The organism is Peribacillus aracenensis (assembly GCF_025175645.1).
GTDB lineage: Bacteria > Bacillota > Bacilli > Bacillales > DSM-1321 > Peribacillus > Peribacillus aracenensis.
In genome coordinates this window covers 1-57,671 of the sequence record NZ_JANZMJ010000022.1, presented here as the reverse complement: position 1 = coordinate 57,671, position 57,671 = coordinate 1, and the positions used below count along the sequence as shown (strand labels likewise).

39 protein-coding genes and 1 pseudogene (1 of these 40 running past the window's edge) are annotated in these 57,671 nt (G+C 38.3%); 36 read left to right on the top strand and 4 right to left on the bottom strand.

The genetic code is table 11. The features are described 5' to 3' along the window. From N0M92_RS19680 to N0M92_RS19630, 11 genes are all read left to right on the top strand, one after another. Positions 1-30 carry the 3' end of a hypothetical protein gene (locus tag N0M92_RS19680; RefSeq protein ID WP_260287427.1) on the top strand. The gene continues 1,563 nt to the left of window position 1, outside the view, so 30 of the gene's 1,593 nt are visible here — the last part of the coding sequence; the start codon falls outside the window, past its left edge; it ends in the stop codon at positions 28-30. A 79-nt stretch (positions 31-109) separates the two neighbouring features. Further along, entirely contained in the window at positions 110-397 is a 288-nt protein-coding gene (locus N0M92_RS19675; protein WP_260287426.1) for a transposase, read from the top strand. A gap of 365 nt (positions 398-762) precedes the next feature. Then, positions 763-1,476 (top strand): 4'-phosphopantetheinyl transferase superfamily protein, encoded by a 714-nt coding sequence (locus tag N0M92_RS19670; RefSeq protein ID WP_260287425.1) that lies wholly within the window; start codon positions 763-765, stop codon positions 1,474-1,476. Next, a complete protein-coding gene (locus tag N0M92_RS19665) occupies positions 1,467-2,126 on the top strand; it encodes a hypothetical protein (RefSeq protein ID WP_260287424.1) in 660 nt (219 codons plus the stop codon). The genes N0M92_RS19670 and N0M92_RS19665 overlap by 10 nt, the downstream gene beginning before the upstream one ends. 12 nt (positions 2,127-2,138) lie before the next feature. Continuing rightward, the gene (locus N0M92_RS19660; RefSeq protein ID WP_260287423.1) at positions 2,139-9,677 is read left to right on the top strand and encodes a non-ribosomal peptide synthetase; all 7,539 of its coding nucleotides are present in this window, start codon (positions 2,139-2,141) and stop codon (positions 9,675-9,677) included. Between the two features lie 11 nt (positions 9,678-9,688). Beyond that, complete coding sequence (locus tag N0M92_RS19655; protein WP_260287422.1) at positions 9,689-9,955, top strand: phosphopantetheine-binding protein; 267 nt, start codon at positions 9,689-9,691, stop codon at positions 9,953-9,955. 26 nt (positions 9,956-9,981) lie between these two features. Then, entirely contained in the window at positions 9,982-14,700 is a 4,719-nt protein-coding gene (locus N0M92_RS19650; RefSeq protein ID WP_260287421.1) for a non-ribosomal peptide synthetase, read from the top strand. 83 nt (positions 14,701-14,783) lie between these two features. After that, positions 14,784-22,469 (top strand): non-ribosomal peptide synthetase, encoded by a 7,686-nt coding sequence (locus N0M92_RS19645; RefSeq protein ID WP_260287420.1) that lies wholly within the window; start codon positions 14,784-14,786, stop codon positions 22,467-22,469. After that, complete coding sequence (locus tag N0M92_RS19640) at positions 22,466-25,369, top strand: amino acid adenylation domain-containing protein (protein ID WP_260287419.1); 2,904 nt, start codon at positions 22,466-22,468, stop codon at positions 25,367-25,369. Before N0M92_RS19645 ends, N0M92_RS19640 begins: the two co-directional genes overlap by 4 nt. Positions 25,370-25,387: 18 nt before the next feature. Then, the gene (locus N0M92_RS19635; RefSeq protein ID WP_260287418.1) at positions 25,388-26,119 is read left to right on the top strand and encodes a thioesterase II family protein; all 732 of its coding nucleotides are present in this window, start codon (positions 25,388-25,390) and stop codon (positions 26,117-26,119) included. 611 nt (positions 26,120-26,730) lie between these two features. Then, positions 26,731-26,898 carry a hypothetical protein gene (locus N0M92_RS19630; protein ID WP_260287453.1) on the top strand — a complete coding sequence of 56 codons (168 nt, stop codon included), beginning with the start codon at positions 26,731-26,733 and terminating at the stop codon, positions 26,896-26,898. Here the strand turns inward: N0M92_RS19630 and N0M92_RS19625 are convergent. Next, a complete protein-coding gene (locus tag N0M92_RS19625) occupies positions 26,887-27,297 on the bottom strand; it encodes a hypothetical protein (RefSeq protein ID WP_260287417.1) in 411 nt (136 codons plus the stop codon). The two genes, N0M92_RS19630 and N0M92_RS19625, sit on opposite strands and share 12 nt — an antisense overlap. Before the next feature lie 19 nt (positions 27,298-27,316). On the opposite strand from N0M92_RS19625, the gene N0M92_RS19620 reads away from it, so the two are divergent. After that, entirely contained in the window at positions 27,317-29,749 is a 2,433-nt protein-coding gene (locus N0M92_RS19620) for a collagen-like protein (protein ID WP_260287416.1), read from the top strand. Here the strand turns inward: N0M92_RS19620 and N0M92_RS19615 are convergent. Beyond that, positions 29,733-30,083, bottom strand: coding sequence for an RHS repeat-associated core domain-containing protein (locus tag N0M92_RS19615; protein WP_397443885.1), 351 nt, complete (start codon positions 30,081-30,083; stop codon positions 29,733-29,735). The genes N0M92_RS19620 and N0M92_RS19615 overlap by 17 nt on opposite strands. 1,479 nt (positions 30,084-31,562) lie before the next feature. Here N0M92_RS19615 and N0M92_RS19610 point away from each other — a divergent pair. The 23 genes and pseudogenes from N0M92_RS19610 (at position 31,563) to N0M92_RS19500 (ending at position 53,750) form a co-directional block, all read left to right on the top strand. Beyond that, the gene (locus N0M92_RS19610; protein WP_260287415.1) at positions 31,563-32,897 is read left to right on the top strand and encodes an MFS transporter; all 1,335 of its coding nucleotides are present in this window, start codon (positions 31,563-31,565) and stop codon (positions 32,895-32,897) included. A 99-nt stretch (positions 32,898-32,996) separates the two neighbouring features. Next, positions 32,997-34,130 (top strand): 2-aminoethylphosphonate--pyruvate transaminase, encoded by a 1,134-nt coding sequence (phnW, locus tag N0M92_RS19605; protein ID WP_260287414.1) that lies wholly within the window; start codon positions 32,997-32,999, stop codon positions 34,128-34,130. Positions 34,131-34,288: 158 nt separating this feature from the next. After that, positions 34,289-35,092, top strand: a complete 804-nt coding sequence (locus N0M92_RS19600; protein ID WP_260287411.1) for a DeoR/GlpR family DNA-binding transcription regulator — start codon at positions 34,289-34,291, stop codon at positions 35,090-35,092. A 60-nt stretch (positions 35,093-35,152) separates the two neighbouring features. Beyond that, positions 35,153-35,683: an MgtC/SapB family protein gene (locus N0M92_RS19595; RefSeq protein ID WP_260287410.1), complete on the top strand. Its 531-nt coding sequence runs from the start codon at positions 35,153-35,155 to the stop codon at positions 35,681-35,683. Positions 35,684-35,972: 289 nt separating this feature from the next. Next, positions 35,973-37,160 carry a saccharopine dehydrogenase family protein gene (locus N0M92_RS19590; RefSeq protein WP_260287409.1) on the top strand — a complete coding sequence of 396 codons (1,188 nt, stop codon included), beginning with the start codon at positions 35,973-35,975 and terminating at the stop codon, positions 37,158-37,160. A 129-nt stretch (positions 37,161-37,289) separates the two neighbouring features. Continuing rightward, the gene (phnX, locus tag N0M92_RS19585) at positions 37,290-38,099 is read left to right on the top strand and encodes a phosphonoacetaldehyde hydrolase (RefSeq protein WP_260287408.1); all 810 of its coding nucleotides are present in this window, start codon (positions 37,290-37,292) and stop codon (positions 38,097-38,099) included. A gap of 106 nt (positions 38,100-38,205) precedes the next feature. Continuing rightward, on the top strand, positions 38,206-38,736 hold the full coding sequence (locus N0M92_RS19580; protein ID WP_260287407.1) for a BMC domain-containing protein: 531 nt from the start codon (positions 38,206-38,208) through the stop codon (positions 38,734-38,736). Beyond that, positions 38,736-40,208 (top strand): acetaldehyde dehydrogenase (acetylating), encoded by a 1,473-nt coding sequence (locus N0M92_RS19575; protein WP_260287449.1) that lies wholly within the window; start codon positions 38,736-38,738, stop codon positions 40,206-40,208. Before N0M92_RS19580 ends, N0M92_RS19575 begins: the two co-directional genes overlap by 1 nt. Before the next feature lie 24 nt (positions 40,209-40,232). After that, on the top strand, positions 40,233-40,520 hold the full coding sequence (locus tag N0M92_RS19570; RefSeq protein WP_260287405.1) for a BMC domain-containing protein: 288 nt from the start codon (positions 40,233-40,235) through the stop codon (positions 40,518-40,520). A gap of 10 nt (positions 40,521-40,530) precedes the next feature. After that, complete coding sequence (pduL, locus tag N0M92_RS19565; protein ID WP_260287403.1) at positions 40,531-41,316, top strand: phosphate propanoyltransferase; 786 nt, start codon at positions 40,531-40,533, stop codon at positions 41,314-41,316. After that, complete coding sequence (locus N0M92_RS19560) at positions 41,313-42,149, top strand: hypothetical protein (protein WP_311202578.1); 837 nt, start codon at positions 41,313-41,315, stop codon at positions 42,147-42,149. The genes pduL and N0M92_RS19560 overlap by 4 nt, the downstream gene beginning before the upstream one ends. Before the next feature lies 1 nt (position 42,150). Further along, positions 42,151-42,417: a EutN/CcmL family microcompartment protein gene (locus N0M92_RS19555; RefSeq protein ID WP_260287402.1), complete on the top strand. Its 267-nt coding sequence runs from the start codon at positions 42,151-42,153 to the stop codon at positions 42,415-42,417. Between the two features lie 120 nt (positions 42,418-42,537). After that, entirely contained in the window at positions 42,538-43,248 is a 711-nt protein-coding gene (locus N0M92_RS19550) for a GntR family transcriptional regulator (protein ID WP_260287401.1), read from the top strand. Positions 43,249-43,489: 241 nt separating this feature from the next. After that, positions 43,490-44,554 (top strand): annotated as a pseudogene (locus tag N0M92_RS19545) (C45 family autoproteolytic acyltransferase/hydolase). A 121-nt stretch (positions 44,555-44,675) separates the two neighbouring features. Continuing rightward, entirely contained in the window at positions 44,676-45,434 is a 759-nt protein-coding gene (locus N0M92_RS19540) for an IclR family transcriptional regulator (RefSeq protein ID WP_260287399.1), read from the top strand. A 270-nt stretch (positions 45,435-45,704) separates the two neighbouring features. Continuing rightward, positions 45,705-46,913 (top strand): CaiB/BaiF CoA transferase family protein, encoded by a 1,209-nt coding sequence (locus tag N0M92_RS19535; RefSeq protein ID WP_260287398.1) that lies wholly within the window; start codon positions 45,705-45,707, stop codon positions 46,911-46,913. 1 nt (position 46,914) lies between these two features. Next, the gene (locus tag N0M92_RS19530; RefSeq protein WP_260287397.1) at positions 46,915-47,868 is read left to right on the top strand and encodes a hydroxymethylglutaryl-CoA lyase; all 954 of its coding nucleotides are present in this window, start codon (positions 46,915-46,917) and stop codon (positions 47,866-47,868) included. A gap of 76 nt (positions 47,869-47,944) precedes the next feature. Continuing rightward, positions 47,945-49,243 carry a CitMHS family transporter gene (locus tag N0M92_RS19525; RefSeq protein WP_260287396.1) on the top strand — a complete coding sequence of 433 codons (1,299 nt, stop codon included), beginning with the start codon at positions 47,945-47,947 and terminating at the stop codon, positions 49,241-49,243. Positions 49,244-49,314: 71 nt separating this feature from the next. Continuing rightward, the gene (locus tag N0M92_RS19520; RefSeq protein WP_260287395.1) at positions 49,315-50,010 is read left to right on the top strand and encodes an RraA family protein; all 696 of its coding nucleotides are present in this window, start codon (positions 49,315-49,317) and stop codon (positions 50,008-50,010) included. 237 nt (positions 50,011-50,247) lie between these two features. After that, a complete protein-coding gene (locus N0M92_RS19515) occupies positions 50,248-50,538 on the top strand; it encodes a DUF3817 domain-containing protein (protein ID WP_034305497.1) in 291 nt (96 codons plus the stop codon). Between the two features lie 179 nt (positions 50,539-50,717). Continuing rightward, a complete protein-coding gene (locus tag N0M92_RS19510) occupies positions 50,718-51,485 on the top strand; it encodes an ABC transporter ATP-binding protein (protein WP_260287394.1) in 768 nt (255 codons plus the stop codon). Next, a complete protein-coding gene (locus N0M92_RS19505) occupies positions 51,472-53,391 on the top strand; it encodes an ABC transporter permease (protein WP_260287393.1) in 1,920 nt (639 codons plus the stop codon). Before N0M92_RS19510 ends, N0M92_RS19505 begins: the two co-directional genes overlap by 14 nt. Continuing rightward, the gene (locus tag N0M92_RS19500) at positions 53,388-53,750 is read left to right on the top strand and encodes a YxeA family protein (RefSeq protein ID WP_260287392.1); all 363 of its coding nucleotides are present in this window, start codon (positions 53,388-53,390) and stop codon (positions 53,748-53,750) included. Before N0M92_RS19505 ends, N0M92_RS19500 begins: the two co-directional genes overlap by 4 nt. 58 nt (positions 53,751-53,808) lie before the next feature. On the opposite strand, the gene N0M92_RS19495 is transcribed toward N0M92_RS19500, so the two are convergent. Beyond that, on the bottom strand, positions 53,809-55,209 hold the full coding sequence (locus tag N0M92_RS19495) for a sensor histidine kinase (RefSeq protein ID WP_260287391.1): 1,401 nt from the start codon (positions 55,207-55,209) through the stop codon (positions 53,809-53,811). Then, positions 55,206-55,916 (bottom strand): response regulator transcription factor, encoded by a 711-nt coding sequence (locus tag N0M92_RS19490; protein ID WP_260287390.1) that lies wholly within the window; start codon positions 55,914-55,916, stop codon positions 55,206-55,208. The genes N0M92_RS19495 and N0M92_RS19490 overlap by 4 nt, the downstream gene beginning before the upstream one ends. A gap of 374 nt (positions 55,917-56,290) precedes the next feature. On the opposite strand from N0M92_RS19490, the gene N0M92_RS19485 reads away from it, so the two are divergent. Continuing rightward, complete coding sequence (locus tag N0M92_RS19485) at positions 56,291-57,466, top strand: MFS transporter (RefSeq protein WP_260287389.1); 1,176 nt, start codon at positions 56,291-56,293, stop codon at positions 57,464-57,466. Positions 57,467-57,671 lie beyond the last annotated feature (205 nt).

Sequence of the window (57,671 nt, the reverse complement as noted above, 5' to 3'; positions counted from 1 at the left end):
TTGATTAATAGGTTGAAATATAATTTATGAAAGTCGTTATATTAGAAAAGTATATAAAGGAAGTACAGAAAATCGGCACTAAATAAATTTAAAAAAGGAGTGTCTTATTATGGGGAAGCACCATGATAGAGATTTTAAAATTTATGCTGCTCGATTAGTATTGGAAGAAGGCAGAAAACCTAGGGAATTGGCTGAAGAACTTAATATCTCGACACCTACATTAAGAAATTGGGTCAATATCTATAAAGAAGCAAATGAAGAAGGCCAAGCGGACTCCAGTATTGGTTTTTCAGGCCTCAGTCAGAAAGAGGAAAAGGATAAAATAATTAAAGATTTACAGGAAGAGAATGAGATATTAAAAAAGGCAATGCACATTTTTACGAAACAGCCAAAATGATCGAACCGCATTTAAGCCATATTTTATTTTTCACAAATTATAGTGAAAAATAAAATATGGTTTTTTTTAATTAGTATTTTTTTCATATAATGTAATATTTTTTAAATTATTTAATACTAAATTCCCTATGAAAATATTACTAAAGAGGAAAAATAATAAAAATTGGTAAAGTTATTATGTAATGTAGATAATTTACAAATTTTTAATGGACTCGGCAAAATTCTTGTGATAAAGTGTTATCGATAATGATAATAGGTAATAATTAACCTAGAAAATGAAATAATTGTTTAAAAAAAGAAATTTTAGAGGAAAAAAATGGAGGAAATTTGCGGATTTTCAGAAAAAGGAGAGGAGGAAAATTATAATTGATTGAATATTTTATGAATAAGAAAAAGATTTATAAATCTTACATCAAGTTTTATGAAGCGGAATCAGTCAATTTGGACTATATTGATGATATTTTCAACGAAAAGGAATGGAATTATCTTAATTTGCAAAATGGTAAAAGAACCATCGAAGCAAAGAAAAGTTTGTACTTTGGAAAAAAAGCAATTATGGAGTTTTTAGATATAGGTTTGGATGAAATAAAGAATGTATCACTGTTGAAAGGAGTCTTTGGACAGCCGATTATTGTTAATAACCTGTTCTTATTAATGAACATGAACATGGGTATATCCATCACTCATACGGATAAAACATTCGGAATACTGATTTTTGATCAACTGCATCCAATGGGAATCGATATTGAAACAAAAACGAAAACTGATTCTGAATTTTTAGAGACCAATTTAACTAAATCCGAGAAAAAGATGATTAAGGATAGTGAAGGTCTTTTAAGTAATGAAATTTTCTTTAGTGCAAAAGAAAGTCTATCAAAAATACTAAAAACAGGATTGACCTCTCCACTTGAAATCTATGAGATTTCCAAGGCTGAAATGGATCATGATAACATCTCACTTTTCTATAAAAATTTTCCCCAGTACAAATCAGCGGTCGTACTCGTGAATGATGAAATAAGAAGCGTTACCATTCCAATAAACTCTACGAAAATAATTAAGGGGGAATACCAATGGAATTAAAAATGGAAGCAAATGCTGAATTTAAAAACAATAATAAATTAGTACAATATCTTTTTAAAAAAGAGGATAGAGTTCATAAGTTAATAATTTCGTTATTACTACTCAGTTTAATCGCAGGTATCGAAACGACGCTTTTGTTATATTCTGCGGATCAAAAAGGGATGAATGTATTAAATGGCATGTCCATTTCAGAGATTGGGGCCATGAGTTTTGCCATTAACACAATTGTAATGGGGGCTCTAGGATTATTTGTCACTTTCATCATTCAAATATTAATTGTATGCCTATTATTTTTAGTTTTAAAAGAAAGACCCGTAAATATTAAAGGGATTTGCCAAGCTGTCATAAATGCTGGGATATGCATCGTCATTGGATCTGGTGTTAATGCAATAATCGCATTATTGGTCAAGAGCAAGGAAACGACATTTACTAGCTTATCCTTACTCGTGCATGATAAAAATTCCATCCTTCACACCTTCATGGCCGAGTTTGAATTGTTTTACATTGTCAGTTTAATCCTATTCAGTTTTAGTTTGGAAAAGTTGGCGCTCGCCAAGAGAAGGAATGCAATAATCATAACGATTGTAATAGCTTTAATTTCTTTAGTTTTTCATATGTTGACAGTTGCATCAGGCACATATTTAAAATAATGGGGGAAAATGATGAAGATGAATTCTTTAGCGAATCTATTTGAAGAAAGTGTTAGGGAATATGGAGACAATATTGCAGTAAGAAATAAGGATAAGCAATTTACTTATAAAGAAACGAATATCTTGGCAAATAAAATGGCGATGTACATAAAGGACAAAGGGATAAATAAAGGTGATAATGTCGGAATCTATATTGAAAAGTCGGAGCATGTTTTATTTTTAATCATAGCACTCCTTAAATTGGGGGCTACCTATGTACCTATCGATCCTAAAAGTCCTGATGAAAGAGTAAAGCATATAATAAAGAACTCAGAATTGAAGTTATTGATTGGGGATAAAGGCCGGATTAGCGGCATTGATTGCAATTATGTAACCCTCGGTGAAGTGATGGAGAATTCAAATGATATAACCGGTGAGAATTTCCATATCTTAATTGATCCAAAGGATCCAGCCTATATCATTTTCACATCGGGCTCTACCGGTAAGCCTAAAGGAGTTTGCGTTTCACATGAAAATGTCATGAACTTGTTTTTAGGCTGCGACGGTTTGTTCGAGTTTAATAATAAAGATATATGGACATTTTTCCATTCCTACGCATTTGACTTCTCCGTCTGGGAGATGTGGGGGGCTTGGATATATGGCGGAGAAGTTGTAGTGGTTTCATTTGAGGAAAGCAGAAATCCAATATCCTTTGTTGATTTATTGATAAGTACACAAACAACCGTTTTCAATTGTACACCAAGCGCTTTCTTCGAGGTGATTGGTGAGCTCATAAACCGACAAAATGAATTAAGTTTAAAATACATCATTTTTGGAGGGGAAGCATTAAACTTCAAGAAATTGACACAGTGGTTTTCTCCCGAAAATGACAGGCTTCCAAAGTTAATAAATATGTACGGAATAACTGAAACCACCGTGCATGTAACATACAAACAAATCACTAAGAGTGATGTGGAAAAAGGAATTACGAATATCGGAAAAGTCTTGCCTCATCTTGGGTTCAAGGTGATGAATCAAAATGGAGAAGAAGTAACTGGAGATGAAGAGGGCGAGTTATACGTTTCAGGAAAGGGTGTTTCGCTAGGCTATTATAAAAATACCATGATGAATAAGATGAAATTTACGGATATTGATAATGTTCGCTACTATAAGTCAGGGGATGTAGTGAAAGTTTTGGATGATGGTGATCTGCAATATATCGCCAGGAATGATGAGCAAGTGCAGTTAAGAGGTTTCAGGATTGAATTAGGGGAAATAGAGAGCTCGTATAATGATTTGAAAAACATCAAGAATGCAGTCGTTACGATGGATAAAGCGTTTAATGATGATATGCACTTATTTTTATACTACGTTGCTGATGAAGAATTAGCTGCTGATTATTTGAGGGAATGTGTAAAAAACTCATTGCCAGCCTATATGATACCAAGCTTTTTTATCAAGGTGGACAACATCCCGCTAACGGTAAATGGCAAACTGGATAAATCCTTATTACCCAAATTCGTCATAAAAGACTGTGAAGCCCCATCGAATATCAAGAGTCCAGTGGATGAAACAATTAGTGAAAAAGTAAGAGAATTGGTTGGTAGCATCATAGGGAATGGGGTTATAAAAAATAATCAGTCCCTACTTGAATGTGGAATGAACTCATTATCGATAATGAGATTAATTGTCAATATTAAAAATCAATTTCAAATTGAAATGGCTCCTTCAGTTTTATTGGAGAACGATACGATTATGAAATTATCCCGAGTCATAGAAACTCGTCAAAAAGAAGAGATAAAGCAAGATTATACACCGATCTATATTAATGCCAGAAATACATACCCTTTAACATATGAACAAGAAAATTTGTGGTTCATTCACCAAACCAATGAAGACAAGTCGTTATATAACATCGTTTTTTCGTATGAAATATCAGGTGAAGTGAATGAAGGAAATCTGGAACTATCTTTAGATAAGCTAAGCAATAAACATCAAATTTTAAAAAGTGTCATTAGAGAAGAAGCTGGAATGGGCACCTTGGCTTTCGATGAGTCGATTCATCATGACATTACCTATTTCGATGTTTCGGATCTTCCTCTAGATATGCAGGAAGAAAAAATAAATCACTTGGTGAAGGAAGAAACGGAACGGCAATTTGATTTAGGAAATGGTCCCCTCTTATCGATTGCGCTAGTGAAGACAAATGAATGTGAATATCAATTATTATGTAACATCCACCATATTATTTTTGATGGTTGGTCGATTCCATTAATGATCAATGATTGGTTTTCCATTTATGAGGAAATCAAGAATGGTGAACGAAATGATAGAAATAACCAATCGGTCCAATATGGGGATTATGCTTTATGGCAAAAAAACTCGCCAAATTATGTAAGTGGTAAGGATAATGAGTTCTGGAGTAATGAAATAACTGCATTACGGCAAAAGTCTTTATTACAATATGATCATCAAAAAACCGCAGAAGGTAAAAGCACTTCCGATATTATCAGCTTTTTGTTACCTAAAGAAATTCAAAACAACCTGGAAAGTCTTCATAAAAAAACGAAATCGACTTTGTTCATGAGTTTACTTACCGCCTATCAAACCTTTTTATCAGTGTACTTTGATGAAGAGGAAGTTGTCGTCGGAAGTCCTTTGGCAAAGAGAAACCATGTGGACACTGAACAATTGATAGGATATTTCGTCAACACATTGCCCTTTAAATTAAATGTATCCCAGGAAGATTCATTTGAAGAAATTTTGCGGAAAAATATAAAAAATATTGCAGGTGTTTTTGACCATCAAAATTTACCTACTAAGGAAATTTTGAAATGTTTATCAGCAGAAAGAACCATGGAAGCTACGCCATTATTCGATACAGTATTTGTCCTGCAAAATAACCAAAAAGAAAAGCTGGCATATAGAAATTTCACGTTAAAGCCGAAAAAAATCAATACCTTTAAAGCTAAATTTGATTTAGTTGTTCAGGCAGAAGAAATGGATGGGGATGAATTATTCATTTCGTTTGAATTCAACAAATCATTATTTAATAAAGCGACGATTCAAAGAATGGCTAGTAATTTTCAGTATTGGCTGCAAGAGATTACAACCGAGGGAAGCAAGAAAATAAAGGACTTCACCTATTTAGAGCCTGCCCAGTTACGATCGATAATCGAAATGGGTACAGGCAATGTAAATCAAGAAGTGGAAGATCATCATTTTGAAGATGTAATTGCTAGGTTTGAGAATAAAGTAAGCACAAATTTCAATGATGTTGCCATTGTTCATGGTGATGACCAGGTGACATATAGCGAGTTAAATGCCCGGGCAAATCAGGTGGCACACCGATTATTCCGGAACCATGTAAATGTAGAAGATAGAATCGGGATTTTTATGGATCGATCGATAAATATGGTTACGGCCATTTTAGCCATTATGAAAGTTGGGGCGGCATATGTGCCTTTGGACCCATCACAACCAGAGTCACGGCTGAAACATATGATTGAGGATTCTCAAATCACATATTGTTTAAGTAATGAAGAAGGACTTTTAAAGTATCCCGGTGATGAAGGGAAACTAATATGTATCGAAGACATACTAAAAGAACGGGAAATTGAATGCGAGGAATTCGTTTCAAGAAAGATATCGGAAAATGATCTGGCCTATATCATCTATACTTCAGGAACAACAGGTAAACCTAAAGGGGTCATGATTGAACATGGAGGATTGGCTAACCTCTGTAATTGGCATATCAATTATTATTCTGTCGATGGAAAAGATGCAGCAGTACTTGTATCGAATACATCTTTTGATGCGTCCGTTTGGGAGATATTCCCTTACCTGACAAATGGGAATAAACTCCTGATATTGGATTACTATGATTTATTGGATGTAGAAATCCTTTCGGAGAAGTTAGAAAAGGAGAAAGTCACACTCGCGTTTTTTTCAACGGGACTGCTCGAGCAATTATTTATCAACGAAATGAAATTTCCAGAATCAATCAGAGCCATTTTGACAGGGGGAGATCGTTTAAAAACGATACCTGATCATTTGAACTTTGATTTATATAATAATTACGGGCCGACTGAGGGCACCGTCGTTTCGACAGCATATAAGGTACTTCCATGTGATGATACAGTGATTCCGATCGGAAAGCCGATCTTAAATGCAGAAGCATATGTGTTCAACACCAGGATGAAGCCAACTCCTAAGGGTCAAATAGGGGAGCTGTATATCGGCGGGAGAGGCATTGCAAGAGGATATATAAATAATCCGGAGAAAAATATTGAAAGCTTCATCCCAAATCCGTTCAATCCTTCAAGGAAGTTATATAAAACAGGAGATTTAGTTAAGTATACCGAGGATGGAAATTTACTATTTGCAGGCAGAGCGGATGACCAAGTGAAAATCAGGGGATATCGTATCGAACTTGGCGAGATCAGTGCCGTTCTAAATAAATGTACAGGTATAAAGGATTGCTTTATAGCGATAAAAGATGAATCTAAGGCAAAGAAATTCATCATTGCTTATTATATCTCCGACAATGACCTGGAAGAAAATTATATCCGGGATTATATGAAGAATCATCTTCCCCAATATATGATTCCTTCTTATTTCATTAAAATGGAGTCATTTCCGCTAACCGTTAACGGCAAAGTCGACATGAAGAGCCTGCCGGATACTAAAACGAACACGGTAGGAACCGACAATAAAAGTGCCATTAATGAAACGGAGCAAAAATTGTTAAAGATATGGAAAGAGGTGCTGAATAATCAGGAAATAACCATCTTTGATAACTTTTTCGAATGTGGAGGAGACTCCATCCTAAGCATTCAAATTTGTTCACTTGCCAAGAAAGAAAATCTTTTCATTACTTCAAAAAACATCTTTGAAAAACAAAGCATCGAAGAGCTGGCAAAGGTTGTGGAATTGACGGGAGATTTAACGATAAATCAGTCCGATGTTTTTGGAAAGGCGCCATTTACACCTATTCAAAGCTGGTTTTTCACTCAACAAATAAATAATTATAATCATTGGAATCAATCCGTAACGTTAAAGGGCTACCCGAAAATGAATGAGAAACGGATGCAAAAGATCATGGCTCATATCGTTAGACATCATGATGTGCTGAGATCAAGGTTCAATAAAGATGAAGCATTTTCGAAAGTGGAAAAGCAAATCGACCCGACTGAAAATTGGACTATGAATTACGTAAATCTATCGAATATGAATAAAGATGGACAGGAACGGGAAATAGCTAGACTCGGGAACGATGCACAGCAGGGCATGAACATTTCAAACGGACCACTGATGAAAATTGAATGCATAAATACTGGCCAAAATGAGCATGTAATCATTTGGATCATTCATCATTTACTTGTTGATGGGGTTTCCTGGAGAATCTTGATCGAAGATTTTGACCGGCTATATATTCAGGATATCAACGATCAAGAACTAAAACTGGATAATAAAACGACATCATATAAGGAATGGGCGAATAATCTAAACCAATACAAAAATAGCATTCCATTAGGCATTAAAGAGTACTGGCAGAATGAACATGAGGCAGTAAACGAAAGTGCCCTAGTCAAAACAGGGAATGTTTACGATGGAAAATCATTTGAATTGAAGCTGAATAAAGAGATTACAAACAAAATCTATAATGAAATGACAAAAGCGTATAAAGCATCCATTGATGAAATATATTTATCCATTTTCGCAACGCTAATCGGGAAGTATTTTAATAAAAAGGATATTCATTTCACTTTGGAAGGACATGGTCGCGAAGAATTATTTGCAGGTGTCGATTTGTCCAGGACAGTAGGATGGTTTACGACCATGTGCCCGGTTTATATAGAAAATAAAGAAACCATTTCGAACACGATTCAAGGTACAAAGAAAAAGTTAAGGACACTGCCTAATAAAGGGATCGAGTATGGGATCCTGACCGAATTATGTGGCGAGACACAAATGAAACAAAATAGGCCGATGATCAGTTTTAATAATTTAGGCAGATTTCATCAAAGTAATGAATTGGCTGCAAAAGAGGTCCTCTTTTTTAGTGAACAAGATATTCAACATAATGCCTATACCGAGCATGAAGTCGATATTGAATTGCTTGTAGTGAACGAAGAGCAAACTATAAAAATAAACTATAACAGACATTTCGTAAGAGAAGATTTTGAGAGATATATTCAACGCAATTTGCCGGAATTGCTACGGACATTGGAAGAAGAAACAAAATTGGTAAAACAGATGTACCGTCCGGAGGACTTTCCATTGTTGGATATGCCTGAAGAGGAACTTAACCAACTACTGCGCAAAGAAACAGGAATTGTTGATATTTATGAATTGACTGCTTTGCAAAAAGGGATGTTGTACCATAGCTTGTTTGATAGTGAGAGCAGCCAGTATAAAGTGCAACTCATATTTGATATTAAAGGTTTCCTGGACGTCGAAAAATTAAAGAATGCCATTGCGACAACGGCAGGGAAACATGACATTTTAAAAACGAAATTATATTCGAGTAAAAAAGGGTTATTCTACCAACTGCTAATGAATTCAATGGATACCGAGATTGAATATGAAGAATTAATGGAACAACAAGAGAAGCTGGAAAAGTTGTTAGCGGATCAATATAAGATGATAGATATCGAGAACAATAGGTTGAATCGCTTCATGATCGTTAAGCTTACGGACAATGAATACCAATTAATATGGACATTCCATCATATTATTATGGATGGCTGGAGTTATTCGATGGTTATTAATGACATCTTTAATTCTTATCATTCAATAACACCATCATCATCCGGTAGTGCTTCATTTAAAGAGTATGTTGAATATATGAAAGATTATACGAGTAATGAGGAGCTGCGGAAATATTGGGCAGGGAAATTGGAGGGTGTCCGAAATTCCGGATCCAGCATAACGGGAGTATTGGAAGGCGAGGGATACATTGAAGGTGGTTACTTGAAAGTACTGGATGAGGAATTGATTAATACCATTCAACGATTCTGTCAGGAAAACAAGATTACCATGAATACTTTCTTTCTAACTATATGGCTAGCCACTTTAAAAGAAGTAAAAGGTACGGAAAATGTATGCTGCGGCGTAGTTACATCCGGCAGGAATATCCCAGTCCGGAATATTGAGGCCATGGTTGGTCCATTTATCAATACTGTGCCATTTATAAAGCATATCAGCCAAGAAAAGACTTACATTGAGCTGCTTGATGAAGTTCAAAAAGAGTTTTTGGAACTAAGTGCCTATGAGAATACACCATTATCAGAGATTTATGAGTGGGCTAATTTGGAGAATCATTTGTTTGAATCATTATATGCTTTTGAAAACTATCCCATGGTACTAGCTAATAATGATGAAATCAATGTGAGTTTGAAAGAAGGACGGGAAACGACCCATTATCCAATCGTCATTATCGTCACCCCAGGTTCAAGTGTTCAAATTAAGTTTAATGAGGCAGCGGTCACTCCAAAGTTAAGGTCATCAGTCCTTTCTATATTTAATCGAATCTTAAGCGAAATGTTAGAAAAAATGAAAGTTAAGTGAGGGGAATATATATGGGAACAACTATTGCTGTGAAGGAACGGTTAATTGAGGAAAAGCTTATAGGATTTTGGAAAGAGATTTTAGAACAAGAAAAGATAGGTACAGATTCCAACTTCTTTGACTTAGGCGGGAATTCCCTTTTAGCCATGCAATTCATTCAAATGGTGAAGAATAACATGGGAGTGAAATTGCCAATCAAAGTGATGTTCGAACAATCAACCATCCAGGAACTATCCGTACTCATCAAACAATTGGATGATATTAACAAGTTAGGCTGAATGGAAAAGAATTGAGGTGTTTTTCTATGAACAGGATAATCAGTGAAACGGAAGATAGGCTATTAAACTTGATTTCAATTGTTATCAAACCTTTTGAAATCTCACTAATGGAGGATATGAATGAATCACTAAGCACAAATGAAAAAAAAGATGAGTTCTTGTCTTCGATAAAACGGGAGTTTGGTATTCAATTAACACCGGAAATCATTTCAAGTCAATGGAATATAGAAAAGCTGGCAAGTTTTCTGGACATGCTTATCAGCATGAGGGAAGTCGAGGTAAATAAGCCTTATAAACGTGGGAAAAGTGAAGGGATGCTATCTCATAATCAAGATCGAATGTATCTGTTTGACAGCCTGAATGAAAGGAAAATGCTCTATAATATGCCATTTAAATTCAATTTAAATGGCATAGTGGATATCGATGACCTGCAACAGGCATTGGATTTCATGATTGAACGCCATGAAACATTGCGAACCAATTTCAAGGGTGAAGAACATCAAATCCTTCAATTCTTATCAAAAAAAAGCAGAAACATAATTGCCTATGAGGACTGTCGGGAAGTAGATCCCGAAGTCAGTAATATAATGGTCACCTCCCATCTTACTGAAGAAATGGAAAGATGTTTCGACCTGGAAAATGATCATTTATTTAATATGAAACTATTTCGAATTGACGAAGAAAAGCATTATTTAGTATGCAATTTCCACCATATCATTTTTGATGGAGTATCGTTTGTCACCTTTTTCGAAGAGTTAATGGAGATTTATGAAAGAATTCAAACGGGCAAGGTTGGGGATATTCTTCCTCTGGACATGCAATATTTAGATTATGCTGTCTGGCATAAGGAGTGGGTCAAGGAAAGTACGCCAAGCCAAAGGCGGTTTTGGGAAAGTTATTTAGATCAAGAGGAAGAAGCATTGGAACTTCCATTTGACTTTCAACGTCCAAAATCACCTTCATACTCAGGTGGAAGGCTGGTAATGGCGATAACGGACGAACTCCGTGTATTGATAGACAGGATTTTAAAGGAGAATGGCACGACTTTATATGCTTTTATGATGACCGCCTATCAAGTGTTTTTAAGTCAATATACCGGGAAGAATCAAATCATTGTCGGGAGTACCGTGGCAAACCGCGGCCAGGTAGAATTTGCCCGGACAGTTGGATGCTTTGTCAATACGCTGCCATTGAAGCTGACCGTGGATGCCACAGAATCATTTCATGAAATATTGAACCGAAATCGTAAAGTGATTTTGGATGTATTGGAACATCAGGCCTTTCCATTTGAAAAAATCGTTGAAATCATTAATCCAGACAGGGATCTCAGCCATTCCCCATTGTTCCAAACAGCATTGGCAATGGAAGACAGCTTTGATGGGAACTTTGGCAATTCATTCTTCACTCTTGAACAAGACAAATTCGAAATTCCTTATTCAAATTATGACCTGACCATAAAAGTGAAAGGTTCCCATAACCTGATCCTAGAGTTTGAGTATTCCGATGAACTTTTTAGACGGGAAACAATTGAAAGACTCATGTTGAGTTTTGAAAAATGGTTATTCCAAATTTGCAGAAATGCAGATAAACCTATACGTCATTTGGAGCATTTAGATGACAATCAAATGAATCAATTGTTATTTGAGTGGCAAGGTGAGGTTTCGGATGCACATCAAAATGAGACGATCACCTCCATATTCGAAAGAATCGTTAAGAAGCATTCAAACAAATTAGCCGTTGCTGATAATGGTAAGTCCATTACCTATTCGGAATTAGATCAACGATCAAATGTGATTGCCAAATTGCTTAGAAATAATATCGAAAATGGCTCCAATAAGGTAGGCCTGCATGTAAACAGATCGATTGATATGGTGATAGGCATGTTGGGAATCATTAAAGCCGGATGTGCATATGTTCCGCTTGATCCTATGCTGCCAGCTGAAAGATTGGAATATATCATCAATGATTCGAAAATGGATATATGCATAACGAATCAAATTGAGGTTCCTGCCTTAAAAAAAATAGCTAAAGTGATCAATCTTGAATCCGTCCATTACGTGGATACCGAGTGCTGTAACGAATCGATTGCGCCAACCGATCTGGCTTACATAATCTATACTTCGGGAACGACAGGAAAACCTAAAGGTGTCATGTTATCCCATAGAGGAGTAGTGAATTTAATAATAAGTCAAAACAAGTACTTACAACTTGATGAGACCTCTAGGGTATTACAATTTGCCACTTTTAATTTTGACGCTTCCATCTATGAGATTTTTGGAAGCTTATTAAATGGTGCAGAGCTGCATATCGGGAATAATAAGGAAGAAATGTTTGATTTATTCGCTTTGGAAAATCAAATCAAAAGTGAAAAGTTAACTCACCTAGTATTGCCGCCTGCCGTTTTACAAGAACTCAATATTGAGGGATCTGATGTGAAGTTCGTTGGTTCGGCCGGATCTGAATGTCCAATAGCTTTGCTGGATCGCTATCGAAATATAAACTTTTATAATGCCTACGGTCCAACGGAATATTCAGTATGGACCACGATTGAAATGTTTAAAGCGTTCGAAAACAATGAGACTGCTAATAATAAAGTATCGATAGGCAAACCTATCCTGAATACTGACGTCTATTTACTAAGTCCAGAGCAAAGGCTTGTCCCGATAGGTGCCGCAGGGGAAATATATATTGGCGGTGAAGGGTTAGCTGTTGGCTATGTGAATAATGATGATTTAACGAATGAAAAGTTCATTGATCATCCTTTTAAATCTGGAAAGCGTTTATATCGCAGCGGCGACCTTGCAAAATTCACGAGCGATGGTGAGTTGATTTTTCTGGGGCGTATAGATAATCAAGTGAAAATAAGAGGTTTCCGGGTGGAAGTTGATGAGATTTCGGTCAATCTCAATTCGTATCCGCAAGTAAGTGACTCATTCATTAAGGTTCAGGATCAGCCAAACTTAAATAAACAAATAATCGCTTATTTCACATCCAAACAACAAGTGGATTATGACCACTTAAAAGCATTTTTAAAAGAGAGAATACCAAGTTACATGATTCCTTCTTTCTTTATGCAAGTGGACAAATTTCCGTTAAATGCAAATGGGAAAATTGATTCAGCGGTTCTGCCGGTACCCGTAACTAGAAGCAAAACATTGGAAGAACCTGAGACGATCAATGAGAAAGTGCTTCTTCAGATTTTTAAGACAGTCTTAGGGCTGGATGACATAAGTATCCGGGATAACTTTTTTGAACTTGGCGGCGATTCCATTCAGAGCATTCAAATATGTTCTCTAGCAAGGCAGGAAAATATAATCATCAGTCCAAAAACCATTTTTGAAAATCAATCGGTAGCAGAGCTGGCAGCGATCGCGAAAACCGAAAATAAGGTCATGATTCACCCAATAGCCACTAGGGGGAATGTGGACCTGACCCCCATCCAAGAATGGTTCTTTGCAGAACACACAACTTCTATCAATCATTGGAACCAGTCCATTGTTTTTAGTAAAGATTCCTGTGCTCAAATGGAGGACATTGAAAAAATTCTATCTCAAATCGTGGAACATCATGATGGATTGTTAACCCTATTTAAAAAACATGAAAATAAATATATCGGGAATATAGACTCAGAACATAAAACATGGGAGTTAGTCTATAAGGATATACATCAATTAGATGAGGAAACGCGAATAAGAATGAGAGATGAATGGGAAAGTAAGGCTCAGCGTTCATTGGACATAAGTAATGGACCGATCATGAAGATGCTTGTTTTAAAAGAACAATCAAACAAGTATCGCTTCTTTTGGGTAATCCATCATTTATTGATTGATGCAGTTTCCTGGAGAATTTTACTTGAAGATTTCAATGCTCTCCATGATCAAGCATTGAACAACCAAACAGGGAAGCTTGCTTATAAAACTTCATCATTCAAAGACTGGTCAAACTTCTTGAAAAAATATAATGAATCGTTGATGGACCCTGATACACTCCGTTATTGGGAACAAAAAACAAAAAGTGAAATAACGGATTTTAAGATAGCGGAAGGCTTTATAGCTAAAGAAGAAAGAACAATGGAGAAATCATTCAGTGAAGAAGAAACTGAATTATTGATCCAGGAATTATCAAGGCAATCAAAAGCGACTGTGGAAGAAGTATTGTTGTCATTAATTGCAAAGAGTTTGAAAAAATCTTTTGAGGTGAAGAACTTCTGGATGGAAGTAGAAGGGCATGGCAGGGAAATGGCGGATGAAACAATGGATGTTACTCGGACTGTGGGCTGGTTTACTGCGATGTATCCGATATTGCTGCATTCAGGAGAGACGTTTGATGACACTTTAAAAAACACGAAGAATGCTATAAGGGAAATTCCAAATAAAGGTTTTGATTATGGCGTTATCAAATATTTACGACCTGGGGTCATTAAGGAGCCGGATATCCACGTTACTTTTAATTATTTAGGAAAATTGGACTCCCAATTTGAATCATCCAATAGCAGGGACTTTGGTGAGTTTGAAAATAAACCAAAAATCCATTTCCTGGCATTAATCCAAGACGGAAAACTATTCATAAAAATAATCTCGAAATTAGCTGAAGAAAAGATGAACTTAATAATAGAAGCTATTGGTAACATCGTCATGGAAATCAAGGGAACTGAATTTGACCAAGCTTCTTTAATAGAAAGTGATTTTCCAGATGCGATGCTTACTGAGGAAGATTTGTTTCATATATTGAATTCCAATAAATAAGGTGATTAAAGAGTTTAATAGAATGATTGCAGTCGGTCAGCAGATATGGATGACACAAGAAAATGGAATCGGGAGGCGCAAAATTGGAGAAATCTATTCAGAATATCTACTCATTAACTCCGCTTCAAGAAGGAATCCTTTATGAGCTGGAAATGAACAATACAGCAGAGAACCTTTACATTTCTCAAATGCGAATCAGGATAACGGGCGCTCTTGAAGTACATGCATTATTCCAGGCGTGGAGCCAAGTTGTAGAACGTCATGAAGCATTAAGAATGAAGGTCATCTCTAAAAATATCGAAAACAATGTTCAGGTTGTATTCAATGCAATGGATTATCAACCAGAAATAATCGATATGACAGAGTTGAGTAAACATGACCAATTAAATGAAATTCAAAGAGTGATATCCAAATCCCAGGAGATGGATGTGAATAACTCCAATTTGATGAAACTCCAGTTAGTGAAAATTGAAGAAAATCAGTATATCTTGATTTGGACTCATCACCATATAATTTTGGATGGCTGGAGTACCAGCATAGTCATCGATGAACTCTTCGTTATTTACAGCCGGATTGTAGGAAAAGTATCCAAACGGCTTATTGAAAAACCAAAGCAATATGGAGATTTTATCCGGTACATGAATAAAATCGATGCGGAAGATCTAAATCGTTTTTGGAAAGAACTAGCAAAGGATATTGAGCAGCCGACAATCACATTCCCCGCTCTGAAGCATGTGAAGGAAAACCAGCAGGAAAATGATCTATTTTGGGAGCTGGATAAAAAACAGAGTGAACTTTTAAGGGAATTTGCCGCCAAAAACCATGTAACGATGAATGTATTATTGCAGTTAATTTGGTCGATTGTCCTAAAGGAAATGTCCAATCAAAATCGAATAGTCTTTGGAATTGTAAGCTCTGGCAGGTCGAATAACTTATTCAAATCCGAAGAAATTGTTGGGCTGCTCATTAATACAATCCCGATGATAGCTGAAATGAACGATACAGATAGCATTACTGATTTACTGAAACGCTTCCAGGAAACATTAAACAATATGCTGGATTACTCTCAAATTTCTTTAGTGGATATCAAAAGGCATACGAAATTAAAGAAGGAAGATCCCATTTTCGAAACTTTATTTGTTTATGAAAATTATCCGGAAGCGAAGAACGATGGATTTGAAATTAACTGGGAAATTGAAGGCGGGAAAGAGACACATAGCTTTCCATTATCATTACAAGCCCAGGATAATAAAGATACGATTAAATGCAAATTATATTTTAATCGCTGCTTCCTAGAACATTCACTAGTAAATGATATCCAATCAGCCTTCATGCAGATTGCCCATCAAATTACAAAAGTACAGCAAATTGACGAAATATATGTCGATGTTGATTTTTCAAAACTAAAAAGTAATGTGAGTAAGAACCATCAAGCAATAAGTAACAATAAGATCGCATCCACATCCGTTAATCAAGAACTTAAAGAAATATGGCAAGAGTTTTTCTTGAACAGTGAGATTAATGAGGATTCTGATTTCTTTCAATTGGGCGGGCATTCGATAACAGCCATGAAATTGGTGTCCAAAATAAATAAAAGACTTGATGCGGATATGAAATTAGCCGATTTGTTTGAAAATCCTACATTGAAAATGCTAAGTCATAAGATCTTTCCGGAAGTGAATACGCCTCCGAAAGATGAAACGGAAGTAGTTTCATCTTTCGTGGAAAAGACATTTTTGGAAGTCTTATCAACAAGTCGAATCGATAAAAATGCCGATTTTTTTGAAGTGGGCGGACACTCGATTTTAGCCATGAAGTTATTGACGAAATTAAACAAAGAATATAATCAAATTCTAACCTTGAAAAATATTTTTCAAAATTCAACAATCGATTCGTTGACGGCCTTCATCATTAATGAAATGTCAGATCATGACATAGATCACAGTGAAGCACAACAAAAAGATCATGTTTTATCCAGTAACCAAGAGGCTTTGTGGTTCAACGAAAAACTTAATGGTAAGACAACCAATTATAATATCCCTCAGAAATATAAAATTACTGGTGCAGTGGATACTTCGATTCTGGAGAAATCAGTCAATCATGTCGTTAATAGACATGAAATTTTAAGGACCACCGTCCGTGAAAATGCCGGGAAAGGCTATCAGGAAATCAAGGAAGATTTGTACATTAAAATAGATGAAATCGACCTCTCTGCATTAAAGCCCGAACAGCAATCGACTCGCATGCTGCAAATCGAAGAAGATGTCCAGTCGGAAATCTTTGAAATTGAAAAAGGTCCTCTCATGACAGTGAAACTGGTTAAATTGAGCGACAAAGAGTCTGTTTTATTTGTGAATCTCCACCATTTCATTTTTGACGGATGGTCAGTGAGTATATTTTTAGACGAATGGTTATCTTTTTATGACAGTGAAGTGAATGAAAAGGAACTTATCCTTGAAAACGACTTTAAACAATATAAGGATTTTGCCTTTGAGCAGAAAAGCTGGTTAGAACATAACATTAAAGAAGAATCGCTATTTTGGAAAACAAACCTAACTGGGGAAATTCCTAAATTGGAGCTTCCTTTAGATACGATACGTACAAAAGAAAACCGCACCGATGGCAGTAGTTTCATGGTGGAACTAACTAGTGAAGAGCTCCATGGTTTAAAACGGATGTCCCTTGAACAAAACTCGACATTATTCATGACGCTGCTAACGATGTATCAGTCTTTTCTAGCAAAATATACAGGTCAAAACGATATCATCGTTGGAAGTCCTTTGGCGAATAGAATGATAGAAGGAACAGAAAAATCGATAGGTTATTTTGTCAATACACTGCCCTTTAGATTAAAGCTGGGACTTGAGGAAACATTCGAAGAGATTCTTGAAAGAAATACAAACCATATCATCGACATCTATGATCATCAGCAAATGACATTGGAGAAAATTGTTGAAGTCATTAACCCTGAAAGAAATTTAGCGAACACTTCATTATTTCAAACCGTCTTCATTTTACAAAATAATGCCAAAGCTTCATTTGAAAGTGAATACATAAAGATAACGCCTGAAGTATTGAAATCAAAGGCAGCAAAGTTCGATTTGAGTTTAGCTGCAGAGGAATACGAGGATAAGCTTTTATTCGCTTTTGAGTATAATTCAGGGATCTTCGATGAACAAACGATTCAAACACTAGCTGAAAATTTCTTAGAGTGGATTAGGAAAATTACCTATCAGCCTGAACGATCGATTGACAAGGTATCTGTCGTGAGTATGCGGCAGGAAAAAGTATTATTGGAAGAATGGCAGGGAGAAACCATTCGTTTTGAGGGGATCAATGACACAATCCCAGAAGCCTTCCATAAAATTGTTGAGCGGTTTCCTGATAAGGTAGCCATTGTTGATGGTCCGAGAACCATTACATATCGCGAATTGAATGATAAGAGCAATCGACTCTCACACTATTTACTAAGCAAAGGGATTTCTAAAGAAGAAAGAATCGGAATTTATATGAATCGATCAATTGATATGGTGACAGGGATGTTGGCAGTAATTAAAGCTGGTGCTGCGTATGTTCCATTGGATCCTCATTATCCTGATGAACGATTAAGCTACATGGTGGAAGATTCGTCCATTTCCTATTGCCTGAGTCACAAAGAACTCGGAAAGAATGGTTTGATTGACCCATCCAAAATAATATATTTTGAAGATATTGAAAAAGAATCGGATTTGTTAATGGAAACGAATCTTCACATTGCGAATCAGAGTGACTTAGCTTATGTCATTTATACCTCGGGAACGACAGGCAGGCCAAAAGGAGTCATGTTGGAACATAGTGGAATCATTAACTTAGTTTATAACCAAAATGAAATGATGTGTTTGGACACATCAGCTAAAGTGCTGCAATTCGCCACGTTTAATTTTGATTCATCCGTCATAGAGATTTTCAGCACACTATTATTCGGTGCCGAGCTGCATATAAGTGTAGATAAAGAAAATCAATTTGACATGAGTAAACTTGTTGAACAAATTAAGCGTGAAGGAATTTCTCATATCATTTTACCCCCTGCTGTGTTGAAAGAACTCCCAATCATTGAATTGAGCACGATTAAAGTATTGGGATCAGCAGGTTCAGAATGTCCAGTTGAGCTCGTTTCAAAGTTTAAACATATAGCGTTTTTCAATGGCTACGGGCCTACGGAATATTCGGTATGTACAAGTTTTAAAATGTTTCCCCCGAATGAGGATGTTACAGATGAACTCGTCGTATCGATCGGGAAGCCTTTGACCAACACGGTTGTACTTGTGTTGGATGAAAACCGGAAACTAGTGCCGGCAGGGTCAGTTGGTGAACTTTACGTGGGAGGAATTGGGTTAGCAAGGGGATATTTGAATAATGAGAGCCTGACAAATGAAAGATTCGTAACCAATCCATTCAACCCTGCCGAAAAAGTATACAGAACTGGGGATTTAGTTAAGCATAACAAAGCTGGGGAATTAGTATATGTAGGCAGGGCAGACGATCAAGTGAAAATAAGGGGTTACCGTGTTGAACTATCGGAGATTAATGTTTCATTACGAAAAATAGCAGAAATCAAGGATAGTTATGTAACGGTGATGGAAGATGGATTTGAGCATAAAAGGCTAATTGCTTATTATACGGTGAATGATGAGGTTTCGATGGATTCAATCAGAAGAAGATTGAAAGAAACACTGCCTGATTTCATGATTCCTGCTCATTTTATGCAACTGGATAAATTTCCTTTGACGCCAAATGGAAAAGTCGATCGGAAATCCCTGCCGAAATGGACGGAACAGTTTGATGAGAGGCAGGAAAAAGTGCTGGATGTGCAAGAATTGTCCAAAACTGAAACAGAGCTTCTGACAATCTGGAGAAATGTTTTAAACGATCCGACTATAGGACCGGAAGATAACTTTTTCGAATGTGGCGGTGATTCAATTATCAGTATTCAAATATGCTCTGCCGCAAAAGAAAAGGATTTATTTATAACTCCTAAAGATTTATTTGAATGCCAAACGGTCCGTGAGCTTGGGAATGTTGTAAATGAGCTGGAGCAAAAACAAGTGGTTCAAGAAACAGTATCAGGTTATGTACCGTTGACGCCAATTCAATCATGGTTTTTTAATGAAAACCATGAGAATATCCATCATTGGAATCAGTCAGTCGTTTTGATGAAGGATAATACGTTGACGTCTGAACACTATAAAAAAATCATCATGAAATTAATTGATCAGCACGATGTTTTAAGGACATTATTTGAAAAACATGGTGATTCATATATCGGCAATATTTCAAATGCTGATACGGTATGCGGTTTTCATGAGTACCATGTTTCAAGTTTTAAAGATGAAAAAAGCTTGAAGGTAATTAATGAGCTAGAAGAAAACGCCCAACAAAGCTTGAATCTACACAATGGCCCCTTGATGAAGTTCCTTCTATTCAGGGATCAAAGGGAGGTAAGGGTTTTTTGGGTGATTCATCACCTTGTGGTTGATGGTGTTTCGTGGAGGATACTTCTTGAACATTTCGAAAGATGCTATCAACAGATGAAGAATGAACAAGAACCATCACTGCCTCTAAAAACGACTTCTTATAAACAATGGTCCGAAAAACTAAATGAATACAAGAACACTGACCTACCGGAAGAGGCCGTTCAATATTGGGAAAAGGAAATGAATGTTCCAGTTTCTCCGCTGACGGAAGACTTAGGAGAAACATGTGATTTTGAAAACATGTATAAAATAGAAGTGGATGAGGCCCAAACACAAAACCTCATTAAAAACACTTTAAGAAAACATAAAACGACGATTGATGAAGTTTTATTATCCGTTATCGCACATGCGCTTTCCAATCGAATGGGAATCGATGAATTTTGGCTCGATTTAGAAGGACATGGAAGAGAGGATATTGAGGATGATATTGATTTATCAAGGACGGTAGGGTGGTTCACCTCGATCTATCCAGTAAGGATTAAAGGAATGGCGACTTTGGGCTCAACCTTGAGAAATACAAAAAACATATTGAGAAAGGTGCCAAACAAAGGGTTTGACTTTGGAATCCTAAAGTATATTTCCAATCGTAATCATAACTATCCAGATAGCCTTGTGAGTTACAACTATCTAGGCCAGTTTAATAACACGGGTGATATGGCACAAACCAATAGCAGCAATATCGATTCGAACTATAAATTCCCATATAAACTCAATTTTGTCGCCAGCATCGTAAACAATAGACTCATGCTGAATATTATTGGTGATAGTAATAATGAGAACTTCCGAATGATATGTAAAGAAGTTGAAGTACACGTAAACAAAATTTTAAGTGGAAGTGCAGATTTGAATGACTCCATTGTCGAAACAGATTTTGAAGCTGAGAAAATAGTCGATGGAAGCACGATCACCCATTTCATTAATAAGTTTAATAATATTGAAGAGATTTACCCAGTGACATCACTTCAAGAAGGAATGTTATTCCATAGCGAAGTAACCCAAAGTCCTGAATATATTTCACAGCTATCCATTGATTTAGTAGGTGATCTGGACTTGGCTAAATTAGAAGAAGCCTGGAATGAAACCTGTAGAAAATACGATGTCCTAAGATCCGTTTTCAGGCGCAATCAATTGGGAGACCGTTATCAAATCATACTTAATGACATTTATTATGTGTTTAATCATGTGGATCTAACGATATTTAGTGAAGACGAGTCAGGATCCAAGATAGACAACCTTTTAGAGCATAGCAAAAACAGACAAATGGATTTAGAGAATGGTCCGCTCATGAACATCACTTTGGTCCAGCTATCGGATCATCGCTATAAATTCATATGGACACATCATCATGCTTTAATAGACGGCTGGAGCCTGCAAATTGTCATTAATCATTTTTTGGATAGTTACCGAAACACATCCAATACGACAAAAGACAGTGATGAACATAAGAATGCTTATAAACAAGTCATGAATCATGTCAGGAATATTAATAAACAGGAAGAAGCAGCTTTTTGGAATAAAGAATTGAGGGATTTCGAACAAGTAAAAGCACTAGTGAGTAATAAAGCGGATAAGGTAGCTTTTACATCGGATAAAGTTATTGAATATAGCGTACCTGAAGAGCTTACCGAAAGATTAATAGAATTATCCAAGCGACATAGAAAGACCATTAATACCGTTGTTCAAGGAGTTTGGAGCATCGTACTATCCTACCTAAGTGAAAGCGGCTCGGTATGCTATGGGGTGACAAGCTCAGGAAGGAACCTAAGCATTCCGCATATTGAATCAGCTGTAGGCTTATTGATCAATACTCTGCCATTCTCTTTGAAAATCGATTGGGATGATGATTTGCAATCCTATCTAACTGCTATTCAAAACAAGCAATTACAAATGAGAGAGTATGAGTTCAGTTCACTTACGGATATAAAGAAATACGCTGAAATTCCATGGGATAAGGAATTATTCCAACATATATTTGTATTTGAAAATTATCCAAGCACAGAACTGGCAGAGGATTCGCAAATCATGATTGAAGATTCAGTTGGAAGTGAATCGACCAATTTTGATCTTACGTTCTCTGCAGCTGTAGTGCAATCCAAGCTGCATTATAAAATCATTTATAAAGAAAGTAAATTCGATGAAATTGAAATTTTACGTTTTATGGATTCCATGCAGGAAATATTCTTGAAACTAACAGAAGATGAAACACTACTATCTATTGGTAAATTAATAAATCACTTGAAAGTTGGGGCCCGATGATAAGTAAATCGATGACGACGAATAAATTGATGTCAATAACTGAAGCTTTTATAAAAGTTGCGGAAGATAATCAGGCGAAAGCGGCACTTTGTGAAAATGGCAGGCAAATTACTTATAAAGAATTAGATATTCTTTCAGATAATCTGGCTAAAAGGATCATTGATTTGGGGATTCAAGAAGAAACAATGATCGGGATTCCAAGCAAAAGGTCCATTGAACTGATCATCGGGATGCTTGCCATAATAAAGTCAGGCTGTTGCTATGTTCCGATTGACGAAAAGTACCCATTAAAAAGATTGGAATATATGCTTGCGGATACGGATATGAAGTTCTTTGTATCGTTCAATGGCCAAGAAGGGAAGCTCCGTGAATTGGATATTGAGCCAATTCCATTTGAGATTAATGAACTAAGCAAGGAAGGACACATTCCCGTTAACCGTTCTTCGGAGAATGGTCTCGCATATGTTATCTATACATCAGGAACGACTGGAAAGCCAAAAGGGGTAATGATAGAGCATAAGAGTGTAGTCAATTTAGTATTGAACTCCGAAACACTTGAAATAAACGAAAATAATAGAGTGGCTCAATTTTCCAACCCATGCTTTGACGCCGCAACTTTTGAGATATGGGGAGCTTTATTGAATGGCGCAACTTTATTCTTGATGTCGAATGAGTTCACTTCTTTTGATGATTGGAAAGAAGCGATATCCGTTGGAAAGGTGGATGTAGCTTTTTTTACGACAGGCCTTTTTAATGCAATGGTTGATGAGGATCCATTAATTTTTGAAGGATTAAAGAAAATTGTGGTTGGCGGAGATAAAATTTCGGTTTCCCATGTGAAAAGATTGAAGCAAACAATCGGTCATTTTTCCTTGATTAATGGGTATGGACCAACTGAATGCACGACTTTTGCCATTTGCCATGAGGTCGAAGACAAAGATGTAGATGTTATTCCTATTGGAAAGCCGTTGAGCAATGTAGAAATCAAGATTCTATCTGAAGAACAAGTAGAGGTAGCGGATGGGGAAGTAGGCGAAATCTACATTGGCGGGCAAGGGGTCATGAGAGGTTATTTAAATCAGCCGCAATTAACGGAACAAGCTTTGATCATGGATGATTTGAATCAGGCGAAGTGGTACAAAACAGGTGATCATGGAGTCCGGTTACACAATGGTGAAATCCTGTACAAAGGCCGAAAAGACAGTCAAGTGAAAATTCGCGGCTTTAGAATAGAACTGAATGAAATTCAGGAAAAGCTTGATAAATACATGAAGATTGAAAGTTCAGTAGTTGCTGTTAAAAACATCAATGGTGAGAATTATGTTATCGCTTATTACAAGCATAAAGATGAAAAAGCGGTTAACGCTGAAAAGGATATTAAAGACTATCTGAGCAATGAATTGCCGAATTATATGATTCCCCATTTTTTTGTCAGAGTGGATGATTTCCCGCTTAATGCCAACGGTAAAGTGGATAAAGATAAATTACAGGAAATGGATATCATGCAAAATAAAATTTCCTTAGCCAATCAAGAAACTGGAAAGAAAAAAGAAGTATTGGAGATTTGGAGAAATGTATTAGGAAATCCAAGTCTAGGATTGGACGACAACTTCTTTGAAAATGGAGGCCATTCCATTTTAGCTACAAAACTGGTCTATGTAATGAAGGAAACCGTACTTCCTGAGGCCACTTTACAAGTATTATTGGAAAATAACACAGTCAATAAGTTTGTTGAGGCACTTGAAGTCGATTCAGCTGGCAGCATGGAAGCAGTGATGGAAAAGGATTCCATGCTCGCTCCAGCGTTAATGAAGAAAATAAGGGAAATATCCACTAAACCAGTTGAGATTGAAAAAAATATGATGATTACAGGTGGAACAGGGTTTTTAGGGGCACATCTATTACATAAATTGTTACTGGAATTGGAAGATGTCAAAATCTATTGTTTGGTTAGATTTCCTTCAAGAAATAGATTGAAAGATACCTTAATGAAATATGGTCTTTGGCAGGATGATTTCGTAAGTAGAATCGTTGTAATTGAAGGGGATCTTAGTAAGCATCAATTTGGTTTGGATGATATGACATATGAGAAATTAAGCAATGATGTTTCTCATGTCTATCATGTCGGTGCCGAAACGAACTTCTTCGAGCCATATAGCAAATCAAAGATTTCGAATGTGGATGGTGTAGTGGAGATGATTAAGTTTGCTTCATCATACACTCGGAAAAACATTTATTATGCCTCAACGCTTTCTGTCTTGACCGGCGAAAGGAAATGGGACGAGGAAGATGAATTGGTTTACTCCCCCGATTTAATGATCGGGTACAGCCAGTCCAAATGGGTTGCCGAGAAATTGCTTCTTCAAGCAAGGGAACATGGACTGACCATCGATATTTTCCGATTAGGCAGGATTTCATCTAATTCAAACGGGGTTTGGAACGAGAAAGATATGTTGTACAAGGTTTTTGAATCATTTATTGAACAAAGGATACTGCCATTTAAAGAGGAAATTCATTTTGAATTGATGCCAGTCGACTTTGTAAGTGAGTTCATTTACAAAATATCAAGATTGAATGCGGATCAAAAGCTCGGGATCTATCATATGTTCAATGATCAGAGGGTTTCAAGTGAATTCGTGACCTCCTTCTTCAAAAAAAATGAAATACCTTACTCCAACATGGATTTGGAAGAATGGTTACAATCATTAAAAGAAAAGACCCAATCTAACGAGATTCATTCATTAAGTGCTTTGTCCCAGTTAATTGATGAATCAACAAAATTAAAAGAGTCGGAAATCCTGCAATCCAAAACCAAGAAGGAAATGGAATTGCTATCAATGAAAATGCCGGAAATCGATTCAGGGTATGTTGAAAGCTTCATGAAGTTCATGCTGAAATAATCGATCATGGAGAGGGGGATGGAAGGGCTGAAGAAGACAATTTTTTGTTTCCCTTATGCAGGGGGAAGTGCATCTTTTTATAGGGAATGGAAATTTGATGATGATGTGATAGAGGTAGTCCCGCTGGAATACCCAGGACATGGCAGTAAATATAGTGAACCATTGTGTGACCATATGGCGGATTTGACGGATATATTAATGAAAGAAATGGAAACGAAGCATCAAATGGATACACTGGGAAGCATATCTTTGTTTGGACATAGCATGGGTGCGATCGTAGCCTATGAAATTGCGGCAAAATTAGAAGAGAGATATGCTAAAAAAGTAGAGCATATATTCATTTCAAGTAAATCGTCTCCAAATTATAAAGTAGATCAAATCGATTGCTCTAATGCAAAACGTTTAAAGCAATCGCTTGAAAAAATCGGAGGAACGAACAAGGAACTCCTGGAAACCGAAGATTTCATGAATATATTCCTTCCGATAATCCAGTCGGACTTGAATGTTTTAGCCAACTATCACCAGGAAAAAAAGCGCAATAAAAAGGTGGGAAATAAAGCCGTTTTGCTTTTGGGCTCGGATGATACCGTGACGAAGGAGAGTATCGAAAGCTGGAATGAATATATTGAACATATTGAAGGATTGCATATATTAAAGGGTGATCATTTCTATATAAAGCAAAACCAGTCTCTCGTTTTAAAAATCATTCAAGAGTATTTACTCAATAGTCGTTGTGAAGTTCTGATTTAAGGCTGCGGACTGTCTTTAATACAACTGAAATTTGTTCCGCCAATTAGTTTCGGAAGCCGAAATAATTTAATGTAAGTTTGGCAAAATCGGCTTGGATAACCATGAAACCCAATCTTCATCTAAAAAAAGGACTGATTTATTCAGTCCTTTGATACTGTAGATAAACTCAATGAAAATCGAGTATATCTACAGTTTTTTATTGGTTTTAGTATTTGGACGTTGATTGTAACGAAGGGCACTCGCTTTCCGCGGGCGTCCGGGATCCTCCTCTGCTTGCGCCAGCAGGGTCTCCTCTAGACGCGCTATTCCCGCAGGAGCCTCGCACCTTCCATTCCAATCACCTTAACTGTAGACAAATTAAAAAAGTTCCAATTGATTTCAGAAATCCACTCCAAGTAAACGTCTGTGGGGAATCGGCTAGCCAGTTATTCGGCAGGAGTGTCATATATATCTTCAATCACTTCATATAAAAAAGAAAAAAACATGAAGGATAACCAAGTCATTTTCAGGGTTCGGGGTGAGACTAACCGAACCTCCTTATAAATATGGGAATGGAAATAGAGAGGCCGTTCCGTGAGTAGAGTCGACAAACATCAATACAGACCGATTAAATGAGAAACATCGCGACTATCGTAGTAACTGCCAAACCAATGGTTACCGGAAGCAGGTTCCGGCGGGCAAGTTCAAAGGGACTGACGTTACATATTGCAGCGGAAGGTATCGATGCCCATGGAATCAGTGTACCCCCGCCAACGAAAGACATTTTATCATTTTTCTGAAACAATGATAATCTTACGTGCTTTACCAGTTCCTATTTTATATTCATCATTGGTATCAATAATTAACTGTGAAAACAAGGTAGTCATCATTTGTTTTCTTTCGAAATCATTAGCGTATTCCCATAGTGAATGAATATTTTCAGAAATATAAAGAATTTCATCAATTTTTACAGACTCAGTTTGTTTATACATCTTTAGTTCGGATAAAATTCTTTTTTCAATTTCTCGAAGGGAATCAGTTTTATGAATTAATTCATCTATATCAATTATATCTGCTTCAAACATTGCTTTTTGTTTTTTAAAAAGCTTTTGATTATTCTTTAGTTCAAATTCTAACTGTCCAACCTTTGCTTTCTTATTGAACCAGATAAGCCTCCACTTAATATAATAAATAAGCAACTATCTAGAGGTGGGGTATATGACTAACAATAATCAACCTTTTAAAGGTTATCGCCTCCTGGATCCATCCCATCCAAATATCAATGCTTGTGTTGAAAAGTTACAACCACCACAAGGTTGTGACTTTTTTCCTTTTAAATGCAACTGTCCAACAGGAGCCACCGGACCAACGGGAGCCACCGGACCAACAGGGGCAACAGGACCAACAGGAGCCACCGGACCAACGGGAGCCACTGGACTAACGGGAGCCACGGGAGAAACGGGAGCCACCGGACTAACGGGAGTGACTGGGCCGACTGGGGCAACCGGAGCAGCGGGACCAATAGGAGAAACAGGACCAACAGGAGAAACGGGAGCAACTGGAGCAACCGGACTAACGGGAGCCACCGGACCAACAGGGGCAACCGGAGCGACGGGAGCCACCGGACTAACGGGAGAAACGGGAGCCACCGGACTAACGGGAGTGACTGGGCCGACTGGGGCAACCGGAGCAGCGGGACCAACAGGGGCAATAGGACCAACAGGAGCGACGGGAGAAACGGGAGCCACCGGACTAACGGGAGCGACTGGGTCGACTGGGTCGACTGGGTCGACTGGGCCGACTGGGGCAACCGGAGCAGCAGGACCAACCGGAGGAACAGGACCAACCGGAACAACTGGAGCAACAGGAGCGACTGGAGCAACAGGACTAACGGGAGAAACGGGAGCCACCGGACCAACAGGAGCGACGGGAGCCATGGGAGAAACGGGAGCCACGGGAGAAACGGGAGCCACCGGACTAACGGGAGCGACTGGGCCGACTGGGGCAACCGGAGCGACGGGAGCCACGGGAGAAACGGGAGCCACGGGAGAAACGGGAGCGACTGGGCCGACTGGGCCGACTGGGGCAACCGGAGCAGCAGGACCAACCGGAGGAACAGGACCAACCGGAACAACGGGAGCAACAGGAGCGACTGGAGCAACGGGAGCAACAGGAGCGACTGGAGCAACAGGACTAACGGGAGCGACTGGAGCCACCGGAGGAACAGGACCCACCGGACTAACGGGAGAAACGGGAGCGACTGGGCCGACTGGGCCGACTGGGGCAACCGGAGCAGCAGGACCAACTGGAGGAACAGGACCAACTGGAACAACGGGAGCAACAGGAGCGACTGGAGCAACGGGAGCAACGGGAGCAACAGGAGCGACGGGAGCAACAGGACTAACGGGAGCGACGGGAGCCACCGGAGGAACAGGACCCACCGGACTAACCGGAGCGACTGGAGCCACCGGAGTAACGGGAGCCACCGGACTAACGGGAGCCACGGGAGAAACGGGAGCGACTGGGCCGACTGGGCCGACTGGGGCAACCGGAGCAGCAGGACCAACCGGAGGAACAGGACCAACTGGAACAACGGGAACAACGGGAGCAACAGGAGCGACTGGAGCAACAGGACTAACGGGAGCAACGGGAGCGACGGGAGCCACCGGAGGAACAGGACCAACTGGAACAACGGGAGCAACAGGAGCGACTGGAGCAACGGGAGCAACAGGAGCGACTGGAGGAACAGGACCAACCGAAGGAACAGGACCAACTGGAACAACGGGAGCAACAGGAGCGACTGGAGCAACGGGAGCAATAGGAGCGACTGGAGCAACAGGAGCGACTGGAGCAACAGGACTAACGGGAGCAACGGGAGCGACGGGAGCCACCGGAGGAACAGGACCCACCGGACTAACCGGAGCGACTGGAGCAACAGGACCAACTGGGCTGACAGGACCAACTGGAACAACGGGAGCAACAGGAGCGACGGGAGCAACGGGAGCAACGGGAACCACAGGACCAACAGGAGCAACGGGAGCGACGGGAGCCACCGGAGTAACGGGAGCGACTGGGCCGACTGGGGCAACGGGAGCAACGGGAACCACAGGACCAACAGGACCAACGGGGGCAACAGGACTAACGGGAGCAACGGGAGCCACCGGAGTAACGGGAGCGACTGGGCCGACTGGGGCAACGGGACCAACAGGAGCCACCGGACCAACGGGTACATCCGGAATATCAACGTTTGGATATGTTTATAACCAATCCGTACAGAATGTACCAGTAAATTCAGATGTAACGTTTGATACAAACGGACCACTTGTTGGCATTACCCATACACCTGGAACAGCGCAAATTATTCTTCCGACAACAGGTAATTATTCTGTCCTTTTTGGGGTTACGACTGTACCTGGTACTGGTAAACAATTTGCTTTATTCCTTAATAGTGTACTGGTTCCGGGTTCGATATACGGTACCTCTAATACTCCCCAATTGAATGGAAGAGTAATTGTTACCGTAACTACCGCTCCAGCGACGCTCACTCTAAGAAACTTCACATCCCAAACTGGTACCGTTACTTTAAATTCACCAGAAGGGGGAACAGAACCAACTGTTGACGCTTCGGTGCACATTATGAAATTAAATTAAGATAAATAAGCGGCCTATTATACGTTGGCCGCTTTCTTGTTTCAAACCAGAAAACACTATATCCAAGTGCAAGTGCAATAGCAACATTAATTCCACTAATTAAGAAAGAAGTTCTTACAGCGATATTACCATCCGGATCTACATTCATAACGGGATTATTATTCCCATACGTATACCCATTCTGTGATAAAGGGTCATCTTCTTCTCCTGGATGTGGGTCTAATGCTAAGAATGCTCCGTTTTCTGGATTATAGTACTGAGCTTGTAGATAATAATTTTTTGTTTCCTCATCATAGTAATAGCCAGCGCATCGTACAGGATTATCTTTTGCGATGTTCCCTTCAACTGCTAAAACATTACCATAAGAATCATACTCGTAAGAACCAACTTCTTCATCATCTGCATTACGAATTCCACTAGAGTGGGGATATTATGATAATATTTGATGATCGAAACCATTTACGTGCAGGTTATTAGTTGCTAGTTGAGTAAGGCTTTTCGTTTTCTTTTGTATTGTTCTTTTTCATCACAATCGATACAAAACAGAATAAAGCTATTAATAATAAGATGGTTGGAAAAGTAAAAAAGATTCCATTATATTTTATGGAGTGATCGACTTTTAAACCATATAAATAAATAATCAGATAAAAGAAACAGACAATGATATAGTACCAGTTAATAATTTCATTATAATATTCCTTTTACATGAATTAGTATATTACAAAAAATACTCATGAAAAAAATGAATATTCTGAAAAAAATGGAGGGATGGATAGTAATTGTTAAAATTAGAAAAAGAGCTTTTACTGGTACAACTGCACTGTTCCAAGAACCTTCACTGCTTTTAGGTGAAATAGTAGCTTGATGATCTGATGTCCATCTTTTTTTCAAAAAGTCACTAAATCTCTCGAAAATCAAAACTTTATTCATATTATTTTCCTGATGAATAATTATTTGTGAATAATTTACTTTTATATTGCTATAATGAATTTATTTATAAAGTTACAAAGTACTAAAAGGAATACTTTGAGAACTGGAACAATTGAAAGTTGTTTTTTAGTTCACCGTGTATCATAAATCGTTTTGGGTTTCTTATGTTTTCATCATAATAAAAGGCTCTTTTCGTAAAGATTGTTGTTTTTAGTACGAAACTATTTAACGTTGATTGGAGCGCATGTGCGAGACTCCTGCGGGAGCAGCGGGACAGCAGGCGTTTACGCCGAGAAGGATCACCGCCCGCCCCGCGGAAAGCTAGCATCTGGAGGGGAAATCAACCACACCGCTTTACTTGGTAAATAGCAATAAATTATGCGAAAACAGCCTAATGAAAAAAGCGCTGATATGCTCTTCAGCGCTTTTAACATGCGTCCATTCTCGAACGAAGAGGTTGAGGTTCGTAAATAGCCTTTTTAAGTAAGATTATGCCTCTTAATTTAGGACAAAGTAAATAAAATCTCGTTTTCTGTTATATAAGAACATTCATTGGCTCTTGACTGCCTATGGTTTACATAACCCAATGAACAAGGTTCCAATCAATAAGCAGCCACGGCCCGCAACCGCAAAAACGAAGCTGGAATAAAATATATTGCGTCTGTAAACGTTCATTTATCTCCTCATAAGTGAAAAGTTATAAATCTTAATTTTTAACATATATTTCAGAAAACAAATAAAAACCAACATAAAAAAACCTTAAAGCCAATTAAATAAAAAAAAATATAGAAAAAATATTCCAAATTGTCAGAAAATGTGATATGTTATTTTACACATTAGAAAACGCTTTCATCTTTGGAATTTAAAAAAAAGGGGGGTTTTTATGTCGGTAATAGTTCACTCGAAAAAGGTCAAAAGGAAAGCCTTGGTTGCAAGTTTGATTGGTAGTTCAATAGAATATTATGATTATTTGTTGTATGGTACTGTGGCTTCATTAGTTTTCAACAAACTTTTCTTCCCGAATTTTAGTCCAGCGGTAGGTTTACTGATTGCATTGGCATCTTTTGGGATACCTTACTTCTTTCGTCCGCTTGGAGGTATTATTTTTAGCCACATTGGAGACAAAATTGGGAGAAAAAAGTCATTAATATATACCCTTGGAATCATGGGTGTGAGTACAGCCCTCATTGGTTTATTACCTGGTTACCAATCCATTGGGGTTTGGGCACCAGTTTTGCTTGTCACTTTAAGGTTGATTCAAGGAATCGCTGTGGGAGGTGAATGGGGAGGAGCAGTCCTTCTGGCAGTAGAATATACAGAGAAAGAAAAACGTGGTTTTGCAGGAAGTATCCCGATGATGGGAGCAGCTGTAGGAATGATCCTTGCCACCGCTACCATATCTCTGGTGAGCTTGTTGCCAGATGCCGCTTTTCTTTCGTGGGGGTGGCGTATACCATTCGTTGGAAGCTTGGCGCTAGTCTTCATCGGTTTATGGATACGGAATGGTTTAGAGGAAACCCCAGATTTTCAAAAGGCAAAAGATGAAGGCAAAGTGTCTAAACTTCCGATTGCTGATACACTAAAATACCATTGGAAAGAAGTACTTTTGATTACAGGTGCAAAAGCCATTGAGACCGCTCCTTTCTATATGTTTGCGACTTTTGGGGTCTCATACGCTACTAATACATTAAAGATGCCGGAAAGTCCGGTATTAAATGCCGTGACGATCGGGACACTAGTTTCTCTCTTTATGATTCCTCTTATTGGTAAATTATCTGACCGAATTGGAAGGAAAAGTATTTTTGTAGGTGGGACGTTAGGGGTAATTATCTTCTCAATACCATACTTCCTTTTACTCTCCAAGAAATCAGTACTTTTGCTAACAGTTGCGGTAATGATCGGATATGCTCTTTGGTCTATCATTACTTCCGTTATGGGCACGTTATTCTCTGAAATGTTTAAAGCAGAGATCCGTTATACAGGAATTTCTGTAGGCTATCAATTAGGTGCCGCCCTTTTCGGAGGTACAGCACCATTAATTGCTACTTGGCTTATTGCAAAGTTTAATGGTTCGTGGCTTCCTGCTGCAATCTACCTCATGTTACTTGGTGTTTTATCACTAATTTGTGTAGTCTTACTGAAAACGATGAGCGAACGTGAAAATAGTGCATCCACAAAAAATCAACCTTATTTAGCGGACAAAATAATTAAGAATTGAAGTATGTCTGTTTTTTGTATATGTTAATTGATTATTTATAGATCCAAACAAATAGGAAATTAATAAAAGTAAAAAAAACTTTAAAAAGGTGGAATTAAAATGAATGTTAATGATATTACAAACAATCCTTATTTATTACTGACCCCTGGTCCATTAACTACAACTGAAACGGTAAAATTAGCAATGATGAAGGATTGGTGTACTTGGGATGATGACTATAATAATATTGTTCAAGATATCAGGAAGACGATTGTACAACTAGCAACTAATACAAAGGATAAGTACTCAGCTGTTTTGATGCAGGGAAGTGGGACTTTTAGTGTGGAATCTGTAATTGGAACCGTGATTCCAAAAAGCGGGAAATTACTGGTGCTAGCCAACGGGGCATATGGAAATAGGATAGCAAAAATATCGGGTATCCTTGGAATTAATACGGTTGTATTAGATAGTGGGGAGGTTAATCATCCAGACTTGAATGAGTTAAATAAAACTTTGGAGAATGATCAAGATATAACTCATGTTGCCATTGTTCATTGTGAAACTACAACCGGTATGCTAAACCCTATTGAAAAAGTAAGTGAAATTGTCAAAAAACATAACAAGATTTTTATTGTAGACGCGATGAGCAGCTTCGGTGGCATTGAAATGGATATAGATACATTGAACATTGATTTTCTTATTAGCAGTGCAAATAAGTGTATCGAGGGCGTACCTGGTTTTGGTTTTGCCATCGTCAAAATTGAAGAGTTTGCAAAATGCAAGTCAAACGCAAGGTCTCTATCACTGGATCTTTATGATCAATGGAAAACAATGGAAAACGATAATGGTAAGTGGCGATTCACTTCTCCAACCCATGTAGTTCGAGCATTTGCACAAGCATTAAAAGAATTAGCTGAAGAAGGTGGAATAAAGAGAAGAGCAGAAAGATATAGAAATAACCAAAGGATCCTTGTGGAAGGAATGAAAAAGCTTAATTTCAAACCGTTGCTTCCCGATGAATTACAATCACCATTTATTACGCCTTTCTATTATCCGCAAGATAAGGAATTTGAGTTTACTGAATTTTACAAAAAATTAAAAGAAAAGGGATTTGTGATCTATCCAGGAAAAGTCACCAATTTAAATACGTTTAGAATTGGTAACATCGGAAATGTACATCAAAGCGATATGGAAGCTTTATTACTTGCGATTGAGCAAAGCAGCTATTGGCAGAAACCTGCATTTAATAACTAAGTCTTTCCTTAGAATGCTTGTATCTTCCATCATTGTTTCTTATACTTTTTTTTATAGATTGGATTTCTTTTTAACGGATATTGGAAATCCCGGTTAGAATAGTAATTTAATCAAACTTATGAAACAATGATGGAAATACTAATTTTGGGGTGAAAGTCTTGTCATTAGCTGGAGAAGAAAGAAAGAGAAAAATTCTAGAATTATTAGAGGTTAGCGGAAAAGTTACGGTTAAGGATCTATCGGGCATATTAAAGGTTTCAACTGAAACCATTCGGAAATACTTAGATGAATTACATCAGGAAGAAAAGTTAAAAAAAGTCTATGGTGGGGCTATTGAAAATTCATTTTTTAATGGGGAGCCTTCCACTGATGAAAGAGAGGTCATACATTCTGATGAAAAAAGAAGAATCGGAGAAATAGCAGTTAATCTTATTAATGACAACGATGTAATAGCCATTGATGATGGGAGCACACCATTGCAATTGGCAAAAAATCTGCGGAAAAAGAAAAACTTGACTATTTATACCACTTCTATTAATTCCCTCTCTGTTCTCATTGATTTAAACCATCAAAATATTTTTTCAGGAAAAATTATCATGTTAGGTGGAGAGATCAACACTTCTCATCATAGAGTATCTGGGCCTTTCACATTGCAGATGCTGGATGGACTCTACATTGACAAGTTTTTTATATCGGCAGATGGTCTTTCTATAAAAAGTGGTATAACCAGCTATGACTTTTCAAAAGGTATGGTAGCAAAGAAACTAATCGCGCAATCAGAAAAGTCGATATTATTAATTGATCATTCCAAGGTAGGAAAACGCACCCATTATAAAATGGCGGATCTTCAAGATATAAGTATGGTGATATCCGACAGACAACATCCAAGTGATTGGGAAACACCACTGAGAGAAAACAATGTAAAATGGTTGGTTGCAGACACTACAATTGATGAAAAATAATAACAAAAAAACCTCTCAGTAATATAGGCAAATTTTTTGCCTATGAAGGGGGATCAGCAAATGGAGCATTTAGTTGTATTTTACGAAGAACATTTTTTGAAAAATATAGAAATTTATTTAAGGCTAGTAATCAGTGCACTGCTAGGAATGTTTATCGGCTGGGATAGGAGTGCAAAAAACAAACCAGCTGGATTAAAAACATTTACTTATGTTTCTGTATCTTGCACTTTAATCACTCTTGTTTCAATTTACAGTGTTGACGTTTTCAGTCATTCAAATATAAATGTTAGAATGGATCCTATGAGGCTTTCTGCACAAATTGTTTCTGGCCTGGGTTTTTTAGGGGCTGGTCTTATTTTAAAAGACGGACTTAGGGTACAAGGGTTAACATCTGCCGCTATGGTGTTTTTTGCTGGAGGTGTAGGTATTGGAATTGGTGCTGGATTTTATGGGCTTGTATGTGCGGCTGTTTTCATTACTTTCATTTTAACAAAAATTAGTAACAACATTGAACATCGACAAGCAAAATCACAAGAAAAGAAAGGAATGCAGCATAGAATACCAAGTCGTAAGGATGTACAAGAAGGATAGAGTAATAATGTTAAATAGTTATAAAAAATAGAAAGCCAGTTCTTGAGATTAGAGAACTTGGCTTTTTATTTATTTACCCTTTTATTTTGGTGTTCCACATAGCTGCTTGAAAAGATCTTTATCATTTAGAAATAAATAAAGGGGAAAACAAAGTAAAAATAAAATAAAAAAATAAAAACAAATAAAAACAAATAAAAAACAAGTAAAAACAGGACAAAACAATATCTATATGGTAAACTTTAAGTAACTCGTAATTGAGTGAATATTTCAAAAAAAGAGGGTGTTGCTATTGAAAGTGTTCTGTTTAGGCGGTGCTGGAAGAATCTGTAGAGAAGCTGTTCTTGATCTAGTCGAGTACTCCGAATTTGATGAAATTACAATTGGTGATTTCAATGAAGCATTAGGGAAAGAATTAGTTAACGAACTAAACGACCCTCGTGTGAACTTCGTGAAAGTAAATGTAATGAATCATGATGAAACAGTTGAGCAGATGAGGGGCTACGATATAGTAATGGATGGCACTACCATCACATTAAATGGTATTTCTACGGCATGTATTGCAGAAGCGGGATGTCATGGAATCAATCTAAATGGATTTGGTGCAGAAGATGAATTTTCGGAAATTTTCAAAATCAACAACAGAACTGCAGTTCCAGGCTTTGGGATGACGCCAGGTGTAACTCAAATGATGGCGATGCACGCTGCCAATCAATTGGAAGAAGTTGAATCTATTAGAGTAAGCCACGGGTCTTTTAGGCCTATCGCCTTCTCAAAATCAATTACAGAAACAACTACTTATGAGTACGATCCTGACCTTCCTGGAAGAATCGTTTTTGAAAAAGGTGAGTTTGTGCAAGTTGCTCCATTTGCAAGGCCCAGAAATATCAAACTGCCTGAGCCGTATGGTGAAACCGTTCAATATATTATTCCTCATTCTGAAACACGCACATTAGCTAAAGCGCTTTCATGTAAGGGCGTACAACTAATCGAAGTCAGGGGCACTTGGCCTAAACAAAATATGCAGTTCGTTCGTTCGCTATATGACTACGGAATCATTGCAAACCCAAAAGTGGTGGTGAATGAAAAAGAAATAGGGCTTATGGATATTATTGGTGATTACTTGCTTCAGTCAAAAGCAGGCCAAGAAACTGAATTATACGGGTATTCTCTCCATGTTGAAGTAGTCGGGATAAAAGATGGTGTTAAAAAGCGTCATGTTTTATACCATACTCACCCCTCTAGTGATGGATCCGTTAAGGGATGGGAAAAGCTAAGAGCTTATACTCGAAATGTAGGAATCCCAATGGCGATAGCTACTGAGATTATAGCTAAAGGCTTGGTGGAAAAAACAGGGGTGTTAATTCCAGAAGAAGCATTTGAACCGACAATGATTTTTGATGAACTAAAGAAAAGAGGCATTCATGTTCATGAACAAATTGAAGTTGTTGATGTGAGTGTAGAAGAAACTACCGTATAGAGCCAATTTTAATAAGATAGAAAAATAGAGATATAGGAACCACATCTTTTAATAAAAATGACAATAAAACTCCCATTCACTTAAATAGGAGAAATACCAATGATGTTGTCGAAGAAGGAGGTTGGCGTTTTGAATAATCATTCTCCCCAAATTGAGGCGGTTATTTTTGACTGGGCAGGAACAACTGTTGATTATGGTTGCTTTGCACCACTAGAAGTGTTCAAAGAGGTATTTAGAAAAAGAGGAATAGAAGTGTTAGATGAGGAAGCACGAGCACCAATGGGCCTCTTAAAGTGGGATCATATTCGGAAAATGTGCGATATGGACCGAATCGCAGAATTATGGAAAAGTAAGTATGGTAATCTGCCTGAAGATAAAGATGTCGATGCTCTATATGCAGATTTTGAACCTATGCTGTTTTCGATACTCCCTAACTATTGTACTCCAATACCAGGTGCTATTGAATTAGTTGAACGTCTAAGAAGAAAAGGGATAAAGATTGGTTCTACCACTGGATATACAGCTGAAATGATGGAAGTTGTTGCGGCAGGAGCGAAAAAAAGGGGTTACGCTCCAGATTTGCTAGTAACGCCGGATGATGTGCCTGCTGGTCGGCCGTTTCCGTGGATGATTTATCAAAATGCCATGAATTTAGGAGTCTATCCTATGAAGCATTTTATTAAAGTGGGAGATACAGTGAGTGATATTAAAGAAGGTATTAACTCGGGTTCTTGGAGTGTAGGCATATTAAGAGGCAGCAGTGAATTAGGGTTGAAGGAAGAAGAAGTGAATGCTCTAGATCCAGAAATTTTAGCGGAAAAACTGGAAGTAGTGGCGGAAAGATTTAAAGAAGCTGGTGCTCATTATGTTATTGATAGTATCGGGGACTTAGATCAATTAATTCCAAAAATTAATTTGCGCCTAGCTAATGGCGATTAAATAAATAAGGTTCGCTCCTTCTACAAAAGATAAAATATTCTTTCAACCAATATAAGGAGTATTCCTATAATCGGGATTCAAAGAGGCGGAGAGGTGAAAATGATTGGTGAAAAATGCCTACGCATTAGGTCTGGTCGAAACTATTGGCTTTCCCGCAATGATTGCTGCTGCAGATGCCGCTTCGAAGGCAGCTGATGTAAAAATCACTACCTATCAAGGGGCAGATGCAGGGATTGTTACTATTTATATAGTGGGTGATGTTTCTTCCGTACAATCGGCTGTTATTGTAGGAGAAGAAGCGGCTAGAAGAGTCGGAATATTCCGTTATTCACGTGTTTTGGCGCGACCGGATGATCATGTTATCAAAATGCTATTTCCAAAGCTTGAAGAAGAAAAAAAGGCTGTCAAAAGTGAAAAAGCAATCCAGCGAGTTGAACAGCCAGGTACCATAGCTAGTGGTGAAAAAGTCGATGAAAATGTAAAAGAACTTCATAAAAAGAGCACCCAAGAGTTAAGAAAGCTTGCCAATTCTCTAAGTGGCTTCCCTCTATCTCCCCAAGAAATTACAACTGCGAAAAAAGAGGAATTAATAAAATATATAAATGCACTTCAGAATGGGAAAGGTGGGGATAAATGATGATGTTGGATAAAGATCTTGAATCGATTCAAGAAGCAAGACAGCTTCTTGAACAAGCAAAGTTAGCACAGAAAAAAATGGAAAAAATGACTCAAGACCAAGTTGATCAAATTGTTCAGAGTATGGCTCAAGCCGCTACAAAGGAAGCTGGAAGGCTTGCAGCGATGGCTGTTGATGAAACGGGATATGGAAAGGTAGAGGATAAGCGGACAAAAAATCTATTTTCCGCAAGAGATATATTTGAATCAATGAAAGATAAAAAGACAGTAGGGATCATTTCCCGTAATGAAGAAAAACAAGTGTGGGAAGTAGCTGAACCGGTGGGCATAATAGCGGGGATTGTCCCGTCCACTAACCCTACCTCAACAGCCATCTTTAAAGCACTTATCTCATTAAAGTCCAGAAATGCCATCGTTTTTAGTCCACACCCGGCTGCTGCAAAATGTACAAATGAAACGGTGAGAATTTTGCAAGAGGCTGCAGTGGAAGCAAATGCACCAAAAGGAATCATTTCAAGCATTACAAATCCGACACTTCCTTCGGCACATGAGTTAATTAATCATAAGTTAACGGATCTTATTTTAGCTACTGGTGGTACAGAAATGGTTAAGGCTGCTTACAGTTCAGGTAAACCTGCATATGGGGTAGGACCTGGAAATGTTCCAGTTTTTATTCATTCCAGTGCAAATGTAGAAAAAGCCGTTAAACAAATCGTGCAAAGTAAAACATTTGATTATGGGACCATCTGTGCATCTGAACAAGCGATCATTGTAGAAAAAAGTATAAAAAGAAAAGTGAAAAAAGAGTTGGAAAATGAAGGGGCATATTTCCTGGATGATTATGAAAAGAAAAAAATAGAGGAAATCATCATGGTCAACGGGAGGTTAAATCCTGGAATAGTGGGCAAACCCCCACAAACATTGGCCAATATGGCAGGGATTTTCGTTTCAGATGGGGTTAAGGTATTGATTGCGGAAGAAACGAATATCGGAAAGTCTTATCCTTTTTCAGTAGAAAAGTTATCTCCAATTTTAGCTTATTATACTGTTGAGGATTGGCAGGAGGCCAGTCATGTTTGTAATGAATTGCTTAAAGTAGGCGGACTTGGGCATACGCTTGGGATTCATTCTGAAGACAAACAAATTATTGAAAAGATAGGGTTGGAACAAAGAGTATCTCGAGTTGTAGTCAATTCTGGGACAACATTTGGTGGAATTGGTGCTACGACAGGGATTACGCCATCCATGACACTTGGCTGTGGAACATATGGAAACAATGTATCGTCGGATAACATCGGTCCAGAGCATTTGTTGAATATAAAACGAATTGCTTTTGGAGTTCGTGAAATGTCCAATGAACAAGAATCAGACAATGTTCATGCTCGAAAAGAGGCAACAGGTAGTGAGAAAACAATTTCAAGATCGGAAGTTATGGATATCGTGAAAAGTGTCCTGCAAGAACTTAAAATATAACTTATAAATAGGGAGGCATAAACAATGAGTGTAGAAATGGGAGCATTAGGAATGATCGAAACAAAAGGGTTAGTAGGTGCAATAGAGGCCGCTGATGCCATGTCAAAAGCTGCAAATGTAAAACTAATTGGTAAAGTACATGCTGGTGGAGGCCTAGTAACAGTCATGGTGCGGGGGGATGTTGGAGCGGTTAAAGCATCTGTAGACGCAGGAGCCGCAGCGGCTGAAAATATAGGAGAATTGATTTCCGTTCATGTCATTCCACGTCCTCATTCAGATATTGAACTTATTCTTCCGAAGTTGGAAGGATAAACAATAACTTATGGCAATTATAACGGAATCCAAATTAAGACGGATGTTGAAAACCGGGATTCCAAATCCATATCCTATTGGGGACGATAGACTAACTCCTGCGGCGGCTGATTTCTTAAGAGACAGAAAAGTTGTCATTGGAAATCGGGACCCTATTAAACATTCCTTGTCGTCAAATGAAGAGGAAATGCATAATTTAATGATTCCTGTGGGTGTTTCAAATAGGCATATTCATTTATCATCACACGATGTCGAAATACTGTTTGGGAATAATTATGAACTAACTCCTATACGAGAATTGTCACAACCAGGACAATTTGCTGCAAAGGAACAAGTCACTTTACTGGGGCCAAAAGGGATGATCCAAAATGTCCGAATCCTTGGTCCGGTAAGGGAAGATACTCAAGTAGAAATATCTAAAACGGATGGATTTCAATTGGGGATCCATCCGCCCATACGGTTATCAGGTTCAATCGATGATACGCCAGGCTTGACGCTAATTGGACCAAAAGGCTGTGTAGCTCTCCATAAAGGAGTGATTATAGCAAAGAGTCATGTGCATATGTCACCTGAGAATGCTCAACATTTTGACGTTAAGCATGGAGATGGTTTACTTCTTCAATCAATAGGCGAGCGCTCTATAATTTTCTTGGATGTTATCGTTCGAGTAGCTCCGAGATACAAACTGGATTTCCACGTTGATCTAGATGAAGGAAATGCAGCAGGCTTGAAAACAGGTGATTATTTAAAAGTTGTTGGGAAGAATGGGGAATTCCTGTCGCAAAAAGGGAGGTGAGGAGAATCGAAATTCGTTCAATGGTAGAATCGGTTGTACGGGAAGTTTTACAATCCATTCAAGTGCAGAAGGAAAAAGAAAATAACGGAAAAGTTTTATTTGTCTTTTGTGATAGCTCAGCACATGAGCCATTTACAGATCAGTTTATTAAATTGAAAAATGCAAATATAGCTTTTGATACTTTATTTTTAGATGGTGAAACATCATCTTGGATAGGCATGCAACAGGTTGAATCGAGCGGGGCAACGAAAGTGATTGCCGCTGATGAATACGCTCCATCGGCAATGGAGCTTCCAAAAGGGTATGATGGGATCATTATTCCTGAAATTGATTTGGATAATGCGGCAAGGGTTGCTACTGGATTAAAAGGATCAATTAAGTCAGAAATCATTTTCTCGGCGAGCCTGTTGCAAAAATTCATATTAGTCGGCGAAGATGTACCAGGGATTAAACGATCGGATCGTAGTTGTTTAAAAGCCATCTCTTTACCAGCTCCATATCGTAAACGGTTTGAAGAGTATATGAAGCAAATGACGGAGCTTGGCATAACGTTTTCACCGCAAAAGGATTTAGCTGATGTAATCATTGATAAACTTTGTAAAGAGCTAGAAGTGAATGGCCAAAATAAACAAGAGCCATTGGAAGAAAATCATTCTAAAGGTGATCATTTTTCCTACACCAAAAAGTTACTTACGTCTGACTGGTTTGAATCAAAGTCCTATAGCCCGAATGATACCATTTACCTTCAGAAGGGGACCATCATTTCTCCTTTGGCAAAGGATTTGATTAAAGCTAATAAACTAAATGTCCTGTTTGTTAAAAAGGATGTATAAGATGCTTTTAGGAAAAGTTATAGGAAGTGTTTGGACAACTCAAAAAGAAAAAGGAATGGAACATGTTAAATTATTGATTGTTCAGCCGTTAAATTCGTTGAAAGAATCAGTGGGGAATATTGTTATTGCCATGGATCGAATTGGAGCAGGTGTCGGTGAAACGGTTATTATCACACAAGGCTTACCTGCACAAAAGTTGACGAATGAAAAAAATTCTCCAATCGATGCAGCGATTATTGGCATAGTTGACTCTTTTGAAGTTAAGTAGTCAAGTCATGTTTCAATCCAGTTACTTCTAATACTTTAGGAAATAGAATAAAGCTTCCTTTGTCAAACGATGAAGGGAGCTTTTTGTTCACTAAAAGATCGTCTGTTTGGAGGGAACTTTATGGAGTTAGACTTTGAAAATCCAATCCCATTACACGCTCAATTAAAAACCATTTTGGAAGATCAGATTTTAGAAGGTTATTATAAGGATAAAATCCCAAGTGAAAGGGAACTCATGGACATGTATTCTGTCAGCAGGAGCACTGTACGGGAAGCTGTTTCCATCCTGGTTCGTGGAGGGATATTGGAAAAAAGGCATGGCAAGGGAACGTTCGTATCCCTAAAACCTGTACAGGAATGGCTTCAGATGATAAATTTCACGGAAACCACTAAAAGCATGAAGATTAAATTACTTGATCATGGCCGTGTATTGACCCCTGAAAATATTGCAGAGGCAAATGGTTTTGAAGATGAATCTTACCATATTAAAAGGCTGCGGTTACAGGGGGATGTCCCCATAGCGATCGAAAAGCATTATTATTCTTTGGAACTAGGAAAAGAATTGACGAAATTCAATTTAAGTAAAACTGTATTGTATGATGCGCTCGAAGGGAATCTAAACATTAACTTTAATGAAGCGGAACAAATTATTACATGCGGCTTTCCATCTAAAGAAGATGCGGAACATTTAGGTTTGAACGAAACGATGTGCGTGTTGATTACAGAACGAATGATTTTTGATTCCAAGGGTAATTTGGTCGAATACTATAAAGGTTTATTCCGATCGGATATGCACTCATTTGCTATGAAGCTGAACCGAAAAAACAACTAATCTTATATGTACCAATCCCCATTTTTTGCCCCCTGGATATCAAGTTTTCATTCGTGAGTCAATTAATGCTGTTATCATCGTAATTGATAAAATTTCTAGTCTTTTGGATATACCAGGCACAAAATATGAGCCGGTCTTAGGGGAGATGTTTCATGAAATTTAAGGTTTATCTTCTTTATTTTCAACAATACTTCAAGTATCCTTAATTTGAATAGCAACTACTGTAAATGAGGGATAAGCCGTGAAGCAAATATATAGTGATGTCATACAATTTCGGGGTACACATTATGAGTTTGGATACATGCAAGGGGAGGAATTAAAAGATTCACTAACGGTATAAAATCGTGAAGATCAGTGGAAAATCAGGCAGCCGCGGTTTACGGTTGAGGAAGAAGAGGTCAAGAAAGCAATTACACAATTCGCCCCTGGAGTTTGGGAAGAATTACTGGGGTTGCAGGAATCGTTGAAATGGCCATTTGACCGCGTGCTGCAAGAGTTCGGTGGATACCGATTGGATTATGTTCGGTCGGGCTGCTCCATCATGACTGGCGATGATTATCTCATTCGCAATTATGATTACCACCCAAAGACATATGAAGGACGCTATGTTTTATTCCAGCCAACCGATCAAGGGTATGCAAGCATCGGCCCGAGTCAGCGAGGGACTGGCCGGATGGATGGAATGAATGAAAAAGGTTTGGTGATAGGCTATAATTTCATGAATCGCAAGAACCCTGGTGATGGTTTCATTTGCTGCATGATTGGCAGATTGATTGTTGAATCTTGTGCAAACGTACAGGAAGCGGTCGCGATGTTGAAGGAAATCCCGCATCGTCATTCCTTCACTTACGTCGTCTATGATAAAAGCGGAAGTACCTATATCGTTGAAACCTCTCCGAGAAATGTAGAGGTGCGCAGGTCAAATGCCTGTACCAATCACTTTGAAATCATGAAACATGAAAATCGTAACCATCTTATCGATTCGAAACGCCGATTGGAGATCATCCAAGATCATGAAGGGAGACTTTCATCTGCCTACGATGCTTTCAGGTTGTTTAATGATACCAATCAAGGTGTCTTCTCGGATTTATATAGCAGCTGGGCGGGAACGATTCATACTTCCGCTTATTTACCTAAGGAGATGAAAGCTTGGATTGCCTTGGGAGGGAACCAGGAGCCGACTTCAATAGATTTTGCGAAATGGCTTGAAGGGGAAAATGTTGAGCTAGAACGAATCAGAGGTGTGGTTGATACGGATATTCCCTTCGTGCATATGGATGAGGGAGCGAATTGGTTTCGGGATTGAGCGTATTATGGAAAGTCCTCGTTGGGTAAATGATGCTGGAATTAACATTCATAATATAAGTGAAGCACATTTAAATGGCCAAGAATCAGTTGGTGAATAATTGTAAAAGAGGGGACATTTAATGGATGAAAATGAAAGCTTAAAAGGGTCAAGAACAGTTCAACGGTCAATTAATATAATGAACTGCTTTACTTTGGAAGAGCCAGAATTATCCCTTACGGAAATCTCGAATAAGATAGATTTGGCGAAATCAACAACTTCCAGACTATTGGATACACTAGTACAAAATGGTCTTCTGCAAAAAAAATTCTCCAATTCAAAATATCAGTTTGGCTATAAAATGTATCAGTTTGGTCGTATTGCGGAAAATACCATTTCATTTGAAATAACGGAACTTGCAAAACCATTCATGAAGAAGCTAAGAAATGAAATTGGAGAATCAGTAAGTTTATATATGCTTGAAAATAAGGAACGAAGGTGTATTGCACGATACGGCAGTAATCAATCAATCCGTCATGTAGTAAGTATCGGAGAGTCACTTCCATTGGAGAAAGGTTCAGGTGGGAAGGCATTATTGGCTTTTCAGTCTCCGGCGTTTGTTGAATCAATTCTAAAAAACTTAGATTCCGAAGCATTACGAATCAGTCTATCAGGCGAATTGCCAATTATTCAAAAGGAATCTATTGCTATGAGTTTAGACGAAAGAGGAGCCGGAGTTAATTCAGTTGCATCACCTATTTTTGGGAAGGATCAAGAAGTGAATTTTTGTCTATGCGTATCTGGGCCAAGTACAAGATTTACGCAAGCTGTAATCGATTCAATAAAAAATGAAGTGAAGATGAATGCTTTAAAGATTTCGGAATGTTTTAATGACCAATAAGAATAGCCACATTGTGGACAAGTTGTATGGACAGCGCCTTTTTTACTGGGCGCTGTTTTTTATTTTAATAATTAAAAGACAGAATTTTTTAATTTTTATCGTGACAGATAAAAGTGGCTTTGTTATAATTCATTCATGAAGTTCCGTTTAATGAAATTAATTGTTCCACTAGATGAAACTTAATAAAATGTAGACTTATGTAAAAGTTCTTATTCACATTTTGTTTAACAAAATTACCAGACTCATAACTTCGAGGAGGAAGTATTAATTATGGATAATCCAACAAATGGACCTTTGACTGGAATTCGTGTTATCGATGCATCGACTGTGATTGCTGCTCCGTTTGCAGCTACCTTATTAGCGGATTTGGGAGCCGAAGTGTTAAAAGTGGAACTTCCGGATAAAGGGGATCCTTTAAGGGGCCTTGGACCGTGGAAGGGTTCTGAACCATTGAGGTGGCCAGGTCTTGCACGTAATAAGCAGTCTATAACTTTGGACATTCGCACTATTGAGGGGAGGGAGTTATTTAAAAAATTAATTGGCACTGCAGATGTACTGATAGAAAATTTCAGGCCAGGAACAATGGAGAAATGGGGACTGGGCTATGAAGAGCTGAAAGAAGTGAATCCCCGTCTCATTATGACTAGGCAATCGGGTTACGGGCAAACGGGACCATATGCAGAAAAGGCAGGGTTTGGGACGCCTAGTACCGCCTTTTCGGGATATACCTATTTACAGGGATTCCAGGACCGCCACCCAGTAAGTCCTTCATTTTCATTACTTGATTATATATCTGGCATTTATATTGCCTTTGGAACTGTAAGCGCTCTCCTTCATCGCGAAACTTCTAAAGCTGAAAAAGGTCAAATCGTTGAGATGGGACTATATGAAGGAATGTTCAGGATGATGGATTTCTTAATTGCTGAGCATGACCAGCTCGGTAAAGTACGTGAGAGAGCACCTATGCTTCATGGTCATTCAAGTCCTTCAGGTACTTACCAAACTAAAGACGGACATTGGGTTGTTATGGTATGCAGTACACAAAAAACATGGGAACGTCTGGCTCAAGCTATGGGACGGTCGGATTTGATAGAAAACCCTGATTATATAACGAATAAAAAACGAATGAATAACGATAGCTTCCTTCAAGAACTTGTTATGACCTTTATGAAATCATTAAATAAACAAGAGCTTTTGAGTAAAATGGATGAGTTTGGTGTTCCCATTTCACCAATATTAAGCATCAAGGACATCTTTGAAGATCCTCAATATCAAGCAAGGGAAAATATTTTGGAAGTTGATCATCCTCGGTTAGGAACAATTAAAGTCCCCGGCATTGTACCTAAGTTTTCAGAAACACCGGGGCGTATCCGTCATCGTGCACCGGAGCTGGGAGAGCATAACAAACAAGTGTTCAGTAAAGAACTTGGTTTATCTGAAGAGGAATTAACGAATCTAAAAGCTAAAGGGGTCATCTAACATGAAAAATGAACAAATGATCGTACCTGATGAAGTGAATATATGGGAAGTTCTCCCGCGAGATGGTTTTCAAATGGAAGACAAATGGATACCGACAGAAGAAAAGATTCGCATTATCCGTGCTCTGGCAAATACAGGAATCAAACATATTGAAGTTACATCTTTTGTGCATCCTCGAGCAATACCTCAATTAAAAGATGCTGAAGAGGTGGTAAAGCGGGTTCAGGACTTAGATGGAGTGAAGTTCCGAGCGCTGGTTCCCAACTTGCGCGGGGCGGAACGAGCTATTAATGCAGGAATGAAAAAAATAAAGATATTATTATCTGCCACGGATTCACATAGCCTATCCAATTCCAACTGTATGGTTGAAGAAGCACAAATGGATCACCTGCCGATTGTAGAACTGGCTGGAAAAAATGGTGTAGAAGTAGGAGGTTCAATTGCGGTAGCATTTGGCTGTCCATATGAAGGTAAGGTACCTCTGGAAAAGATAGTATCCATTCTTGAAGGATACAAAGATATGGGGGTTAACGAAGTTTCTTTGGCAGATACGGCTGGAATGGGAAACCCAAAGCAAGTATCCGAAATGTTAAGTATCATTAGAGGATTATTCCCTAGTTTCAAGTTCACTTTACATTTACACAATACAAGAGGAATGGCATTTGCCAATGCAGTGGCAGCCTTGCAGCAAGGGGTCACTGATTTTGATAGTTCCACCACTGGATTGGGAGGATGCCCTTATGCCCCTAACGCTGCAGGAAATATTCCCACAGAAGATATCGTACATGGCTTTCATGAAATGGGAATCCGGACAGCCATTAATCTTGACTCATTACTCGAGGTCGCCAGCAATATCAAAAGTACAATGGGGCACGATGGTGGAAGCTTTATTCTTAAGGCTGGGCCGAACGACAGGCTGCATTCTAAACCAAAAGGTCAAAAAAAGCTTGGTTGATTGCTAAAGGGGATTCAAGTGAATCCCTTTAAAGTAATTATGAATGAAAACGGATACAAAACAAGGGGGGGTATATATGTTATCCATATTAGGGTTCATGATGATTGTTGTTTTTATGTATTTAATTATGAGTAAGCGATTGAGTGCACTTAATGCCCTGATTATCATTCCGGTCATTTTTGCTCTGATAGGCGGATTCACTGATTTAGGACCTATGATGATGAGTGGGATTGAAACAATTGCACCAACCGCGATAATGGTGATATTCGCCATTTTATATTTTGGAATATTAATAGATGCAGGTATGTTTGATCCTTTGGTAACAAGAATGGTGAAGATATCAAAAGGGGATCCATTAAAGATTTCCGTTACTACTGCAGTATTGTCTTTATTGGTAGGATTGGACGGGGATGGAACGATCACGTATCTAATTGTCGTTACAGCATTATTGCCATTATACGAGAAGTTAGGGATGAATAAGTTAATACTTGCTTGTCTCCCAGCAATGTCAATGGGAATCATGAATGTACTTCCTTGGGGGGGACCAACTGCAAGGGTAATGTCCATCTTTGGATTCGACGCTATGGAACTCCTGGGACCAATTATCCCATCTATCATAGCTGGGGCATTATATGTCATTGGGCTAGGTGTGTTTTTTGGTGTTAGGGAACGCAAAAGGTTAGGTGTATTTGGTCATTATACAGAAACAGAAGGTGAAATAGCCGTATCAATGGAGGACATTACGGACCAATCATTAAAAAGACCCAAATTGTACTGGTTCAACATCATTCTTACACTATTATTGGTTTTTGCCCTAGTTAAAGCAATTTTGCCATTACCTGCTCTATTTATGATCGCATTTGTCATAGTCATAGTTGTAAACTATCCGAATTTAAAAGAGCAACAGAGAAGAGTTGAAGCACATGCAGGAAACATTCTAACTGTCACTTCCTTGATCTTTGCTGCGGGTATTTTCGCAGGAATATTGGAGGGAACTGAAATGGTGGATGCCATGGCCTCAACTTTAGTGCATATTATACCAGACTTCCTAGGTCCACAATTGCCTGTAATTGTAGGATTGACCAGTATGCCATTTACGTTTGTGATGGCAAATGATCCTTATTATTTCGGTATTATTCCAATCATTGCTGAGACTGCTTCGGGATTCGGTATTGATAAACTGGAGATTGCACAGGCCTCTTTATTAGGGCAGCCATTACATTTATTAAGTCCATTGGTCGGGTCTGTATATGTATTGATTGGGCTTGTCGGCATAGAGTTTAGAGAGCATATTAGGTTTTCACTTAAATACGCTGTCGGATCAGCGTTGGTCATGATTATTACAGCTATCCTTTTCGGCACATTATCAATTTAGTTATTATTGTTTGCAGAATTGAAAGAAACGATCCATTTTCATGAATAAATAACAAAATGAGGTGTTAGCAATTGAATAGATTAACTTCAAAGCCTCCGTTATTACCCAAGTCCATCATTGAAAGAGCTAAAAAGTTAAATACGACCCTTATAGCAGACGCTTTGTATGAATCTAATACTCGTGTAATGGATTATAAGATAAAGCCTGTGTCATCCGGAATGAAAGTGATGGCAACAGCCATGACGGTTGATATGATTGCGGGGGATAATTTACTCCTTCATCAAGCCATATATGCTGGAAGTGAAGGCTATGTGTTAATTGCGGATGGGAAAGGTCACGAAGGAAATGCCTACCTTGGAGAGTTAATGGCTGGGGCTGCGCACGCAGTAGGACTTGATGGGATTATCATTGACGGTTTTGTTCGTGACAAAGAGGCACTTTGTGAATTGGGGTTTCCGATTTTTGCAAAGGGATTCACTCCAAACGGGCCGTGTAAAGATCGACCGGGAGAACTTAATACGACGATCACATGTGGCGGTGTAACTGTTCATCCTGGTGATTTAGTCATAGGAGATGAGGATGGTGTAGTTGTTGTTTCAAAGGTTGAAATTGAAGAGGTATTTTCCAGGGCGGAGAAAAAATTAGCTTATGAACAAAAGCGTCTCGAAGAAATAGCGGAATATGGAAGTAACCGTAAACAAGGTGTTACAGAAGGGAATATTGAACCTTGCTGGTTGAAAAGTGAAATAGGGAATTTCAACAAGTGACGTATGATGCCATGGTACTAAAATCAGCTACTTGGTAGTCAGTAATTGGCTATAGAAATAATTAGGCCCATTCCTAGGATTGGGCTTCTTTTGTTGTTCTATTTTCAGGAAAAACTGGTACTATTTATTAGTGGATGTCACAGTAATATATTATGATAGAGTAACAGATTTTGGATTAGAGATAAGAAGTTGAAGTTTGTTTATTTGCCGTACTTGTACAAATAAGGGGATGTGCGAATGTTTTCTACAGCTATTGGATGGTTTCGGTTTATTACAATAATTGAGGGAATCTCATATGTTTTATTGCTTGCCATTGGCATGCCCATTAAGTACATATTGGATATTGGGGAAGCAACACTCATTTTAGGCAGCATCCATGGTTTCTTATTTGTCGTGTTTGGGCTCTTATTACTTTATGTGAGCATCATATCAAAATGGTCCTTTTTAAAAATGGCGATGATTTTCATCGTTTCATTCATCCCATTTGGGAATTTTGTAATCGACCGCAGGCTATTGAAGCAAAGTTAAATGATAAAGAACCATGCCCTAATACTTTTACTTTTGAAAAATCCATAAAAAAACGTCTTTCTATTTAAATGGAAGGCGTTTTTTTTATGGATTTAAGCTTGCTGTAAGGTTGGGACAAAGATGCTGTAAGAATGAGCATGTAAAGTATAAGTATCAACAATATTGAAGAGGTGAAACAAATGGAACCATTATTAAAAGTGGAAAATATAAAAAAAACATATGGTAAATCAAGCGCTGCCTACACAGCGTTGGAAAATATATCTTTTGACATTCATGAAGGGGAGTTTGTAGGGATCATGGGACCTTCTGGAGCGGGGAAATCGACGTTGCTCAATATGTTGGCAACCATTGATTCTCCGACTGAAGGGAAAATTTTCATGAATGACACGAGCATTCACGATATGAAAGGGACAGACTTAACGGATTTCAGACGTGATAATCTTGGTTTCATCTTCCAGGATTACAATTTACTCGACTCATTGACTGTGAAGGAAAATATATTATTACCACTGGCTATTGCGAAAGTTCCAGCGAAAGAAATTACTAACTTAGTGAATCGTATTGCTAAAGTATTTGGGATTGAAGCTTTATTAGCTAAATACCCTTACCAAATCTCCGGTGGGCAAAAGCAAAGAACGGCTGCTGCAAGAGCGCTTGTGACAGAGCCTGCATTGATCCTGGCTGATGAGCCAACAGGTGCACTTGATTCAAAATCAGCAACAGGCCTTTTGGAAAGCTTAAGTGAACTAAATGAAAAAAATAATTCGACCATCATGTTGGTGACACATGATGCATATGCCGCAAGCTTCTGCCGGCGGATCATTTTCATCAAAGATGGAACGCTTTCTACAGAAATTTATCGTCGTGGCCAATCACGTAAAGCTTTCTTCCAAGAAATTATGGATGTCCTTGCAACAATTGGAGGTGAGGTAGATGACGTTATTTAGTCTGGCGAGGAAAAATATTGCCCGGAACCTCTCCCAATATTTTATATATATTGCATCCATGGTATTTAGCATTATCATCTACTTCACATTTGTAACATTAAAATATAGCGATACAGTTGCAGAACAAACGGCTTCATCACAGAAATTAGATTCATTGATGAGTGGTGCGGCAGTCATCCTGATTTTCTTCGTTGCCATTTTTATTGCCTATTCCAATTCATTCTTTATGAAAAGGCGTAAAAAAGAAGTGGCATTATATGCATTGCTTGGCGTACGTAATCGTCAGATTGGTTTTATGCTCTTCTTTGAAAACCTATTGCTAGGTTTGGTTTCATTGGTTGTGGGGATTTTACTTGGATTTCTTTGTTCAAAAGGGTTCATGACGATTTTGATCTATTTAATGGGCTATGATGTCATGGCACCATTTACATTTTCGGGATCTGCTGCTTTGAACACCTCTATCGTATTTCTTATGATTTTCTTGGTGACATCATTCCAGGGCTATCGTTTGATCTATCAATTTAAACTAATTGATCTCTTCCATGCATCGAAAAAGGGGGAAGCTGCACCGAAGCCATCGATGATTGTAGCCTTTCTGGGAATTTTCCTGATTGTCATGGGCTATTGGTTGGCAATGCAAGATATTTTTACTTCTAAAGTATGGGAAAAGGTCGGCTTTTTAATGACGGCACTCATTATTTTGACAACGGTTATTGCCGGTACGTTTTTATTGTTTCATAGCGTGACGGGCTTTGTTTTGGCCGTGATTAAGAAAAATGAAAAATGGCTATGGAAAGGCCTGCATCTGATGACGATTTCGCAACTGCTATATCGCATACGGGGGAATGCACGTACATTGACTGTAATTGCGGTGTTAAGTGCTACAACGGTAACCGCTGGCGGTGCGGTTTATGGTCTTTATTATAACGCGAATGACCAAGTTATGACCGTTGATCCGAATACCTTCATGTATCAGCAAACGGATACAAAAAGCGATCATCAAGTCAGCGCTGTATTGCCAAATACAATGTATGATGAAAATGTCGAAGCACTATCTGTCACATTTAATACGAAAGAATTGAATAATGGATCGGCATTTGATAGCTCGGATAAAAGGATTTACACGATAATCGATGAAAGAACATATAACAAATTAGCAGAAGTGCAAGGCAAGGAAGCACTGCATGTGAGTAATGGAAAAGCAGTCATTTTAGATATTGGATATGACAAAAGATTCTCACCTGAATACAAGGACAAGACCATCAGGACAGAAAACAACACGGCAATCACATTCCAAAGCTTTAAAACACAAACCGTTTTAAATGCCGGAACAGCAGGCATTGCAGTGGTCGTATCGAATGAGCAATTTAAATTATTGCAAAAAGAAGGGGAAGCGCTAAAATATCGTGTCATCGGTGTTGATCAAGCTTCCACGGATTTATCGGAAAAAATTGCAACACAAGTGCCAGAAGAAGCGCTATTTTCCAGTGCCCCTCAAGATTTCCAAACAAGCATCGAAAGTGTCGGCTCATTGCTCTTTATCGGAAGTTTTCTTGGTCTGGTTTTTTTAGCAGCAACAGGCAGTATCATTTACTTTAAAGTTTTAACGGAAGCAGAGGAAGATAAAACACAATACAATATGCTTCATAAATTGGGCGTTAACGCAAAAGAAATGCGGAAATCCATTGCATCACAAGTGCTTGTAATCTTTTTCGTTCCACTGGCAGTGGGGTTATTACACAGTACGGTTGCTTTAAAAGCCTTCTCGGGCTTATTGTCGATGAATCTAGCAAAACCTGTGATGATCTGGATGGTCGCTTATACGGTTATTTACGGTATGTATTATATCTTAACGGCAGCTTCCTACAATCGCATTATCATACAAAATAATAAAATAGAAGGATGATCGAAGTGAAGAAATTTCTTATGGTAGTTGGCATTTTGTTTATACTTGGAGCCGCAGGAGTCGTCGCGCTTACTAAAATTGACTTCAACCGCATGAATGCGGACAATTATTATTTGCAAATTACAGAGGATGGGGTACAACATGAAACTAAACTGGATGATGGTTCGGTGATGACGTACTATTCTTATAAACTTGACGCCAAAAATGCAGATGGTGAAACGATTCCGCTTGAATTCACGGCACAAAAAAATCTTCGAAAAGATGCTTACTTAAAGATGTATGTGAAAAATGGTGATGAAGTTTCGTCATATGATGAAGTGAAATTCGAAGACATTCCAAAAAAGGCACAAACAAAATAAATAGGATAGAAGGGCTGTCTTGAAGTTGCGGACAGCCCTTTCTCTGCAAGAAAAATACTTATAAAAGTATCGTGATCGTGGTTCCTTTATTTTCAATGCTAGTCAAATCTATTTTACCTTTATGAGCCAGGATGATGTCCCTTGCAATGGCCATTCCTAAACCGGTCCCATGTGTACTTGCAGTATTCGTACCTCGATAGTAGCGTTCAAAAACCTGTTCTAAATCTTTGGCGGGAATACCGCGGCCATTATCGGCAATGGTAATTTGGGTATGCAGTTCTGATTGTGGTCCAATATCATCAATTTGTATTTTAACAACGACATTTTCCTCGTTATGTACGAGTGCGTTATAGATAAGGTTAAAAATCGCCCGTTTCAGTAATTTTTTATCCACTTTATGTGTTGCTTTGTCCACATTTGCCACGAACTCAACCTGTTGATCACCAAATTGTGAATCATTTAAAAGCTCGATCGTCTTTTCTCTTATGAACCCAACGATATCAACATCTTCAAATTGCAAAGGAAGTCGTTGGTTGCGCAAACGCATCGTTAAATTCAGATCATCCAATAAATCTTTCATATAAACGGACTGTCTATTAATAATGGATGTAAATTCATACAATTCCTGTGGAGTTAATGCAGTGGCGTTATCTTTCATCAATTCTGTATAACCATGGATGGAAGCAAGTGGTGTCTTCATGTCATGAGAGACATTGCTAATCCATTCCTCACGCATTTGGTCGAGTTGATCACGTTCTTTCTCATACTGATCCAACTTCACCGATAGCTCATTCATATTGCGAAATACATCTTCATAAACGCCTTTTGGAATGCTCATTTTTTTAAAGCGCCGCTCCCGAAGCTGCTGAATTCCTTCTATTAATATGTTCAGCGGACTCGTTAATTTTTTTCCAAATAAGAATCCAATGACTAATGCAATGATGATATCCACGATTAAAAATATTACTAGTAAGAAGTTAAAGTTCTTAAAAACCTTTTCATAATCATAGGTTATTACATAGCGGCCAATTTTCTGTTCCTTAACTCCTACAAAATAGCTGAAATTATGGGCTTCGCCGACAAAAACAGTCGTCTCTGCATCAATTTCCTTATACTTATACATTTGGACGATTTCAATAGGAGAATATACGGTTTGCAATTTTTGAGGTGTATAAAAGGCTGCAACTTGCTTACCCTCATCATTCAAAAATTGTATCCAGGCGTTATTGTTCCGCAGTTTTTTCAGCCCTTCTTCGTTTACGATCGGTTTGTTATCTATTAGTTCCACATATTGTGAAAATGTTCTGCTAAAGTTTTCAGCAGAAACTTCTTCCGCTTCGAAATTATGCATGGCTCGATAAAAGAGTAGGGATAAAAGTAAAATGGTATTTACGATCCCTACGATTACAACAATTGTCACAACGGATCCTAAAAAGCGCCGTGTCAATTTCCACTTCATTTTGTTTCACCCTTGGTTTGTAATTTATAACCAAGCCCTTTAACGGTTATTAAAAAAGAAGGCTTTGAAGGGTCAGTCTCGATTTTTTCGCGTAAACGACGAATATGTACCATTACTGTATTATCAGAGCCAAAGAAATCATCGCCCCACACATGTTCAAATAAAGTTTCCTTGCTCAAAATCTGATTCGGGTGATGCATAAAACAGCTCATCAGTCCGATTTCTTTAGCTGTGAGCTCAAGTGTTTTGCCATCCTTTTTCACTTCATTTTCATTTGCACTAAGCTCAAATGGACCTACTAGCCGTTTTTTCGGAACGGCCTTTTCCTCTGAAAAGCCCGCACGCCTCAGCTGCGCCTTTACTCGATATGCCACTTCTTTCGGACTGAATGGCTTGGTAATATAATCATCCCCGCCAATCGCCAACCCTAGAAGCTTATCAATTTCCTCATCCTTTGCCGACAAAAATAAAATGGGTACATTCGACACTTCACGAATTTGCTTGCATAAATCATAGCCTTCACCATCAGGCAGCATAATATCAAGCAAGACAAGTGATGGATCGAACTCCTGAAACTTTGCCCACCCATCCGCAATCGTCCCCGCCGTAACAATATTCGGGATACCTTCTTTATGTAAAACTGTCTCCATGAGACGTGCCAAATCTTCTTCATCGTCAATAATTAAAATCCACTGATCATTCGACATTCTGCTACCTCCCAAACATCAATCATACCCTACAGTATAGAGTACCCTTAAAGAAAAAATAAGGGGAGGAAAGATATTTAACGAACTCATTCATTATTTTCACGAAACAAAGCGGAAAAAACGTAAGTGCCATTACCTGAAAAATCACTGTGAATTTCAGGATTCTGATGCGTGTCTTTATTTGGTTAAGGCAGTTTCGGAAAGAAGAGCGTACTTCATACTGATTTGGTAAAGGTTGTATGATAAACTGTTTAAAGTATTGTTAGGAAGATTATGCTAAGTAATATGATTAAGGAATTCGTTGCTGTTCTTTTGACCCAAACCTTTATATATAAGTATGCAGCGAATGTGGAAGAATAAAAGGAGAAAAAATAATGGAAACAAAAAAGGTGTTACCCGTTCTTTTTTTAGTGATGTTTTTAGTCATGGTCGGATTTGGGATCATCATTCCCGTCATTCCGTTCCTTGCCGAAAAGGTTGGTGGCAGTCCTGCTGAGCTTGGTCTTTTAATGGCTGTTTATTCATTAATGCAATTATTTTTTGCCCCGATGTGGGGACGTATATCTGACCGGATAGGAAGGAAGCCTGTCATGATTATCGGAATTGCAGGATTGGCCCTTTCGTTTTTCATCATGGCCTCGGCAGATTCCTTATGGGTATTATTTGTAGCCAGAATCATTGGCGGGATATTGTCATCGGCAAACATGCCAACCGCCATGGCGTATGTGGCTGATATTACCACGCCGGAAGATAGGGGAAAAGGGATGGGAATAATCGGTGCCGCTACAGGGCTTGGGTTCATCTTCGGACCTGCGATTGGCGGGGTATTCTCCAAATCAAGTTTGAACTTACCGTTTTACATTGCAGGAATATCCTCTTTGATTACTTTATTCTTAGTGATTGCGATACTAAAGGAATCACATACGGTTGAAAAGAGGGCCCAACAGTCAATAAATAAAGAGTCCATGTGGAAAGCTTTTAAAGGGCCACTTAAAACCATGTTCTTTCTGCAAATGATCGTCACCCTTTCAATGGCAGGACTCGAAACGACTTTTGCCTATTTTGCAGCCAAAAAGGCTGATATAAGTCTTGTACAATTAGGTTATATCTTTATGATCATGGGGTTTGGCAGTGCGATCGTTCAAGGTGGATTGGTGGGTAGGATGACAAAGAAATATGGGGAAGGCGCGGTTATCCGAATGGGAATCATCCTGTCGGCAGTTGGTTTCATTCTCATCCTGTTCTCTTCCGGTTTTTGGACATCGGCGATCTTCCTGACTATATTCGGATTGGGTAATGGGTTCATCCGGCCGGCAATTTCGGCACTGCTGACCAAAAGTTCCATGACCGGCCATGGCAGTGTCACTGGCCTGCTATCTTCCTTCGACTCGTTCGGCAGGATTGCGGGTCCCCCGATAGGCGGTTGGTTATTTTCGATTTCGATTGAATTACCTTTTATATCCGGCGCCATCCTTTCCATTTTTGCTTTCCTTCTTTTTCAGTTATACCATGCACGGAAACAGACTGAGCAGGTCCAAGTATCTCATTAGTCATAATGAACGAAAACGGCTCCCATCGCTTAACGTAGATTGCACTTGGTCATAATGTTACTACCAAAAATAAAAAAACAAGTGTAGAGCTACACACGAAAAGGAGCCTATATTATGAAGGATGTTCAAAAATTTGTTGGTTTAGACGTATCTAAAGATTCAATTGCTGTTGCGATTGCTGATTCTGGTCGTGGTGAACCTAGAT

Bases quoted from the DNA above. Each gene is read 5' to 3' on its own strand.
- N0M92_RS19675 (WP_260287426.1), top strand. From the start codon at position 110: ATGGGGAAGCACCATGATAGAGATTTTAAAATTTATGCTGCTCGATTA.
- N0M92_RS19665 (WP_260287424.1), top strand. From the start codon at position 1,467: ATGGAATTAAAAATGGAAGCAAATGCTGAATTTAAAAACAATAATAAA.
- N0M92_RS19660 (WP_260287423.1), top strand. From the start codon at position 2,139: ATGAAGATGAATTCTTTAGCGAATCTATTTGAAGAAAGTGTTAGGGAA.
- N0M92_RS19655 (WP_260287422.1), top strand. From the start codon at position 9,689: ATGGGAACAACTATTGCTGTGAAGGAACGGTTAATTGAGGAAAAGCTT.
- N0M92_RS19650 (WP_260287421.1), top strand. From the start codon at position 9,982: ATGAACAGGATAATCAGTGAAACGGAAGATAGGCTATTAAACTTGATT.
- N0M92_RS19640 (WP_260287419.1), top strand. From the start codon at position 22,466: ATGATAAGTAAATCGATGACGACGAATAAATTGATGTCAATAACTGAA.
- N0M92_RS19635 (WP_260287418.1), top strand. From the start codon at position 25,388: ATGGAAGGGCTGAAGAAGACAATTTTTTGTTTCCCTTATGCAGGGGGA.
- N0M92_RS19630 (WP_260287453.1), top strand. From the start codon at position 26,731: ATGAGAAACATCGCGACTATCGTAGTAACTGCCAAACCAATGGTTACC.
- N0M92_RS19620 (WP_260287416.1), top strand. From the start codon at position 27,317: ATGACTAACAATAATCAACCTTTTAAAGGTTATCGCCTCCTGGATCCA.
- N0M92_RS19610 (WP_260287415.1), top strand. From the start codon at position 31,563: ATGTCGGTAATAGTTCACTCGAAAAAGGTCAAAAGGAAAGCCTTGGTT.
- phnW (WP_260287414.1), top strand. From the start codon at position 32,997: ATGAATGTTAATGATATTACAAACAATCCTTATTTATTACTGACCCCT.
- N0M92_RS19595 (WP_260287410.1), top strand. From the start codon at position 35,153: ATGGAGCATTTAGTTGTATTTTACGAAGAACATTTTTTGAAAAATATA.
- N0M92_RS19575 (WP_260287449.1), top strand. From the start codon at position 38,736: ATGATGTTGGATAAAGATCTTGAATCGATTCAAGAAGCAAGACAGCTT.
- N0M92_RS19570 (WP_260287405.1), top strand. From the start codon at position 40,233: ATGAGTGTAGAAATGGGAGCATTAGGAATGATCGAAACAAAAGGGTTA.
- pduL (WP_260287403.1), top strand. From the start codon at position 40,531: ATGGCAATTATAACGGAATCCAAATTAAGACGGATGTTGAAAACCGGG.
- N0M92_RS19555 (WP_260287402.1), top strand. From the start codon at position 42,151: ATGCTTTTAGGAAAAGTTATAGGAAGTGTTTGGACAACTCAAAAAGAA.
- N0M92_RS19550 (WP_260287401.1), top strand. From the start codon at position 42,538: ATGGAGTTAGACTTTGAAAATCCAATCCCATTACACGCTCAATTAAAA.
- N0M92_RS19540 (WP_260287399.1), top strand. From the start codon at position 44,676: ATGGATGAAAATGAAAGCTTAAAAGGGTCAAGAACAGTTCAACGGTCA.
- N0M92_RS19535 (WP_260287398.1), top strand. From the start codon at position 45,705: ATGGATAATCCAACAAATGGACCTTTGACTGGAATTCGTGTTATCGAT.
- N0M92_RS19530 (WP_260287397.1), top strand. From the start codon at position 46,915: ATGAAAAATGAACAAATGATCGTACCTGATGAAGTGAATATATGGGAA.
- N0M92_RS19525 (WP_260287396.1), top strand. From the start codon at position 47,945: ATGTTATCCATATTAGGGTTCATGATGATTGTTGTTTTTATGTATTTA.
- N0M92_RS19515 (WP_034305497.1), top strand. From the start codon at position 50,248: ATGTTTTCTACAGCTATTGGATGGTTTCGGTTTATTACAATAATTGAG.
- N0M92_RS19510 (WP_260287394.1), top strand. From the start codon at position 50,718: ATGGAACCATTATTAAAAGTGGAAAATATAAAAAAAACATATGGTAAA.
- N0M92_RS19505 (WP_260287393.1), top strand. From the start codon at position 51,472: ATGACGTTATTTAGTCTGGCGAGGAAAAATATTGCCCGGAACCTCTCC.
- N0M92_RS19500 (WP_260287392.1), top strand. From the start codon at position 53,388: ATGATCGAAGTGAAGAAATTTCTTATGGTAGTTGGCATTTTGTTTATA.
- N0M92_RS19495 (WP_260287391.1), bottom strand. From the start codon at position 55,209: ATGAAGTGGAAATTGACACGGCGCTTTTTAGGATCCGTTGTGACAATT.
- N0M92_RS19490 (WP_260287390.1), bottom strand. From the start codon at position 55,916: ATGTCGAATGATCAGTGGATTTTAATTATTGACGATGAAGAAGATTTG.
- N0M92_RS19485 (WP_260287389.1), top strand. From the start codon at position 56,291: ATGGAAACAAAAAAGGTGTTACCCGTTCTTTTTTTAGTGATGTTTTTA.